We start from the raw sequence: 57461 nt of genomic DNA, 5'->3' as shown, positions 1-57461 counted from the left end.
TCGATGTCGGAAAGGTCCTTGTCGAGATTCCCCACCTCATCCTGGGCCTCGGCGAGGGTGTCGGCGTCGTCCTCCTCGCGGCCGAGTTCGACGAGCGTCTCCACGTCGTCGATGCGGCTGCCGGCCGATTCGATGCGCTTGAGCTGCGATTCCGCGGCCGAAAGACGGCTCGTCACCTTCTGCGCGTTCTCGGGGTCGTCCCACAGCCCGGGGGCGCTGGCCTCCTGTTCAAGCTCCTTGATCTGCGTCCTGAGGGCGTCGAGATCGACGGCGCCGGCGATGGTGTCGTACTTCGATCGCAGTGCGCCGATCGCCTGCGAGAAATCAAATTCTGCCATTGTTGCTTACCTTACAAATCGTATGTCGTATCGTGTGCCGTGTCCGGCCGGGCTTGTGCCGCCCGACGGCCGTCTGCATCGGTCACCGTACTCGTCGGCCGTCATGTCGTTCGAATGCGATGCGACGACGAATCGAATACGGATGGTGGAAAAGACATCGTCCGCACGCCGGCCCCGGCGTGCGTCATGGGACGACGGCCGGGTCAAAGACCCGCGTACAACGCCGGAACGACCAGGCTGACGAGCATGCCGACGGCGACGACGATGCACACCGCCCGCGCCACGAGGCGACGGCGGCGTTCACGCTGCTCACGTTCCTTCCGGTATTCATTCACAAGGCGTCATTGTAACGGCTGCCCCTCACAAAATCCCATGGACGTTTCGCCCTCGGCTATCTCGGGTGGGATTTATTGTGGACAACGGCGGATCGATGACCGCCGGATGCGGCCCGTTCGGCATATCCCCGAACGAAACGGCACATACGAGACGGCACATACGAACCGACATATATACCAATATATATGCGCAGCAAGGAGCAGACATATGACTGAATCACGTACGGCATGGGGTTGGGGCCTGGCAAGCGTGGACGCGGCCGGCAACACCCTGGACGTGTGGTATCCGACCCTGACGCTCGGCGTCGCACCGGCCGAGGGACACCGTCCGCAGCATGACTTCGGCGCACTCGAACACGTGGAGGCCGACGCCCGTGGCGTGCGCCGCCTGCCCGTGTTCACCGTCTCGCACATCGACGACCCGATCGTGGACGCGGCCGACGCCTACCTGCGCCTGCACCTCATGAGCATGCGCCTCGCCAAGCCGAACACGCTGAACCTCGACGGCATCTTCGGCAAGCTCAACAACGTCGTGTGGACGAACTACGGGCCGTTCGCCGTGGAGGACTTCGCACTGCGCAAGCTCGACGTGCTCAAGGCCGCGTCCGCCGCCCCGTATCCGGCCGTGGACGTCAACGTGCTGTCCGTCGACAAGTTCCCGCGCATGATCGACTACGTGGTGCCGTCCGGCGTGCGCATCGGCAACGCCGACCGCATCCGCCTCGGCGCCCACCTGGCCGAAGGCACCACCGTCATGCACGAGGGCTTCGTGAACTTCAACGCCGGCACGCTCGGCACCTCCATGGTCGAAGGCCGCATCTCCCAGGGCGTGGTCGTCGGCGACGGCTCCGACATCGGCGGCGCGGCCTCCATCATGGGCACGCTCTCCGGCGGCGGCAAGCTGCGCAACTCCATCGGCAAGCACTCACTGCTCGGCGCCAACGCCGGCATCGGCATCTCCCTCGGCGACAACTGCGTGGTCGAAGCCGGCCTGTACGTGACCGCAGGCACCAAGGTGACGATCTACGACAAGGCCAAGGTCGCGGCCGGCGAACCGCTTGAGGTCGTCAAGGGCAAGGATCTCAGCGGCAAGGACAACATCATGTTCATCCGCAATTCCGTTACCGGTGCCGTTGAAGCCCGTACCCGCAAGGTGGGCATCGAACTCAACGCCGCATTGCACAAGAACTAAGGCCTCAACAACACCGGTAACCGTGCGCGGCCTTAGCGGCCGCTCCCCTCGCAGGAACGAATCCCGGCGGGACCTCCACCCAACAGGCTCCCCTCCCCGAGGGGAGCTGTCAGACGAAGTCTGACTGAGGGGAGAACCCCACAAAACGGAAAAGCCCCGGATGGAGTGTCATCGGCGTTGCGGAAAACTTGACGTATTGGAATACGCCTTCGTTTTCCACGCCTTGACGACACACGCATCCGCACGACCCTTCCCACACCAAGACCCCCACCCAACAGGCTGAATCCCGGCGGGACCTCCACCCAACAGGCTCCCCTCCCCGAGGGGAGCTGTCAGACGAAGTCTGACTGAGGGGAGAACCCCGCCACACCCGGTATTCCAGAAAAGATCCAGATGACCGATTCCGGCCCATGTGGTGCCATCCGGTGATTTCCTACAGCAGTTTGGCCAGCTCATACACCTCATCCGACTGCGCGGCCACTTCGGGGCTGTGCGTGACGATGATCACGCACCTGCCCTCGTCGTGGGCCAGCGAACGGAAGATCGCCATGATGTCGTTCTGTGTGCCAAGGTCGAGGTTGCCGGTCGGTTCGTCGGCGAGGATGATCGACGGGTCGTAGCTCAATGCGCGCGCGATGGCCACACGCTGCTGTTCGCCGCCCGAAAGATGCAGTATGCGTTCGTCGGCGTATTCGGGGCGCAGCCGCACTTTTGCGATGAGCTCCTTGGCGATCTGCGTTTTCGGACGGTCGAACGTCTTGCCGGATGCGTCCATCGACAGGATGATGTTTTCGGCGACGGTGAGCGCCGGCAGCAGGTTGAAGCTTTGGAAGATCACGCCGATGTCGTGGCTGCGGTACCGGTACCGGTCCGTTTTGGCGAGGTCGTTGCCATGGTAGAGCACGCGGCCTTCGGTGGGGACGGCCAGTCCGGACAGCCGCGACAGCAGCGTGGTCTTGCCGGCGCCGGACGGGCCGGTGAGGGCGGGGACCATGCCGGGCTGGAAGTCGTGGCTTCTGCCGTCCAGCACCTTCTTGCCGCCTTTGGTGTAGGAGTATGACACGCGGTCGAGTCGCAGCGCGGGGATGGTCGCGGCGGGGTTCTCGGCTGCGGATGCGGCCGCCGATGGTTCGTTCGCGATGGTTGCATTGGTCATGATGGCTCTTTTCTATGGGGTTTCGGGGGAAGGTCAGGAACGGTCGGCGAGGATCTGCAGCGGCTCGTAGCGCATGACGAATATGATGCCGACGAGCGCGGAGACGAGCGTGAGCCCCAGGCCGATGAGTATCAGCTGGCCTATGACCTTGAAGTTCACGGTGGCGTTGATGGAGCTGACGTAGTCCACGGCCCGGCTCATGCCGCCGCGCATGCCGCCCGGCTCGTTCGGGGCGGCGTTGGCGCCGGTCGATCCGGAACCGTTCGACGACCCGCTCGAATCATTGGAACCCGAGGATTCGCCCTGCTGCGAGGTCTGACCCGGCGCTCCCCCGCCCATGTCGGCGCCGCGTCCGAACTGCGCCTGCTGGCTGGCGGCCTCGGTCTGCTGTGCGGAGACCTGGGAGGCGAGCAGCTGGTTGGAGACCGGCACCGATGCCGCGGCGCCGCCGGCCACGCCGAGCGCGATGCCGCACATGGTCACGATCAGCAGTTCGATGGCGAACTGCGCGGCCACCTTCACCTTGTTCACGCCGATGGCGGTGAGCACGCCGACCTCGTATTTGCGTTCGCGGATGTTGAACAGGTTGAGCACGATGAGCACGACGGCGCCGACCACGAGCACCACGACGAGCAGCGTGAGCGCGAATTTGGCGAGGTTGTCGAGGGGCACGAGGCTGGCCTCGTAGTTCTCCACGTCGGAGGACTGCACGGTGTGGGTGTCGTCGAGTCCGGCCTTCTTGACGTCGGAGGCGAAGGTCTCGTAGTCGTCGGCGTTGTCGAGCACGTAGGTGTAGCTCAGCTGCGTGGAGGTGTCGTCGTCATCGTCGGCCGCGGTGGTCGTGGAGTCGAGGCCGAGTGATTTCAGTGTGGAGACGGAGGTGTAGATGGCGTTGTCGGCGTCCTGCGAGGTGCCGCCCATCGGTCCTGCGGAGTCGGTGTTGCTCGACGTCGTGTTTTCGTAGATGCCGCCGATGGTGAGCTTGTAGGTCTTCGACGTGTCGTTCGGGTTGGTCACGGTGATGGTGTCGCCGACCTTGAGGTCGTTGAAGTCGGCGAGCGCCTTGGAGATGATGACCTTGCCGTTGTCGTCCGTTCCGTAGCCGAACACCTTGCCGGAGGTCATGGTGAAGGTGCCGTTCTTCGCTGCGGCGACGGCCTTGTCGGAGGAGAATCCGGTGAGGGTGAAGTCGCCGGACGTCATGCCTTGCATGCCGCCTTGGTCGCCTCCGGGGCCTCCGCGGCCGGGGTCCTGCTGCGTTGACCCTTCGGAGCCGGACGACGAGGAGCCAGACGACGAGGACGACGACGAGGACGACGACGAACCGGAGTTCGCGGAGTTCGACGTCGTGCTTTCCACCGGCTGGAACGAGTCGGTGCCGGAGACGCCGGTGCTTTCGGAATAGTATGTGCCGACGTTCACGCTGGACGCCTTGGCGTATTTCTCGTAGTCGGCGAGCGTGAGGCTGCTGTTCTCCATGGCTTCGCGCATGGCGTCGAAGTCGGGTTTGGAATCCGATGAGGAGGAGGACGAGGACGACGAGGACGACGAGGACGACGATTTCGCCTGTTCCATGAGTTTGCTGCGGTCGACGCCGATGGTCGCGGTCACGCTGGTGGAGGCGAGGCCGGTCTCGCGCGCGTTGTCCGCGGCGTTGCGTATGGCGAGACCGACGGTCGCCGCCGCGGCGATGATGGCGACGATGAGGATGATGAGGATGTTGCGCCCTTTGTTCCGTATGACGGTCTTCCAGGCGTTCTTCAGCACGAACATGATGGTCCTTTTGTTCGATGTGGGCAAGGGCAAGCCCCTGGCACGTGCCGCGATTGGGCCATGCTCGGGGCTCTGCCCCCACTATGCGGCGGCGACTTGGCCGCCGCCTTGCGCAGCGCTGGAAAAGCCCGGCGACCTTCCGGACACCGGGCTGTTCGTTTCCTGAACGTCTGCTGAGAGGGATGCGACGGGATGCCGAGGCAGCTATTGCCGCGCCGGGTCGGGTTCCACGTGGTCGAGGACGTCGATGCCGCCGCCCGGCCAGTAGGTGAGCAGGATGGGTCTGCCCGGCTCGCCGATGATGCGTTCGGCGGCGTCCTTGTCGGACCAGTCGCAGGTGACGGTCAGGGTGTGGCCGTCCTGGGTGGTGAACGAGAAGTCGGCGTAGTCGTTGCTGCCGTGGTCGTCGTATTCCGTACGCATTTCCACGCTTTCGTATTGTGCGGGCACGGTCCGCGGGCCGACGGCGAGGCCGGTGAGGCCGCTGAACGCCATGATGACGCCGGCCAATAGCGGTATGCCGAATCCGTAGAGGTGGAAGCCGCGGTTGTGGGAGAGGATCTTTCTCATACTGGGTTCGTCGATGTCCTCGCTGGCCCCGACCTGTCGCAGCAGCCGGCCCTTGACCGCCATGTGTACCAGTATCCATGCCGCGATGCCCAGCGGTGCCAGCCCCATCATCGAATCCTTGATGACGCCTTGGATGCCGAACGGCGACAACGAGCCGTACAACGCCAGGGAGCCGATGATGATGACGGCCACCGCCACGACGGTCGCGTAGGTGAGCGGCCTGAATCTGCTTTTCTGCCGGGCGACCAGCGTCTCCGCGTCGGCGGTGCGGCGCTGCATGGCGCCCGATCGTTGCGGCATGGTGTCCTGCGACGCCGTCAGGGGGTCGAGTTCCAGCGATTGCCAGGTCTGCGGACGTTCATACCATGTCATGATCACGTGCGTGCCGTGGCGTCGTGCCGCCTGGCGCAGCACGGGGTCGTTCATGGCTTCGGTGGGAAGCGTGTCGAAGACGACCGTGCTGCCGTTGTCGAGGCGGAAGCGGTATTGCGTGCTCACGCTCACGACCGTGCCGTCGTCGTCATCGTCGTCATCGTCGCTCGACGCATGATGCTCGGTCTCGCGGTATTCGTCGACCGTGGCGTATGCGGTCCTCGGGCCGTTCTTCAGCGCGGTCGCGCACAGAAGCGCAGTGCGGCCGTTGCGGTATATCGCATACAGGCACCCTGCGACGACCGCCGTGTTGAAGATGGCGTCCCAGGGCACGCGAACATCCGTCACCAGCGCCTTTCCCGCGAAATACAATATGGCCGCCGCGATGGCCAGACCGATGACGGCGATGATCGTTTTTCTGATAAGCGTCTTCATACGTCGGCCCCTCGTCCTCGCGTCTTCCGTCGTCTCCATTATCGATGACGGACGATGCCGCGGACGGGGGCGACGTCATACGAAGGCCGCGAATTCGGCCGTCGTTCATTATCAATTCATCTTTGGTTCATATGACGCCGGCGGATGACGATGCTGCCGGGAATCCGAATCATCCACGATGCGTCGGATCGCGTCGCGCACCGCGGCGCCGTCGCTTGGCGTGCCGAACGCGCGGTGCAGGGTGAACCCCTCGATCATGGCGTCGAGCAGGCGGGCGGTCACGGGGTCGAAGAACCGTTCCAGCCGGGCGCGGCTCGCCGCCATCCACCGTTCGCTGATGTCCCGGTAGGCGGGGTCTCGGGCGGCGAGCGTATACAGTTCCAGATTGATGATGACGTCGCGCCGGGTGTTCATCAGGTCGCCTTCGATATGCGCGGCGATGGCCTCGCACGCCCCGTCGCGGTCGGTCACCGACGCCATGCGTCCGGCGAACATGTCGATGGCCTCCTGCGCGAACCGGTCGAACGCCTGATGCAGCAGATCGTCCATGCCGTCGAAATGGTAGGTCATCGATCCGAGCGGCACCCCCGCCCGGGCGGCGACCGCCCGGTGGGAGGTGCCTGCGACTCCGCGTTCGGCGATGACGTCAAGACATGCCGAGATGATGCGCTGCCGGCGTTCCGGATCGTTCCGCCGGGACCTGCGTGGGACGCCGCCCGTCGCCGACTGCCGTGATGCTGCCATGCCCGCAATTGTACCTGCATCCGCGGGCATGGCGGCCATCGTCATCGGATCATTCGGGGCTCTTCAGGGCGCCGACCATGTCGATGCGGTCGAGGGACCGGTTGGTGGCGAGCTCCACGAGCAGCGCGAACACGAAGGCCAGCGCGGCGGCGGCCGCATAGCAGTACCAGGCCACGTTCGGCACGATGTTCATGCCGGGAAGGTCGAGCTGGCCCAGCAGGAAGCCGAGCAGTCCGCGCCCGCATGGCAGGCCGATCGCGATGCCTATCGCACACAGCAGCAGCATCTCCTTGTTCACGTAGCCGTGCACCTCGCGGCGGCGGAAGCCCAGCACCTTGATGGTGGCGAGTTCGCGTTCGCGTTCGGAGATGTTCGTGCTGGCGAGCGTGTAGAGCACCACCACCGCCAGAATCGCGGCCATGACCACGATGAACCCGATCATCACAAAGAAGACGGCGAAGCTCTTGGCGAAGTCGCGCTGCTGTTTGGCGGTGCTGGTCACGGACAGGTATTCGTCCTGTTCGGCCAGCTTGTCGGCAAACGCGATCCGCGCCTCGTCGTCGCCGTCGACCTTGAGGAGATCGGCGTTGAGCGAGAGCTCATCGGCGTCATCGCCGAACGTGTGGTCGTAGGCGTCTTCGGTCATCACCACGATATTGCCCGTATAGTATTGGGCCACGCCGGTGACGGCGACGTCCGCGGAGTCCATCATGGCGTCGGCGAGGTTCACCGTGCCGCCGGCTTCGAGGCCGAGCTCCTCCGCCGCGTTGGCGGTCACCACGGCGGCCGCCTTCGACGAGTCATCCAGGCTGATGGGGGTGCCGTCCTCGGTGTGCAGGTCGAGGTAGCCGTCGAGTGATTCGCCATCCGGGACGACCATGAGCTGCACGGTGAGCTTCGTATCCGTGTCGGCGGCGGTCAGCGTCGCGCTTTCGATATGCAACGGCAGCGCGGATTTGACGTCGGGATCGTCGTCGAGACGTTTCTGCACGGTGTCGTGGTCGGCGGGCTTGGTCAGGGCCATGACGTCGTAGGTCGCCACTTCGTTGAACTGCCTGGGCATGAGCGTCAACGCGGAGTTGCCCATGCCGAATCCGGCGGTCATCAGCGCGGTGCAGCCGAGCACGCCGACGATCACCATGAGCGCACGGCTCTTGTAGCGGAACAGGTTGCGTGCGGTCACCTTGCCAAGGAACGAAAGATGGTTCCATACGAATCCGACGCGCTGCAGCAGGATGGTCCGTCCGGCCTTGGGCGCCTTGGGACGCATGAGTTCGGCGGGGTTGAGCCGCAGAGAGCCGGTGCAGACGACCATCGCGCATCCCACGATGAGCACGAGGAACAGCAGGATGCCGCCGATGCCGATGGTCCAGTCGATGATGAGCGGATACGTCGGTATGACGTACAGCAGGTGAAGCATGCGTTTGGTGAACACGAACGGCAGGCCGAGCAGGCCGATGAGGTCACCGATCACTCCGCCGACGAGCACGGCGGCCGACGAGTAGACGAGGTATTTGAGCATGGTCTCATGCCGCGTGTAGCCGAGGGCCTTGTAGGTGCCGATGAGCTGGCGGTCCTCCTCCACCATGCGGGTGACGGCGGTGAGGCTCACCAGGATCGCGATGACGAGGAACAGGATGGGGAACAGTTTGCCCAGTCGGCCGATCATCTCGCCTTCGGTCTTCACGTCGGCGTAGCTGGTGAGGGCGTTGCGGTCGCGGATGACCCATTTCGCGGTCGGCATGTCGGCCAGTTTCTCGTCGAGCCGGGACTGCGCCTCGGCGAGCTTCTCCTCGGCCTGCGTCTTCATCGGAAGTCCGTCCGGCATGGCCTCGACGAGCTTGCGCTGTTCGGCGAGCTTCTCCTCGACGGGTTTGCGTGCGGCGTCCTTCACCGTGTCGGTGCGGGCCTGTTCGCGTTCGGACCGGATGGCTTCGATGTTCTTCTGCGCATCGGCGACGAGGTCCAGATATTCGTCGCCATAGGTGTTCAGCGATGCCGCGCCCTTCACAGTGACGACGGCCGATGTGTAGGGAGCGTCGGCGTCGGAGACGGCGTCGCCGTCGACGAACATCGGATACACGGTCTTCGCGCCGGAGACCAGCGCCAGTGGGCCGGAGGGGTTCACGATGTCGTTCGGGTCGATGACCGTGCCGACGATGGTGTAGTCGCCGTCGGCGAACGTACCGGACTCCGATTCATCGGAATCCGATTCGGAGGAGGATGACGTCGCCGATCCGTCCGGCGAGAACGTCATGGCGTCGCCGATGCGTTTGCCGCTGTCGGCAAGGTATTGTCCGGTGACGGCGATCTCATGTGCGGCGGAGGGCAATCGGCCGTCGGTCAGATATGGTTCGTCGATGGTCCGGTCGGCCAATGCGGTGACGGTCGCGGACGCGCGGCGGCCGTCAATCTTGGTGGTCACGCTCTGCGAGCGCAGTCCGGCCGCGTCGGCCACGCCCTCCACGCCTCGCAGTGCCGTGATGTCGTCATCGTCGAAGCCGAGGGTGGATGCGATGCTGATGTCGTGCATCGATGCGTCGTCGAAGAATTCGTCGAGTCCGGCGCGAAGGTCGGTGCTGATCGACGACAATGCGCCCATCATCATCACGCCGACCGCGCAGATCACGGCGATGGCCGCGAATCGGCGGCCGTTGCCGGAGATCGCCCTCCAGGCGTCCTTCCACAGCGCGGTGCGCGTGCCGCCGCGTTTTGTGCGATGCTGTGCCATGGTCACTCCCCTACCATTCGATGTCGGCGATGGGCGTCGGATTCGGGTTGGCGTCGATCTCGGTGACCTTGCCGGAGCGGAACCGGATCAGGCGGTCGCCCATGGGCGCGAGCGCGGAGTTGTGGGTCACGAGCGCCACGGTGATGCCGCGCTGACGGCAGGCGTCCTGCAGGAGCTGGAGGATCTGCTTGCCGGTGGCGTAGTCGAGCGCACCGGTCGGCTCGTCGCACAGCAACAGCTTCGGGTTCTTGGCGATCGCGCGGGCGATGGCCACACGCTGCTGTTCGCCGCCGGACAGCTGTGCCGGGAAGTTGCCGAGACGTTCGCCGAGGCCGACCTTGTCGAGGGTCTCCCTGGCGTCGAGCGCGTCGGGGCAGATCTGGCTGGCGAGCTCCACGTTCTCTAGGGCGGTGAGGTTGGGCACGAGGTTGTAGAACTGGAACACGAAGCCCACGTCGAAGCGCCGGTAGTCGGTGAGCTGCGCCTCGGTGGCCTTGGTGAGGTCTGTGCCGTCGAGCGTGACGCTGCCGGATGTGGCGCGGTCCATGCCGCCGAGGATGTTCAGCGCCGTGGATTTTCCGGCGCCGGATGCGCCGAGGATGACGGCGAGTTCGCCCTGTTCGATGTCGAAGGTCGCGTGGTCCAGGGCCAGTACCGCGGATTCCCCGCTGCCGTACTGCCGGACCACATCATGGAATTCAAGGAATGTCATGGTATCGCCTCGTTGTTCTTCGTTTCTTCATTGTCGATGTCGATTTTATTCAACAAACTGTCGAATAAAATCGACAACATCGGCTGATCCGTAGGTTTTTCCGGAGACGTCTCACCGATGCACGCCATCCGACCACACGGGCGGGCACCCCTGAGGAACCCGCCCGACACCGCGTTCTCGCCGAATGCTATTCCGCGGCCTCCCTGGCCTTGTGCCGACCAAGGGGCATGAGCCCGGCGAGGACGAAGACCGCCAATCCCACGCACAGGATGACGAGCATCGGCTCGCTGCCGGCGTTCCACCAGCCCTCACCGCCATAGAGCACCGCACGCACGCCTTCGCCGATGAACCGCTGCGGCACCCACCCATAGATCCAGTCGTGCCAGAACGCCGGCAGCAGCTCGGACGGGAACAGGCCACTGGTCATGCCGAGCCCCATGCCGAGCACGCCGCACAGGATGCCGAGCGGACGGCCGATGTTCATCAGTCCGAGCAGCACGCTCATCAGCGCGAAGCTGGCGAACCACAGGAACACGACCATCGAGCCGGAAAGCCAGCCCGAGCCGAGCATGGCGAAGATGCAGTCGGCACCGAGCGCCACGCCCAGCGACCACACCAACGCCGCGCCGAGCTGCATGCCGAACGTCGCCCAACGTTGCGTACGGCTGTCGTACGAAGTGCGGGCGAACTGCATCGCACACAGCAGCGATACGATCAGAGACATCAGGTAGGTGGGCATGATGAGCACGTTCTGCCCCATCATGGCGGCGGTGGGCAGGGAGCTGTTCGTCGCGACGTCGCCTTCATGGAGCGTGGTGGTCTTCACGGTGGCGCCGGTCTTCCCCAGCATCGCCGGCAGACTCTGCTTGAGCAGGTTCGCCAGCATTGGACTCTTGGCGTTGTCGACGGTCAGTTCGATGGTCGGCGCAACGGAGGCGGAGGACGCGGAGTCCGACGTCGCCCCGGACTGCTGCGCCGCCGCCTGCTGCATGGCCTTCTGCACGGCGGCCTGCACCGCCTTCTGCGCGGCCTCGCCGGTCAGCCCCTTCTGCCGGGCCTGCATCTGCGCCTGGGTCTGCGCCGTCATCATGGCCTGCGCCAACGCGGTCGCCGATTCCATGCTCTTCTTGGCCTCGGTCTGCTTGACGGCGACCTGCTTGGCGGTGAAGTCCTTCGGGATCACGATGGCGGCATAGTATTCATGGTTGTCGAACCCGCGGTCGATGTCGTCGCGCGAGTGCACCTCATGCCATGCGATCGCCGGATCATCATCGGAATCCGATGCGGCGGAGGTCATCTTGTCGACGAGCGTGTCGCCGATGTTGGTCGTCTTGCCCTGGACCTCGGACCCTTTGTCGAGCGAGAGGATGGCGACGGGCACGTTCTTCATATTGGCGTTCATCATCGGATAGAACATCAGCGCCATGAGGCATGATACGGCGGCGATGGCCACCAGCGGCAGCAGGTATCGCGCGTATCGACGGATATTCGATTGCATGGTTCCCTTCTTTCCTTGCATTGGTCGAGTTCATGCGTACAATGAGCTTATTCATCATCGTGTTGAATAAAAATCCTCAATATTAGACATCTTGTAGGATTTATGGACCGGACGGGAGGAAGACAATGCCACGACCGAAGGCGGCGGAGCAGCCGGCGCCGCAGAAAATGCAGGAGGCGTTCTGGAAGCTGTTGGAACGCAAGCCGTACACCAAGATCACGGTGAGCGACATCACCCGGGAAAGCGGCCTCAACCGCACGGCGTTCTACTACCACTACACCAACATCGCAGAACTGGCCGAGGACGCCATCGCCGCCATCTATCAGGACCAGGGGATCATCACCTTCATCACCCGGCTGTTCCAGCAGCACGACGACATCGACCTGCGCGACGAATACACGCGGTTCGTCGACGGCCCGCAGCATCTCGTCAGCGTGCGGCGGATAACGCTCATCACCGGGCCGCACGGCTCCACCAGCCTGACGAAGCAGCTCAGGGACTTCATCATCGACATCTGGCTCGACCTGATCGGACTCGACCGCAACAGGCTCAACCCGGCGCAATGGCTCATCATGGAATTCGCCTCCAACGGCATCCTCGGCGTGATATCCAACGCAGCCACGCTGTTCAACCCGGAAGGCGCCCGATGGATCGCGAAGACCCATCTGCCGGAGACCGTCTCGCACCTCATCAATTCGATGACGACGATAACCGACAACGACAACGACAACGACAACGACAACGACAACGACAACGGCAACGGCAACGGCAACGATAGGATAGTCGCACCGACGCGGCCGATGCGGAACCCCTCCGCCGCGGGACGTGCGACACAACGGACGGCCATGACGGAGTAGATTGGTCTGTACGTCAACGTCATGTCGAACGGAGGAGGGGCCATGTCATCGGTCATCGTCATGTTCTCGCGCGCCGACGAGAACTACGAGGTCGGCTACGTCTACGAGGGCAACACCGCGAAGGTGGCGGACGCCATCGCCGAAGCCACCGGCGCGCCCGTCATCGAGATCCGGCCGGAGATTCCCTATCCGCCGACCTACAGCGACACCGTGGACCGGGTCAAGGAGGAGATGGCCGAAGGCGTGAAGGCGAAGATCGTCGTCGAATTCGCCAACGAGAACACCGACGAGAACACCGACGGCGGGCGTCACGGCGGCCCGACGCGCGGCACCACCGCGGAATCGGGCGTCGACGCAGTGTTCGACGCCGCGGACACGGTGTATCTCGGCTACCCCATCTGGTGCGGGGAGATGCCGTTGGAGGTCGAGACGTTCATCGCCGACCACGACTGGCATGGCAAGACCATCCTGCCGTTCATCACGCACGGCGGCAGCGGCTTCAAGGAGACGCCCGCCCGCATAGCCGCCCTGACCGGCGCGACCGTGCTGCCGGGTCTGGCGATCCCCGGCACCGACGCGCAATGCCGTCCCGACGCCGTCGAACGCGCCGTGGCCGACTGGCTGGACCCGACGCGCTAGAACCCGATCGGCGGCCTCTCGGCCAACGCATGGTGCGTCACCATGGTTGCGACTTGTAGTTCGTCGCCTGCGCCATCACCTTGTCGAACACTTCCTCGTTCCATTCCGGCGGATAGCCGTTCTGGTACAGCAGAACAGTCAGATCCATGTCGAGTGCGCTTGCGGCTGATATGCATGAACCGGTTTTCGCGGTCCTTCAGCGACTCTTGTCATGATCGTGGGCACATTTTGGGCATGTTCTATGAGTGCCCCTTCCCGATGGCGACTTCCATCGGCGACGCTCCGGATTCCGCCTGCGTTTCTCTTCAAGCCATCTCCGTATCGTCATAGCATGTGAATATACATGCTTTTCGACATGGAGGTTTTACATGGCGCAATTGATGGTACGCCATGTACCAGCTTATGGACAGGCTTCTTACCGTCGGAACACCACGCACAAGGCTATTCCATTTCTCATTCGATGACGAACGAATCATGCCATTCACTGACCACACCCTCGCCGACCTGCTTGATGCCTATTACCGCATGGTGCCCGAAGCATTGAACGGCTGTTACCTCCTTTTCGACGAAATTCAGGAAGCGCCATACTGGACGAATTTCATCCGTCGCGTGGCCGAACAGCATAATGTCACCATCGTGCTCACCGGCTCCTCATCGAAACTGCTGTCTTCGGACATTCCCACGAACCTGCGCGGCCGCTCCCTGTCAAGGGAGATGTGGCCTCTGAGTTTCAAGGAGTATTGCCTGTTCCACGATATTCCGACGACCCGGATCGCTGGGGAGTATTCCGCGAACACACGGCGCCCGCTGCAATCCGCGTTCGTTGAATATCTCAACGTGGGAGGATTCCCCGCCGTGCAGCGCATGGGTACGCTTGACCGCATGCGCATGCTTCAGGGCTATGCGGATGAGATCGTCATCAAGGATGTCCTGGAACGATTCGGCACCACCTCGATGCGGGTCGCCACACGTTTTTCCCGCAACGCCATGCGATCCACAGGACTCAAATTCCCCGTCAACGCCCAGATCAAAGCCCTGCGCGGCATGCAGGTTCCGGTCTCCGGCCCCAAGCTGTATGACCTGATGGACGATTTCGAAGATGCACACCTGCTATTCAAAGTGGGCGACTTCACCCTCTCCATCCGAGACAACCCCAAATCCTCGTACAAGGTCTATTCCGTCGACCCCGGCCTCTCATTGGCCGTGGCGCCCGCCAATCATCTCGACCTCGGGCAACGGCTGGAAACGGCGGTGTTCATAGAACTCAAACGACGATACGGCGACAATCGAAGCAACGCGATCGCCTCATATTCAGCCAAAAACTGCCCGGAAGTGGACTTCGTCGTCGGAGACGAGGCGACCGGCGAGCCATATCAACTGATCCAGGTCGCAGTACGGACCGGCATTGACAGCACAAGCGTCGCCGACTTCGCGGACCCGTCGTTGAGCGACAAATTCCGCAGCGAGATAGGCAACCTCACGGCAGCCATGTCCAATACGGGCCTACGGCACGGAACGCTTATCTCATTGGATGAGGAGGGAAGCGTTACCACTCCCGCGGGAACCATCGACGTGGTTCCCGCATGGCGTTGGTTCCTGCAATAGACGATGCCCCACAAGGCTACGCGAGCCTGCGGTACTCCTCCTCGTCGACAGGTTCGAGCCATTCGTTGGAGGCGCCGTCACGCTTCGGCATGACGGCGATGTGCGCGAACGCCTCGGTGGGAGCGGCGCCGTGCCAGTGCTTGGTCTCCGGCGGGATGTAGGCCACGTCTCCGGGCTTGAGCTCGACCGGGTCATGACCTTCGATCTGGTAGTAGCCGCGCCCGCCCACGGCGAGCAGGACCTGGCACACGCCATGGTGGATATGCCAGTGGTTCGTACAACCGGGCTCGAACGTCACGTTCGCCACGCTCACCTGACCGTCGCCGGCGAGCGGCGCGAGATAGCTTTGGCCCTCGAAATACTCGGCGTACGCATCGTTCGGATCGCCCATGGGGAATGCGCTCGGATTGTCCATGATCGTTGTCCTTCCATGTGTTTGTCTTTTGCGCCGTTTCGCCGGAAACCGGGGCCGAGCTGTGATAGCCGCAACGGTTCCGATGACGGTGCCTTTCTTCGCACGCTACGGACCTCAAGCGCTCGAAGTCAAAACCGGAAGACGCCGGCGCCTCACGGGAACAGGCGGATGAGCGAACGGCGTGACACGTTGCCGCGATACGCCCAAATGGCGCTCACCAACAGGTGACGTGACGGTCGCGCCACCTCACGGCACGCCGAACGCCGCCATGTTCACGCGGAGTCACACCTCGACCATCTCGGGTGGGCGACGCGTGGAGAAGCGGAACATGAGCGCGGCGAGGACGATGCCGGCCACGGCCAACCCGGCGATGACCCACATGCTCGACGCGAACCCTTCAAGATACGAGTCGGCGGAGGTCGCGCCGGAGCGCGCGGCGGAGGCGGCGAACTCGGTGATCAGGGCGCTGGCCACGGCGGTGCCGATCGCGCCGGCCAGCTGCTGGACGGTGTTCATCACGGCCGAGCCGTCGGCGTTGAGCCGTGCGGGCAATTGGTTCAGGGCGTGGGTCTGGTCGGGCACGAGCACGAAGCCGGACGCGGCCATGAACAGCGCGTACGAGATTGCCACCACCCACACGTTCGCGTGCCCCACGATGAGCGCGATGTCCATCACGGTGACACCGATGAAACCGCACAGGATGAACTTCGGCGGGAAATGGCTCTTCAACGCGCCGCCGATCATCGGGGCCGCGATGGCGCCGACGACCGCGCCCGGCAGCAGGATCAACGCCGCGACGAGCGAACCGTGGCCGAAGCCGCGCTGCAGCAGGATCGGCAGCAGGAAGTTCAATCCCAGCACGCCGCCCGAGACCATGAGCAGGATGAGCATGCCGAGCGAGAACCCCGCGTAGCCGAACACGCGCACCTCGATGAGCGGATGCTCCATGCGAAGCTGCACGGCCACGAATACGACGAGCACCGCCACGGCCGCGACAAGCGTGGCCCAGAACCGCCAGTCGCCGTTCCATTCTGCGTAGAAGCCCACCGCCACGATGAGGCCTGCGAGGCCCAACGCCACCAGCATGAGCGACGGCACGCTGATGGAGGCGTGCTCCCTGTCGCCGGGGTAGCGGATCTCCGGCACGGACGCCATGCCGAGCGCGAACGAGAGCACAAGGAACGGCAGCATCGTGTAGAAGATCCAATGCCAGTCGAGGTATTCCATGACGACGCCGCCGAATACCGGGCCGATGGCGGGAGCGGCGCAGGTGACGAGGCTGACGATGCCGAGCATCGCGCCGCGCTGTTCGAGCGGCGCCTTCTCCAGGATGATGTTGGTGATGAGCGGCAGCGAGATGCCGGTGCCGAGAGCCATGACCAGACGCGCGCCCAGCAGCATCGGGAAGCTCGAGGCGAGCGCTCCGATCAGCGTGCCGAGCGTGAAGATAGCGACGGCCGCGACGAACAGGGTGCGGGTGGCGAAGCGGCGCACCATGAACGGCGAGCTCGGGATCGCGATGGACAACAGCAGCAGGTAGCCGGTGGTGAGCCATTGCACGACGGACGCGCCGATTGAGAACTCCTCCATGAGTGTGGAGTAGGCGATGTTGAGCGATGTTTCGGACAGGATGCCGAGGAAGGTGAGGATGGCGAGCGCGATGACGGCGACGGTGAGCTTCGCGCCGACGGGGCGTTTGGCGTCGGCCGTCGTGCGGGACGTTCGTGGTGTCTGATTCGTCCGGGTCGGATGCGTCGTCTGCGTGAGCCGTTCGGTCCGTTCGTTCATGATTCGTCGTCGTCCTTTCCGTCCGTCATTCGTCGGTTGTTTGTCTCCCGATCGTTGTCGGTCGCCTTCCAGCCGTCGTCCCGCATGAGTGGCAGCGTCCGATTCATCACGCGCGCCACGGTCGCGCATTCCTCCGGGGTGATGCCGGCGAGCAGTTCGCCCAGATGCGCGTGATAGTCGGCCACATATGCCTTGCGGATGGCGAGTCCCCGTTCGGTGAGCGTGAGCGTGACCGCGCGTCGGTCGGTGTCGTTCGCATGTTTGACGAGCAGTCCCCGGTCGACCATTTCGCCGACGAGCTTGGTCACGCTGGGCGTGGTGACGCCGAGGAACGCGCTTACGTCACTGACGCGTGCGGTGGCCATGCCCTGTCCATGCGGCGCGTTGATGTGCCAGACCGCGTCGATGACATGCACGTATCGCGGCTTCATTCCGCGCGGAAGTTCAGGCATGAGTTCGGCGATGCTTTTCGCCTTCCAACAGGCGTCCAGCAGCAGCCGCACGTATGAGGCCGGCAACTCTTCGGATGCCGGCCGCATATTCGAATCGTCCATCAGCAACCCCCATATAGTTACCAAAGATAATGACTATTGGTAACTATATGCGTGCACCGGACAAGTGGCGGGCACGCCTGTCGAAGGCGTTCTTCGCGGCCGCAAAGGCGTCCAGCCGTTCCTGTCTGCTATACTGTATAGCAGACAGAAGTCGCGCTCCAGAGCGGACAGTGGAGGCCATAATGACGATGACACAGATGAACGTGCGCCTTGACACGCGCCTGAAGAATGACGTCGACGCCATATTGCGCGAACAATCCGTTTCGGCGAGCGATGTCATCCGCACCGTATGGACATACATCGCCGACAGACATGAGATTCCACAACTGGAAACACATTCGCAGGAGGAGGCGCGCATTGAGGAGCGACGTCGCAGACTGGCGATCGTCGACGATTCGGCCGGATACGTGCAACGGGAACTTGCACGGGCGGGCGTAATCGACGCCGCAGAGGATCCGTTCGCCGTCCCGATTCGCGATTCCACCTACAGGCGGCTCCGCGACGACATGTACGAGCAGCGTCTTGACGACTATCTCAACATGGAGAGGAGCGACCGGTGACCCGAACGGCCGACCGTACATCCTCCCCCGAACGGCTTGCAGACAATGCTGCGTCGCAATACCGCATATCGCATCCCGATCCGCCGCGCAGCGTGCTTTTGGACACCAACGTACTGCTGGACCACCTCTTGCTGCGCGAGGACCGAACCAGACCCGTATCGGCGATGCTCAAGGAATGCGTCCGCCATGACGTCACGCTGCGTTGCGCAGCCACATCGCTGAAGGACATCGCCTACATCTCGGAGATGATGCTTCGCCGGCAGTTCAACGGTCGACGGCACCACGAATCCCAATCGGCCTCCAAGACAGTGGGCGAATCCACATTGCAGGACGCAACCAAACGCCTGCTCACCCGCCGTATTCCATGGCATTGCATCGAACGAACCCGCGCATTATGCGATATCGTGGCCATCGACCAAACGATCTGTGACGACACCATCGCATTACGAGACCGTCATGATGATTTCGAGGACGACCTCATCATCGCCGCCGCACGCCGCTCAGACAGTGAAGCCGTGGTCACTTCCGATGAGAAGCTCATCGAGCACTTCCCCGGATACTGCATCAGTCCACGCGGCATGACAGCACTGTTGGATGCATGCGGCCGCCCTCAATCCAAGTGATGTCGGCGATTCCGGTGATGCGTCGCTGACACACTCCGGTTCAACCCATCAATGCCTTGCGGTCTTGCGCAACCGGTCCGCATGACTCCGCTTCGCCTACCTGACCGCGGTGAAGAAGAAGCGCGGGAACGGGAAGATGATGCTGCCGTCGGACTGCGTGGGATACTCATCACAAACGCGCTCGAACACCCGCCATTCGAACTCCGCCCGTTCGGCGTCGTCGGCGAGCGCCTGCAGATACGGTCGCAGTCCGGTGCCGCGGTACCAGTCCATGATGGCCTCGTGCGAGGGCAGGGTGTGCATGTAGGTGGTCTTCCACATGCGGAAGTGCGACACGAGTCCGGAACCGTGCAGTAGCTCCCAGTAGTCGGGCGGGGTGAGGTTGAAGAACTCGCGCCGCTGCGGCAGCCGGTCGGCGTACCGCGGCGAGTGGACGATCTCGGCGATGATCCGATGAATCGGCTCCTCGTAGTTCATCGGCGTCTGCACGGCGAGTATGCCGCCTTCGCGCAGCAGTCCGAGCAGGTTCGGGATGAGATGCGGATGGTCCGGCACCCATTGGATGCATGCGTTGGAGAAGACGACGTCGAAACCGTGCGGCAGGGCGTCCAATTGTTCCGGCTCCGAGACGTCGCACAACGCGAAGTCGATGTCCGGGTGTGCTTCGCGCGCCGCGTCGATCATGTCGGGCGAGCTGTCGACGCCGAGGATTTCGGCGTGGGGATACCGTTCGCGCAGTACGGCGGTGCTGTTGCCCGGACCGCAGCCGATGTCGAGCACGCGTGCGACCGTGCCGTCGTCGGCGGGCAATTGGGCTGCGAGGTCGCGCGACGGCTGCGTGCGCTCCGTCTTGAATCGAAGATACTGTTCCGAATCCCATGTGACCATGCAGCCCACGATAACCATGAGATACGGCAGGCCATCGGCGCGCGCCCATATGACGATACGCCGCGGCGGCGCAGCGTCCGTCACGTCCGGGATCCGACCGAACATATCCCGACCGTTAATGTCGGTCCATGGAACCGACGACCAGACAGGGGAGACCAGGCAAGGGCGGATTCACGCAGGCACATGAATATGGCGGCCGGTGCCAAACGGAGGGCAGCATAATCGCCAATCCATGATTACCAACACTACAGTAAGCTGATTTTTAGTACATATCAGGCTCTTCGGGTGTTTGCGTGGGTGTGGATTGTTGGTTGTTCCTGCTGGTTATTGACATCCGGGGAGTTGGAGAACCGTGCCATCTAGACTGCTGCTCGACACGAACGTACTCATCGACTACGCGGTCGAAGGACGCCCGGAACACGCATCGGCCGATGGCCTGATGAGGAGAATCGCCGTTTCCGACGTGCTCGGGCACACCACGTCCGGCTCGTTGAAGGATTTCTACTACCTATGCCGAAAGCCATTGGGGGAACCGGGGTGCAGGGAGCTCATCAGGCAGTTTCTCATTCTCCTGACGGTGCTTCCGGTGGGACAGGAGGAATGCCGGAATTCGGCCTATTCGGACGAACCGGACTTTGAAGACGGCCTGATCCGCGCAGCCGCGGAACAGAACGACATGGATTTCATCATCACCCGCGATTCCGGAGCGTTCACGCACTCCCCCGTAAAATCCCTGACCGCGGCACGATACCTGCAACTGTTCCGCTAGGCTCTGCTCTCGTCCATCGCATCATCCGGCGCAAACCCGCGCATCACGCCGATCTCATTCCCGTTCGCCCGAGGAACGAATCGGCCTTCGCGGCGTCGTCGCGGTAGGTCTTGCCGTATTCGTCGATGAGGCCGTGGAACTCCTTGAGGTCGGCGACGCCGAGGCCCGTGGCGAGCGCGATCGGATTGTATGCCTTGCGAAATGCGGCATAGCCGTCGGGCACCCCGTAGCCGAGGAACGTGAACAGGCGTCGCGCGTACGTGTCGGCGATGAACGCGCGTCGGTCGAACACGTAGAGCAGCAGGTCGTCGGCGGTCTCGCCGCCGATGCCGAACAGGGCCAGCAGCTCCTTGCGCAACGCGTCGTCGTCGACGTCGGCCGCGCCTTCGGGGCGCGCCCCGCACCGTTCGACGTACCATCGGCTCATCTCACGCAGGGCGCGCGACTTGTTGCGGTAGAAGCCGGACGGGCGTATCAGCTCCTGGAGCCGCCCGTCGTCCAGCTGGGCGATGGCGTGCGGGTCGAGCAGGCGCTCGGCCTTCAGCGCGTCCAGCGAACGGTCGGCGTTGCGCCATGACACGTTCTGGATGAGCACCGCGCCGACCATGATCTCGTATGGGCCGTCGGCCGGCCACCAACCGGTCGGCCCCATCTCGCGCAGCATGGTGCGGTACAGCGTTTCGAGGGCCTCCGACGTCGGCAGCCCGTCGCGCATTGCGACCCGCGACGCCGAATCACGCAACGCCGAATCACGCAACGCCGAGCTCCCGTTCCAGCCACCGGCGTTCCGCCGCGATCTCCGCGTCATGGATCTCGGTGATGGCGATGCGGTACCGGTCGGTCAAGTCCGCGTTGTCGATCGGGCCTTCGCCGTCGCTGTACATGCGGCGCACGTCCGAGTTCAGCAGGTCGAGGCGACGGCGCAGCACCGCGTTGCGGTCGGCCTCGTCCGGCACGACGGACAGGAACGACATGACGACCGACCATTTGGTGATGTCGGTGAGCATGTAGCCGTCCGTGGCCTTCAATTCCTCGATGAGCACCTCACGCCCGGCGGGTTCGAGGTGGAATTCGCGCAATCGCCGTCCGTTGACGACGTTGAACGACTCCCCCAGATAGCCCTGCTTGACGAATTTGCCGGTGACGGAATGCAGGGTGCCGTCGCTGAACGGGCGCGCGTAGCCGAGCAACTGCTCCATCTTCTTCTTCAGCCGGTAGCCGCACAGCGGCTCTTCGGACAGGAAGCCCAACGTCATCAATTCCACGATATTCATACCCACCACTATAGCTCAGGTTGAAATATTTCACTACGACACGCCGTGTGGGCGGCAGGCCGTAGGGCACGTAAAGCCAATCGCGCCAACGGTTTTTGAAACAGCAATATCTTTCCTTGATATATTTCAGCTTGAGATATATCAGGAAGGGATGTATGTTGATGACCAACGCGGAAACGACGGCACGACGGGCACCGGCCCACGGACCGTGGCGACGCGAGGAACAACACACCACATGCGGCCGTACAACGGTCACCGGCATTCACCGGGGACCGCGCGGAACGGCGGAGGAAAGGAAACCATCATGAGCAGCATCACCATCTTCGGCGCAGGCAACATCGGCTCCGCGGTAGCGGGACTGGCCGTCAAGGCCGGCGCGAACGTGCAGGTCATCGACCGCAACCCGGACAAGGCCGCCGCCGCGGCCGAAGGCGTCACCGGCGCCAAGTTCGGCGAGCCCGTCACCGGCGACATCGTCGTCCTCGCCCTGCCGTTCCCCGCCTACGAGGACGTGCTCGCCGCCTACGCCGGCCAGCTCGCCGGCAAGACCGTGGTCGACCCGTCCAACCCGATCGACTTCACCACCTTCGACCTCGCCCTGCCGGAAGGCTTCGGCTCCGCGGCCGAATACCTCGCCGCCAAGCTGCCCGAGAGCACGGTCGTCAAGGCGTTCAACACCACGTTCGCCGCAACGCTCGCCACCGGCGTCAACGACGGCGCGCCCACCGTGGTGCAGCTCGCCGCCGACAGCGAGGACGCCAAGAACGCCGTCAAGACGTTCGTCGAGGCCGCGGGACTCAGGACCGTGGACGCCGGCGCGCTCAAGCGCGCCCAGTACCTCGAAGGCTACGGCGCGCTGCAGATCATCCTCGGCGTGACCGAGCAGACCCCGTGGACCGGCGGCTTCAAGGTCGTCAAGTAACGGTCGGCGCATCGCAGGACGGCCCATGAGGCACGGCGGGCGCAACGGCGATAACGCCCGGACGATTCGCAGTGTCCGGGCGTTATCGCCGCGTTCCCGGGCGACGGCCACGGTCGCGTACGAAGAACGCGGCGATGAGGCAGATCGCGCATACGACGGCGACGTCGCGGAACGAGGCGCGTACGCCCAGCGCCGACGCGGTCGCCGTGTCGATGCCGGCCTGCCCCGCCGCCGCGGCATGAGTGTTCATGATGGTGATGAGCAACGCGATGGCGATGGCGCCCATGGTCTGCCGCATCGTGTTGTTCATGGCCGTGCCGTGGGGAATCTCGGGCCCGGTCAGCTGGTTCAGCGCGGCGGTGACCAACGGCATCGAGCAGAACGCCGAGCCGGCCAGCAATAGGGCGAAATACGCGGACGGCATCCATACGGGTGTATGCGCGTCCATCGTGGCGAGCAGCACGGCGGCCGTGGTCAGAATCGTGAATCCGACGATTGCGATCGGACGCCCGCCGAACCGGTCGTAGAGCCTGCCGGTCACGGGGTTGAGCGCGCCCATGACGATGCCGCCGGGCATCATCAGCAGGCCGGATTCCAAAGCGTTCACGCCCAGATCGTTCTGCAGATACAGCGGAATGACGTTCTCCACGCCGATGAACGAGGCGAAGCCGATCACCGAGATCGTCAGACACAGCGTGAACATCGGAATACGGAAGATGCGGAAATTCAGCATCGGCTGTTCGAGACGCATCTGACGGATGATGAACAGCGTAAGGGCGACCACGCCGACGAACAGGGCGACCAGCACGTCCATGCTCCCCCAGCCGTTCCTACCGGCGGTCGAGAAGCCGAACAGGATGCCACCGAACCCGAACGTGGAAAGCACCACGGACAGCACGTCGATATGCGGGCGGGTGGGCGTGCCGACATTGCGGACCGTGAACCATGCCGCCACGATGACGCCGCCGGCAATCGCGACGAGCAGGGCGAACATCCACCGCCAGCTGAGCCATTCGACCAGCAGACCGGAGATGGTCGGGCCGATGGCCGGCGCGAACGCGATGACCATGCCGAACATGCCCATCGCCTGACCTCGGCGTTCCGGAGGGTAGACGCGGAACAGCACGGTCTGCAGCAACGTCATCAGCACACCCGCGCCGCACGCCTGAATAATACGGCCCGTAAGCAGCAGGGCGAAGCTCGGGGCGAGCGCGCATACGAGAGACCCGGCGAAGAACATGCCCATCGCATACAGGAACAGCTGGCGTGTGGTGAACGTCTCCACCAGGAACGCGGTGACGGGGATCATGATGCCGTTGGCGAGCATGAACCCGGTGGTCAGCCATTGCACGGTGCTGCTGGGGACCGCGAATTCACGCATCAGCGTGGGCAGGGCGGAGATCATCAGCGTCTGGTTGAGGATCGCCACGAACGAACCGACCATAAGGGTCGCGATCATTACGGTCGGGTTGCGTCGGACGGGGGTGTTGCCGTCGGCGGCTGTGGAAACGTTCATGGAAGCGGCTGTATTCGAGGATACGTTCGCGGTCGTGGATGCGTTACGTGAGGTCAATTCGTCTGCTCTTTCGTGCTTGCGTGCCTGATATCGGCGGCGAACCGAACCTGTTGCAGACCGGCATCAGCGCACGAGACGCGTCCGACGCGGGCATGATTATACGGTCGATGGGCCCTGAATGGTTGTCTGATGGGAAGACATCCGCCATGACGGCGCCGGTCTTTCCGACAAGCCATGATAACCCATGTGCCGGTCAACCATACGAATGGATGGCACACCCGCTTCCGCACGGCCCAGCCGAACGTCACGACCCAGCCGGGTGGCGCATTCCGCCGATGCCGCCGCCATACCGCAGCGGGGAGGAATCGCGCCGCCGCATATGCCATATAATGTACAAACGTACAACGATGATGTACAAACGTACATAAACGCATGACCAATCAAGGAAGATGACGGCATGACAACGAATCGATACGACGTGACGGCGGACCTCACTCCGGAGGGACGCATCGAATGGGACCGGATGGTGGCCGGCGAAACCTATCAGGACACGCATCCGGAAATCGAACGCAAACGGGCGGAGGCGAAACGCCTGCTCGCCGCCTACAACCGCACCGACTACGAGGAGGTCAAACATCGCCGTGAAATTCTGGAACGGCTGTTCGCAGCCGTCGGCGAGGATGTGTTCATCGAGCCGAACTTCCGTTGCGAAATCGGCCGCAACATCACCATCGGCTCACACGCATACATCAACTTCGATTGCGTGATGCTCGACAACGCGCCCATCACCATCGGCGACTACGTGTGGATCGCGCCGATGGTCGGTCTGTTCGCCACGAACCATGCACTCGATTTCGAGGAACGCAAAGCCGGGGCCTGTCAGGCGAAACCGATCGTCATCGAGAACGGCGTATGGCTGGGCGGACATGTGACCGTGCTCGGCGGTGTGACCATCGGTCGCGGCTCGGTGATCGGAGCCGGCTCGGTCGTCACCAAGGACATTCCGGCCGGCGTGGTCGCCGTAGGCAACCCGGCCCGTGTGGTCCGTCCGATCACCGAAGCCGACCGGACCGGGTTCTGCGAGCGTATCGCCGCCCGCGATGCCGGAAGGTGAACGTGCACAGCAGGCACGTTGCCGCTGCGAAGGAATTGCGATCTCACCGTCCGCGCCAGCACAGCAGCTCGAAGGCGAGGATGAGGGCGAGCAGCGCGGCCGAGGCGAGGAACACGGCCCTCAGGGCGAGGGTCAGCGTGGGCAGGAACGTGGCGACGACGCCGAACACGGCCACGCCGGCCGCGCCGCCGACCTGACGGAACGTGTTGAACATGGCGGAGGCGATGCCGGCCTGCGCCGCATCCACACTGGCGAGGACGACGCCCGCGGCGGCCGGCGTGGTGATGGCTGCGCCGAACCCGACGACGCTCAGGCCGGTGGCGATCACCCATACGGGGATCGGCGCGGGGTACAGGAACTCGAACAGGAATCCGGCGATCATGATTGCCAGTCCGAGCGTGATCGAGAACCTCGAACCGAGTGCGGTGATGATGCGCCCGCCGACGATGTTGCCGAAGACCGTGACGAACGCGCTCGGCACGAACACGAGCCCCGCGGCGAGGGTGCCCATGCCACGGTCGTTCTGCAGGAACATCGTCGAGATGAACACCATGCCGTACCAGTTGAAGATCATGACGAACCCGATCATCAGCGCCACCTGCATGCCGCGTACGCGGAACAGGCCCAGCGGCATCATCGGGGCGCGCGCCCGCGTCTGCGAGCGCACGAACGCCGCGAGCGTGAACGCGCCGCCGGCCGTCAACCCCCATGCGAGGGGCGAGTTGACGCCGAGCGAGCCGATCTCGATGACGCCCGCGATGAACAGGACGAATCCCGTCAGCGCCAGCGTCTGCCCCGTCCAGTCGAACGGCTTGGGCCGTCGCGGCGATGGCGCGACGCGCAACGTAAGCAGGAGCACCAGCAGACAGAACGGCACGTTGATCGCGAACACGAGGCTCCAGTGGACCGGCGTGAGCAGTCCGCCGAGCAGCGGCCCCACGGCCGAGGCGCTCGCACCGCCCGCTCCCCACAGGGCCAATGCCCATGCGCGGCGGCGCGGATTCGGGTTCGCCTCGTTGATCAGCGACATCGATGCGGGCAGGATGAGCGCGGAGGCGACGCCGAGCAGGCAGCGTCCGGCGACGAGCACCGCCATTGACCATGCGAACGAGCTGAACAGCGACGCCGCCGCGAACAGCGTCGCGCCGGCGATGAACACGCGTTTGGCGCCCCAACAGTCTGCGAGATTGCCGCACAGAAGCAGCAATGCGGCGAACAGGAGGCTGTAGCCGTCGACCACCCATTGTTGGACGGCCATGTCGCCACCGAGGTCACGGGCGATGGTCGGCAGCGCCACGTTGACGATGAGCACGTCCATGCCGACGAGGAACGAGGCGATCGACGCGGCCGCCGTGGCGAACGCCGCCGGATGGCGTGCGTCGCGGCGACCATGACGGTCGGCGGCGGACCGGCCATAGGCCATGGGGTCCATGTCCGTCACCCTGCCGTCCTCGGTGTCCTTGATGTCGCGCGTTGCGGTCGATGAGCGCATGCCGTTCCTCCCCTGTCTTCCGTCTTCTGCGTCTTTCGTCTTCTGCGTGATTGCCTGTCTCCATGAACATCCGATATCGTTTCGTCATAATCCGTGTGGACAATCACATGGGACAGTGTAGGCTTGACAAAGACTGGAAATACGCGATTATCGAACGATTGTGGTTCATGCCATATAAACCACTGGTTCATACATGCTACGGTCGGCGCACACGCGCGTACTATCGGGAGCGCCGAGGGCGACATGCGGAGCGCGAGGAAAGGTGGGAGCGGATCATGTACGACCGGAGACTGGACGCATTGATCGCCGCTGCCGAGACCGGCAGCTTCGCGGCGGCCTCCCGGCGGCTGCACATCTCGACGCCGGCATTGGCGAAGCAGGTCAACACATTCGAAAGGGAATATGGAATCACGGTGTTCGACCGCTCCCGCAGCGGCGTGACGCCGACCGCGGCGGGAGCGGAGTTCATCGAGGACGCCCGTTCGATCGTCCGTCAGTCGAACGAGATCATCGCGAGGATGCGACGTCGCGCGCATACGGGCACGCCGCCGGTCAGACTCGGCATCTCCGCGCTGCGCCCCGCCCGGCGCGTCCTCGACCTGTGGCAGGGCGGCGCCGACCCCGCCATACGGTTGGAGCTCGTATCGATGCCGGATGATGAGATGCCGATCGACGACATCATCGCCCATCTGTGCGAGGACATCGACGCGGTGGCCACCGCGTTCGCGCCAGAGCATTGGACGGAGGTCTGCGGCACGCTGCCGATCTCCTACGAGCCGCTATGCATGGCCGTGCCTCGCGACCATCCGCTGTCACGCCTGCCGCGGCTCAGGCTCGACGATCTCGACGCCCGTGACGGCACGCGCACCCGCATCCGCATCCTGCGCCGATGCGGCGGCACCGACGACATCGCCCGTGACCTGCTCGAACACCGGGCCGGCGTGGAACTGGTCGACATCGACCATTACGACCTGAACCTGTTCAATGAATGCGCCGAAACGGGCGACCTTCTCATTTCCAAACCCATGTGGGACGGGGTCCATCCGCAGCTCGTCAACGTGCCCGTCGACTGGCCGAGGCCTGTCGGCATGCACTACGGTCTCCTCTACCCCGCCGACCCGGAACCGCAGATCAGAGCGTTCATCGAACGCATCGGCGCGCTCGCAGGGGTCGCAAGCGAGCCGTGACCCGCCCCGTCTGGCACCGGGTCTTATGCCTCCCTCGCCGCCATGTGCGCGCGGACCTTGACGACGACGTACCAGACGGCCAGCGCGACGACGACCACCGCGACCGCGTACTGGAAGCGGTCGAGGAACCCGAGGATGGAGCACCACCCGGCGCCGAGCAGGTAGCCGGCCATGACGAGGATCGTGTTCCAGACGGCCGAGCCGACCGCGGTCAGCAGGGTGAATCGCACGACGTCCGTACGCGCTATACCCGCCGGGATGGAGATGAGGCTGCGCACGATCGGGATGACGCGGCCCACGAACACCGACAGCAAGCCATAGCGGGCGAACCAGTCGTTCGCCTTGTCGATGTCGGAGGCATCGGTCAGGGGCATACGCTCGAACAGCCGGCGCATGCGTTCGGCACCGATCGCGTAGGCGATGCCGTAGAGCATGAGCGCTCCGGCGACGGAGCCAATGGTCGCGCCGGCGATCGCCTCGGCCAGGGTCATATGGCCCTGCGCGGCGGTGAACCCGGCGAGCGGGAGGATGACCTCGCTGGGGATCGGCGGGAACAGGTTCTCCAGCAGCACGGCCACGCCCGTGCCCAGTCCGCCCATGACGGACATGAGGCCGACGAGCCAGTCGGTGATGGCTCCGATGAATCCGCCCGTGGAGACCGGGCATGCGGTGAGGTTGTCGATCATGGCGCCGACATTACGGCAGCCGGTCTTAGGCGCGGCTAATCCACGACACGACAGAACCTACGACGCCAATGGCAGGGTGATGCGCATGGTGGTGCCCGACGCCGACGTGGATTCCACATCGAGCGTGCCATCGTAACGCGTCGCCACGTCACGGGCGAGCGCGAGTCCCAGACCATAGCCCTGATGCACGGTACCGTCGTCGTCGCGGGCGAAGCGCCGGAACAGCCGTTCGGGATTGTCGCCGATTCCGGGACCGTGGTCGGTCACCCGGATGACGACGTCACGATGATGCCGATACCCGAGGGCGACCGTGACCTCCGTTCCCTGCGGCGCGTGGGCGATGGCGTTGTCGAGCACGGCGACGACGCAACGCGACAGTCCGACCGCACTGCCCTGCACGACGAAATGCGCGGGATCGCCGTCCAGACGGACCCTGACGCCGACGCCGTGCCGGTCGGCGAGCGGACGGACCGCGGCGACCGACTGATCCACAACGTCCCGCAATGCCACCGGCTCCATATGGACGGCGCCGCGAGCGGCGACCAGCAGATCGGTCACGATGGCGTTCATGCGGTCGACATCGCCGCGCAGGTCGTCGAGCACGGCGTCGATGGGCTGCCCGTGTTCGCGGCGGAAGTCGATGAGGTCGATGCGAGTGGAGATTACGGCGAGCGGCGTCTTCAGCTCGTGGCTGGCGTCGGCCACGAAGTTCCTCTGCAGCTCGAACGCACGCTGCAACGGTGCGACCTCCCTACGCGAATAATGCCAGCCGACGACCGCCACGGCCGCGACCACGCCGAGCACGAACAGCACCGTGAGCAGGATGGCCTTGCGCGTGTCGATGACCATCATGCCCGATCCGTATTGCCCGGCCAGAGACACGGCGTTGGGGTTGAGCCCGCGTTCGGCCATCTCATGCCGGGATCCGAGCAACACGCCGAGCACGAACACGAGCCCTCCGAGCACGGTGATGACGGCCATGGCGACGGTCATCCGCCGGCGCACCGAACCGGCCACGTCGCCGGATCGCCCGGCCTCCCCGGCGACGGTCTTCACGTCCTTGCCGATGCCCGTACCCACACCTGCACCTGTATCCATCCCCGCCTCCCGGCTCATGCTCCTACGCCCTCGGCGCGCCGATGCGATAGCCGCGTCCGCGCACCGTCTCGATGATCGTCTTCGTGGTCTTGCCGCGCACATACGAGACGTAGACATCCACGGTGCCGGTGTCGCTGCCGTCGGAGAACACGCCATGCATCAGCTCGCCCCGGTCGAAGACATGGTCGGGCGACGAGGCGAGCGCGGCCAGCAACTTGGTCTCGGTGTTGGTCAGCGAGACGGCGCGGCCGTCCGGATCCTCGATGACGTCGGTGGCGGTCTTGAGCAGCCAGTCGCCGATCATGATGCTGGAGGATTGGGCGTGGAATCCGCGCAGCAATGCACGCAGACGCGCCTCCAGCTCCACGAAATGGAACGGTTTGGTCAGATAGTCGCTCGCGCCGGAGTCCAGGCCCTCGACGATGTCGGAGACGTCGGAAAGCGCGGTCAGCACCAATGCCGGCGTGGATATGCCGCTGCCGCGCAGGAGGCGTATCAGGTCGAGGCCGTCGCCGTCGGGAAGGCGACGGTCGACGATCAGCGCGTCGTACCGTGCCCCGCCCAGACGTTCGCGCGCCTCGGACGCCGTCTGCGCCCAGTCGACCCGATACCGCTCGTTCAGCATCTCGCCGGTCATGGCACCGAGGTTGGAATCGTCCTCCACAAGTAGCACGACGGGCAGCAGCAGTCGCTCGGCGGCATCGATCGAGATGGCGTCCGTGGAAGCGGTCGTGACGTCGTCCGGCATATCGTTCATCGCATGTCCTTGCCTTGGTATCGCACGTGCCAGTGCCTTTTCCTTATTATCAGACTTCACGACGGCTAAGAAAAGACTAAGAAACGCTGGGGATTGATAGGAACGGCATGTCGACGGTAACGTACCCGATTATGGGAGACGAATCGTTTACGTTCCGCGCGACGGGCATGTCATGCGTCGTGCCGGACGCCGCGTCATCCACGGACGACGGCCGTAAGGGCCACGAGATCTTCCATGGTGTCGATTTCTCCATCGGCGGAGGCGAGATAGTCGACCTCGTGGGACCGTCCGGCTCCGGGAAAAGCAGCCTGCTGACAGCATTCGCGAGGCTGAACCCCCATGCTTCGGGAACGTTGATGTTGGAAGGGCGGGATTCCGGCGAATTCACGCCGCAGCAGTGGCGTCGTGCGGTGGCGTATCTGCCGCAGAAGCCGATCCTGCCGGGAGACACCGTGGCCGACGCCATTCGGGTGCCGTGGACGCTCGCCGTACGGGGCGATGCGGAACGGACGAGGGGGCCGGCCCGCTTCTTCCGAACCAACGAGCGCAGGGCACGCGAGCTGCTTCCCGATTCCCGCATCCGCGAGACGCTGGATGCGATGGGTTGCGCCGACATCAATCTTTCCAGGCCCCCGCACGATCTTTCCGGGGGTCAGGCGGCGCGTGTGTCGCTGGCGCGTACGCTGCTGACGGAGCCGACGGTGCTGCTCGCCGACGAGGTGGATGCGGGGCTGGACGACGAGAACGCTGAGAAGGTGGCGGACATCATGGCCCAAGCGGCGTCGGGCGGCATGGCGATCGTGCGCATACGGCACCGGCCGCCGGATGGTCGGGCGCATCGCATCGCGACGCTTGCCGACGGCCGGCTGACCATGCGTATCGTCGGGGATGATTCCGTCAAGGAGACCGTATGACCGGGAACTCATACAATATCGACGTCTGGGGCCTGCTCGTGGCCCTGGCCATGGTGGCGGTGGCCGCCGGCATCAGCGAGCTGATGCGCATCAGCATCGGCAAGACGCTGCTGTGGTCGGCGTGCCGGGCGCTCCTCCAGCTCTGCGCGATGGGGTTCGTCGTCGGCTATGTGATTCGGGCGAATAACGTGTGGCTGGTGTTAGCGGTGATCGCCGTGATGCTGGTGGCCGCCGTGCAGATCACCCTCTCCCGGGCGAAGGGCGTGCCGAAGGGACTGGCCGGTCCGGTGCTGCTGAGCCTGACGATCACGATGCTGCTGATGATCTCGCTGGTCACGGAGCTGGTGGTGCGGCCGCACCCGTGGTATGCGCCGCAGCTGGTGGTGCCGCTCACCGGCATGTTGCTCGGCAACACGGTGTCGGCATTGGCGGTGGGGCTGAGCCGGTTCTACGAGAGCATGGACGAGCGGCGCGACGAGATCGACACGATGCTGGCCCTGGGGGCGAGCGCGTGGGAGGCGGCACGCCCGTCGATCGTCTCGTCGATCCGGCTGGGCCTGCTGCCGACCACGGCCACGCTGGCGTCGTGCGGCATCGTCACGATTCCGGGCATGATGGCCGGTCAGGTCATCGCCGGCGGCGATCCGATCAACGCGGCAAAATACCAGTTCGTCGTGTTCGCCGCCATCGCGGCGCTCACGCTGGTGGCCGACACGCTCATCATGACGATGGTGTACCGCACCTGCTTCACCGCCGACGACCAGTTCAGGCCCGCCTCCGAACGGTAGCGCCGCACGCCGCCGGAACGGCCGCCGGCGGCTTCAGCCGTGCCGGACGGAGGCCAGCCCGGCCTTGTATTGCTCGCCCCACCGCCACATGGCGTCCACCACGATGCGAAGACTGCGCCCTGTTTCGGTGAGCGAATACTCCACGCGCGGCGGCACCTCGGCATAGACCTTTCGGCTCACCAGTCCGTCTGCCTCCATCTGGCGGAGGTTCGACGTCAGCACCTTCTGCGACACATTGCCGACGGAACGGCGCAGCTCGCCGAACCGCTTGGTGCCGTCCAACAGGTCGCGCACGATGAGCATCTTCCACTTGTCGGATATCAGGGTCAGCGTGGTCTCGACGGGACACGCCGGAAGCTGTTCCAAAGCAGGCATCATCAACCTCCCGAAAACGTTGCAAACACACAATGGTTTCCAAAAGGTAACTATGGCACTTTCTGGTGCCTTCTTCCTTTTTGGAACGTACTGCAATACGGTACTGAATCAGCGGCGGAAGCGCAATACCCGTTTCGCCTCCGCCGATGCAACGACACCGTCCATACAACGACACCGTCCATACAATGCAAAGGAGTTCACCATGACCGGCACCATCAGCATCGCGGTCGTCGCGGCCAACGGCAAGGCCGGCCGTCTCATCGTCAAGGAGGCCGTGGAACGCGGCTTCGACGTCACCGCCGTCGTGCGCGGAGAGAACCGCACCGTCGCCCCGCACGCCATCGTCAAGGACCTGTTCGACCTGACCGCCGCCGACCTCGACGGCTTCGACGTGGTCGTCGACGCGTTCGGCGCATGGACGCCGGAGACACTGGACCAGCATTCCGAATCCGTCAACCACCTGTCCGATATCCTCTCCGGCACCGATACCCGCCTGATCGTCGTCGGCGGCGCGGGCAGCCTGTACGTGGACCCGGAGCATACGACGCATCTGTTCGACACCCCGGAGTTCCCCGACGAATACGTGCCGCTGTCGAAGGCGCAGGGCGCCGCGCTCGACGAGATCCGCAGGCGTGACGACGTGCGCTGGACGTTCGTCTCCCCCGCCGCCGAGTTCATCGCCGACGGCGAGCGCACGGGCCGCTACGTGCTGGCGGGCGAGGAGCTGACGACCGACGACGCCGGCCGAAGCGAGATCAGCTACGCCGACTACGCCGTCGCCATCGTCGACCTGGCCACGGCCGACGACGCCAACACCCACGTCGGCGAACGCGTCTCCGTGCGTTGGTGATTCCCGCGGCGCCGTCAGCGCCCGGTTTTGCCGCCGGTCTGGAGTCTCTTGACCTTGGTGACGACGTCGGCGTTCTCCTCAAGCAGCCTCCTCGCGTCGTCCTCACGGCCTTCGGACACGGCACGCCAGTAAAGCGCCTTGAACGAGACGTAGGCCTGCTGCATGCGGATGGCCTCGGCCTTGGCGGCGAGCCGTAGCGCCTGGGCGTCGAGCAGCTCCATCTGACGTGCGGCGCCTTCCATGCCGTTGGCCGCGTTGGCGAGGTATTCGCGCATCGCGTCCAGCGGCATGCCCGTGGCGGAGAGACACGAGACGGTGGTGAGCCGTTCGAGGTCGGCGTCCGAATAGGCGCGGTGGCCCGAACTGGGGTCGCGCGCTATCGGCGGGATGATGCCGATCTGCTCGTAGTAGCGCAGTGTGGATTCCGGCAGTCCGGAGGCCAATGAGGCCTCGTGGATGGTATGCCATGTGGTCGTGGCGGTCATGATGTCTCCTATCCGGCGATGACGACGCGACTACCGGTCGGTCAAGGCCTTCTGAGTGGGTGCCTTCTGAGTGAGGTGCCTTCTGAGTGGGTGCCTCCCGAGTGGCGCAAAGCGGGCGTCCTCGATGCAAAGGCGACGCAAACGTTTCCCGACCATTAAAGAACAATCGCCGGGGAATCGCCAATGACCATGGTCAATGCCCGGATATTCATGACACGAATCGCTCGGAACGAGTCACCGGTCTCACTCGTACATCAATGCGACGAGATCCTCCCAGCCGAGGCCGGTATCCTTGGCACGGCCGTAGAAGAACCGCAGCAGACCGGGGAAATCGGGCTGGTATCCGCACGGGCCGAACGATTCGACAAGCATGTCGCGCGTCTGCCGCGTGTCCGGGCGTCTCGACTCGTAGATGGCTATCGCGCACGGCCTCCATACGCCCCGGACCTTGGCGATGCGGTTGACGATCGTGCCGCCGTGCGCGCCGTCGTACTTGGCCGAGTCCGACGGGCAATGCAGCTCGTAGCGGCCGCCGTTCATCACGTCCTCGACCCTCATCAGCGATTTCACCGCATTCGCGTCGTCGATCCAGAAGATCGAGGCGAAATTCGTGGCGTCCACATCACGCATGTCGGACAGCTGGGCGGCGTCGATGCCGTCGCAGTCGTACAGCCGTTCCGCCGTCACCAGATACGGCGACTTGCCGGTTTTCCCCTCGGGGCATACGCGGAACCGTGGGCCGCCGTCGTCGCCATCGTCGCCGATGGACGAGCCCTCGACGGCGCATTCGAAGGCGAACCAGTCGCAGAACGACCATTCGATCAGCCGAAGCATCGCCTCCGGGTGCTTCTTGAACGGATTGATGCTCACCTCACGGTAGAACCGTCTTCTCGCCGTGGCGTAGCCTTCCGGATCGCACCGTTGGAACAGGTCGGCCACGTCGCAGGTGTCCAGCAGTGCCACGCCCGGGTCCTCCACGTTCTCCATCGTCGTCACCATGATTCGCTCCCAACTCCCATATGACCGCGCGGCACCGCATACCATGTGCCGCAGCGTCCCGCGGGTCACGACGACCGCGGGTGAGCCATACTCTAAATCGTCGGAACCATGCGCGGCAACGACGCGAGGCGAAAATGTGGATATGGGGATGAACGGCGGCATCCGCATTGACAATGTGGATAACCCGAGCCCGCAATCCGGCGGTGTGGATGAATTTCGACGCCGTCCACACCGCGTCCGGAGCGGCACGTCGCCTTCCCCTCATCCGACCGGCAATATTCGGGATGGACGCCGTAACGGCCGCGCGACCGGACGACTGCGCGACTACAGTGCCGATGGATAAGCGATGAACGCGAACCGGCGTCCGTCCGGCGCCCATGTGTTGGTGTTGATTGTGCCCTGACCGCCGAACAGCGTGGTCACGGTTTCCGGTTCCCCTCCCTCGGCGTCCATCATGCGTAGTTCCACCATGGTGTCGGCGGGATGGCTGAGCAGACCAGGCTCATAACTGATGTAGACGAATTTCGAACCATCCGGCGCGAAATGCGGGAACCAGTTGATGCGGTCGTCGAAGGTGAGCTGCTGCCTTTCCGAACCGTCGGGCCTGCGACGGAAGATCTGCGCATGACCGTCGCAGGTGGCGGCCTCCTCGGAGTTGTAGTAAATCCACTGCCCGTCCCGTGAGTATTCGGGACCGTCGAAATCGTTGACGCCGTCGGTCATCTGGAAATCGGGGCCGCCGTGGGCGGGAATGGTGCCGAGGTTGCGACGACCGTGCGGGTCGCTGCCCTCCGGTTCGGTGGAGACGTAGGCGAGCGTCTTCTCGTCGGGCGAAATGCCATGCAGCCAGTAGCTGTATTCCTGGATCTCGGGATGGTCGTTGGACACCTTGCGCGCGTCGCCCCCGGTGACCGGAGCGACGTACAGGTGGCCTTCCGCGCTGAAGTAGATACGCTTCCCGTCGGGGGAAAGCACATGGTCGTTGTTCACCCACGGAACGTTGTCGATGGGAATGCGTTCGAGCATGCCGGAGCCGTCGGCGGGAAGACGGTAGAGCCTCCCCTTGGCGTTGACGATGATCCATTCGCCGTCCGGGGTCCAGTTCGGCGATTCGATGAGCATGTCGGATTCGAGCAGCACCGTCTCTTCACGCGTTTCGACGTCGATGACCCGCAGCTGTGCGATCTGGCCGGGCTGCAGGCACTGCCTTCCCGGCCAGCGGGGGGACTTGAGTCCGTCGTGATGGGTGGAGGGGATGGTCATGATGATGTTCCTTTCATGTTGGTTGACATAATTGGGGAAAAGGAGAGGGCCGCCGCGCGCGGATGATGCCGGCGAGCGGCGGGCGGCATACTTACTCGCGGGACTTTTTCCGGCGTTCGAAGCAGGCGATCATCAGCACGGAGCCGACCGCGGTGATCGCCGCGACGAGATACCACAGCGGATGCCAGGCCGAGACCTCCATGGAGTCTCCTACGAAGGTGTTGAAGAACCATCCTGCCGTAAGCGAGCCGATGGCATTGCCGATGCCGAAGGAGATGAAGAAGCCGAGGGCCTGCGCCTGGGCGCGGATCCGTTCGCCGGCGATATCGTCGATGTACATGAACGACGCCATGACGAAGAAGTCGTTGCACAGGCCGTGCAGGGCGACCACGATGATGGCCATGGGCACGTTGCCGTTGGTCATGGTGAGGAAGATGCCGGCACGGACGACCCAAGCGACCAGTCCGCTGACGAGCACCGTCTTCATGGTGGTGAACCGCAGCACGATCGGCAGGATCACCAGGAAGAGGATTTCGGTGAACTGGCCGATGGTCATGAACGAGGCAACGTTCGGCACACCAACGATGCTGAGGTATGTGGAACCGTAGGAGTTGTAGATGGAGATCGGTATGGCGGTGACAAGCAGACATATCGACAGGGTGACGAAGCTGCGGTTGCGGAACAGGCTGAACGCGCCGAGGCCGATGATGTCGCCCCACTGGAAACGCGTGCCCTTGGCCGGCGGCGGCGTGTCCGGGAGGGTGATGGAGTATACGGACAGGATGAACGACATGACCGCACCCACGATGAAGATTGCGGGGCTGGCGGAGAGGCCTGTCTGTCCGACGAACAGGCCGATGATGATCCAGCCGAGGGTGCCGAATGCGCGGATGACGGAGAACGCGTTGGACGACGCCGGTAGGTGGGAGAACGTGATGTTGTTGGTCAGGGTGGCGGTCGGCTGATACAGCATCATGCAGACGAAGACGCAGACCAGGAACATGGGCACGTTGCCTTGGGACAGGAACCAGAACGTGGCGAGCTGGACGACGCCCATGCAGCCGTGGAACACGACCATGACCTTCTGGGATGCGAAGAACCGGTCGGCCAGCGCCCCGACGAGCAGCGGGGACGTCATGGCCGCGACCGCCGCGAGCGCGTAGACGAATCCGACTATGGATCCCAGGCCGCGACTGGACAGCACGAGTCCGAGCGTGGCCCACCACGCGCCGTAGGTCATGTACTGGATGACCATCATCACCGAGAGACGGGCGAATATCGAGGGGCTGAGTTTTTTCGGAAGCGTGCCGACCGTGGTGGTCGCGGTGGTCGCGGAAGTATCGGTCACGGATGTATCTGATGCAGTCATTGTTTTCTCCATTGAAAAGCAATACGGAATGATGCGCGGCGCGTCGTCGTGCCGTGCGGGCCGGGATGCCGGGCCCGTCGCGATGGCGGGCGCGGCATCCCGCGGATGATACGTCTTCGGCTACTGGTTGCTGAAGGCGGAGTCGAAGGCCGCCTCCGGACGGGGCCAGAGCAGGCCGCGCACGTAGGCGAGCGCCTCGGGGGCGCCGTGGAGGCGGTCCATGCCGGCGTCCTCCCATTCCACGGAAAGCGGCCCCTGATAGTCGATGTGGTCCATGGCGCGGAACGCCTCCTCAAGGGGCACGTCGCCGTGGCCCGGCGAGACGAACATCCAGCCCCGTCTCGGGTCGTTCCAGGGCAGGTGCGATCCGAGACGGCCCGAACGGCCGTCGTGCCGCACCTTGGTGTCCTTGCAGTGCACGTGATAGATGCGGTCGCCGTAGTCCATGAGGAACGCGACGGGATCCACACCCTGCCACATGAGATGGCTGGGGTCCCAGTTGAATCCGAATGCCTTGCGATGGCCGATGGCGTCAAGGGCCTTTGATGCCGTCCAGTAGTCGTAGGCGATTTCGTTGGGATGCACTTCCAGCGCGAATCGTACGCCTTCGTCGTCGAAGACGTCGAGGATGGGGTTCCATCGGCGTGCGAAGTCCTCGTAGCCTGCCTCGATCACGGATTCGGGCACCGGAGGGAACATGGCCACGTATGGCCAGATCTTCGAGCCGGTGAAGCCCGTGACGATGTCGGCGCCCATCTTGCGCGCCACCCGAGCCGCGCGTTTGACGTCCTCGGCGGCGCGTCGGCGGACGCCTTCGGCATCGCCGTCGCCCCATGTGTAGTCGCGGACGATGGCCTTGTGACGGAAATCGATGGGGTCGTCGCAGACTGCCTGCCCCGTCAGATGGTCGGAGATGGCGAAGACCTTGAGACCGTACTTGTCGAGGATGTCGAGTCTGGACTGCAGGTAGTCCGCATCCTCGTCGGCGCGTTTGATGTCGAGGTGGTCGCCGGATGCGGCGATCTCAAGACCGTCGAAGCCCCATTCGGCGGCGTGGCGGCACACTTCCTCGAATGGCATGTCGGCCCATTGGCCGGTGAACAGCGTGACTGGCCTGTTCATATCCGATCATTCCTCCGTTCCGGGTACGTCGACCCATTGGTTGGCTGCGGCTGATTCGAGCACGGCTTCGGTGATGCGCACGGCGCGCAACCCGTCGGCGAAACAGGGCGTCCCCTCTGCGGGATGGCCGCCGATGGCGGCATAGACGTCACGCACGAATCCGGCGACGGCGTCGAGGTACCCCATGGCGTGGCCGGAGGGAATGGTGCACAGCCGTGCGGCGTCCGGGGAGAGGCGCGCGGGGTCGCGCTGGATCGTCGTCTCAGCGTCCACCCTCCCCAGCCAGAGACTGTTCGGGGTCTGCTGGTCGAAGCCGATGGTCTCGTCGTCGGTGCCGATGCGGAAGGAGAGCTGGTTCTTGTACCCCGCTGCGACCTGGGAGACCATGAGCGTGCCGATGGCGCCGTTGTCGAGCTCCACGACGACGACGGCGATGTCCTCGGTGCTCACCGGTCTGCCGCCTCGCATCGGCCTGGCTATCTTCGTGCGTGCCGTGAGCCGGACGATGCGGGCGCCGGTCACGAATTCAAGCATGTCGACCAGATGCGACCCGATGTCCGCGAAGGCGCGCGAACGGCCGCCCGATCTGGAGTCCACCCGCCAGTCATCGGTTTCTCCGGCGAGCCAATCCTGCAGATAACTGGCCTCGAACGAGTGGATGCCCTTGCCGGCAAGACGTGCGCGGGCCTCGCGGACCATGGGATGGAACCGGTATCCGAACGGCACCGCCGCCACCACGCCGGCGTCGTTCGCCGCCGCGACCAAGCTCTCCGCCTCCTGCGACGTGACGGCCAGCGGCTTCTCGCAGATCACGTGCTTGCCCGCCTTGATGACCTGCATGGCCTGTTCGGCATGCAGGAAGTTCGGCGTGAGGATGTGCACCACGTCGATGGAGTCGTCGGCCAGCACCTGTTCCAGGGACCCGTAGGGTCGTTCCGCACCGAGACGTTCCGCCGCTTCGGCGCTTTCCTCCAGATTGGCGCCGACGATGGCGGCGAGACGGCCGCCGGCCCGTCGGACGGCGTCGGCGTGTACGCGTCCCATGAATCCCGCGCCGACGAATGCGGCGTTGATCGACTCAGTCATCGGTCTCCTCCGTGTTCAGCTCCTTGATGAAAATGTTGCGCCATCGACACAGGGAATCCGGCGCCCATCGCTCCGAACCGAGCAGCGGCTCGCAATCGTGGACCTCAAGGGCGATGTGGCCTTTCCGTCCCAGCATCTCGTAGACCTTCTGCGGATCGTAGTTCTCGGCGAACCGCCGGCTTCCGTCGAGCACCCCGGTCAATGTGCCGTTGACCCATACGCTGATGCGCGGGTATTTGCCCTCGCATACGATGCGGAAGTGGTTCCAATCATTGAACTTCCATATGTCGATGAAGTCCTCCGCGCTTATCTTCTCTTCAAGCATGTCGGATTTCTCGCGGCTGAGCGGCTCGATCGAGGTCTCCGGATCGTCCGCCTTGAGGCCGATGGGGGTGCCGTTCTCGTCCCGTATCGCATCAAGGTTGTAGGAGACGGCGTGGAACGGCGCAAGACCGTTGCCATAGAACTGTCCGATGGTGCCGCTTTTGCGCAGGTCGGCAAGCACCTGCCACCCCTCCCATCGGTCGTCGAGCTTACGCAACATGATGCCGGAATCAGCGGGCCAGTCGAGGTTCAGTTCGAGCTGGAGTTCGAAATCGCCGTATTTCTTATCGGTCACGAGATAGCCGCCGAATCCGGGGTGTTCGGGATCCTGACGTCCGACGATCGTCCCGTCTTCCACGTACCACTTCGCCGGATATTTGAGGGAGTTCTCCTGGAATTCCCCGCCGAATCCCTCCCATGATTCATAGAGCGTGGGGCCACCCGGATACATGGCGCCGTACACGCGGGCGGTACTGTGCCACCCGGTAAGCGTCTCCCCATCGAACAGGCTCACAAAGCCTTCGGGCGGATTGATCGGATGCGTCATCGCATAATCCTTTCCTGATTTCGTTATTGCAAAACACACTTCATTGTGTTTAGAAAGACTTTAGTTTTGTTTGACATGATTTAGATTATGTTTATTTTAAACAAAAGTCAAGACGGAGTGTTGTAGGATGAAAACGAAAAACACGAAACCGATATGCCGGCGAAAAGGAACGCGATGAAGTCGACCCCGCAACACGCGAACATAGCCAATGTGCCGCTCGCCCGTATCGTGCAGCTCGTGCAACGTAACGAGGCCAACAACAGACCCGCATTGGAACAGGCCACCGGATTGGGGCGAACGGCGGCCCGTCAACGCATCGACACAGCACTGCGGCTGGGACTCATCGAGGAATCGGGAAGCGGGAAGTCCACCGGCGGACGAACGCCCCGGCTGCTGCGATTCCGCTCCGGGGCCGCCCTTCTCGCCCTATGCGCGATCAGTCAGACATACGCCGTCGTGGGCATCAGCGACCTTGACGGCACCATCATCGACCGGAGACGACTCGACAACAGCATCTTCACCGACCCGGACATCGCGCTGAACCGCATGGTCGACGCCATATCCGACATGACACATGACCGGGACCTTCCACTGTGGGCCGTAGGGGTGGGAGTCACCGGCATCATAGACTTCGCGACCGGCACCGTCATCTCGCCGCCCGTCATGCCGGAATGGCACGATGTGAACGTCCGGTCGCCGCTCGAATCACGGCTCCACGCCCCCGTATGGGTCGACAACGACGTGAATCTCCTGGCCGTCGAGGCGCAGCGAACGCTGACGAACGAGAACACCGACAATCTCGTCTATCTCAAGATCGGACAGGGCATCGGCGCCGGCCTCATCGTCAACGGCGCCATCCACCGCGGGGCGGACGGCGCGGCGGGCGACATCGGGCATGTGGCGGTACCCGGATCGAACGTACCCTGCCGCTGCGGCAAAACCGGCTGTCTTGAAGCCGTGGCGGCAGGATGGGGAATGACCGCCCAGGCCGTCGAATCATCGGACGACAGCCCCTATCTGCAACAATGCATCGCGGACCATGGCGAGCCGACCCTCGCCGACCTGTTCTCCCCCGCCGGAGCCGCCGATCACGTCGTCGGCCGCATTCTGCGAACAAGCGCGGACGCGATCGGGGAAACGCTATCGTCCATCATCAATCTGCTCAACCCCTCACTTGTGGTGATCGGCGGAGAAGGCATCACCATAGGCGAGGCGTATCTGGCGCGTCTCAGGGAATGCGTCTACCGCCGCTCCCTGCCGCCCACCACGCGAAACCTGCGCATCGTGGCGACGACCGAAACCGTCACCGACAATCTGGAGGGAGCCGCCAATCTGATTCGGCGGCAACTGTTCGGGGACGAGCTGCCGAACTGGATCGATGACGGCACCCCGGTGGATTACATGCTGGCCTCGCACGCCCGATGACGCCGCGGCCCAGCTCCCCCATCAGCCATTCGCGTTCGGATGCGATCTCGGCGTCATGGATTCGCATGATGGCACGACGGTACCGGTCGGTCAGACGATCGTTCCCGAGGGGCCCCTCGCCGTTGCCGTACAGGTTGCGCATATCCGAGTTCACCAGATCCAGCCGACGCTGCAGCACGGTACGCCGGTCATCCTCATCGGGCACTACCGACAGGAACGACATGACTATCGACCATTTGGTGATGTCGGCGAGCATGTAGCCATGCGTGTTCCGCAACTCGTCGACAAGCCGCTCACGGCCGGCAGGCTCCAGATGGAAGATGCGCAGACAACGACCGTTGACGACGTCGAAGCTCTCCCTCAGATATCCCGCCTTGACGAACCGGCCGGTGACTGAATGCAGGGTGCCGTCGCTGAACGCACGGGCATACCCATACAGCTGCGTCATCTTCTTACGCAGACGATATCCGCACAACGGTCCTTCTGACAGGAATCCCAACGTCATGATCTCGACGACGTTCATGGGCTACCGCGCCTTCTTCAGCCAGTCCACGGCGACCCGCTGCGCGCTCTCCTTGTCATTGGCGCTTCGGGCGTTCATCTCCATCAGATCGTCGGTGGTCAATGCGGACTGCACCCTGTCGATCACGGCACGGGCCTTGTCGTTCACCCTGTCCGAGGCGATCACGGGTACGACGTTCTGCGCCAGAATCAGCTGTTCGGGATCGTCCAGACGGACCAGATCGTTCGCGGCGATCAGCGGCGACGTGGAATCGAGTCTGACGAACTGCACGGAACCATCCGTCAGCGCCTTCACGGTGGCGGCGCCGCCACCGTCGTTGACGGGGACGAGCGTGACGTCGACGCCGTAGTGCTTCTTCAGACCGTCCGGACCGTATGCGCGTCCGGCGAATTCCGGCGGCGCGGCGATCTTCACATGCGAGCCGAGCCTGCCCAGATCGGCAAGCGATCTCACACCCTTGTCCTCGCTGGTCTTTTTGGTCACATAGAACGAGTCGGCGTCCTGGGCGGCCGCCTTGTCGAGCACGCCGACGCCGTCCGGCAGGGCCTTGCCCAACGCCTTGTAGACGTCGTTCTCGGAAACCGCGGTGGAATCGGCATCGTAATACTGCAGCAGATTGCCGGAATAGTCGGGGACCATGTCGATGGAACCGTCCTCCAGCGCTTTCATATAGACCTCGCGAGATCCGATGTTGGCTTTGACCGACGCTCTGATGCCCTCGTCGTTCAACGCCCGGGCGTAGATACGTGCGATGATCTCGCTTTCGGAGAAGTTGGCCGAACCGACGACGATGGACGAGCCGCCACCGTCCGACGACGCCGAGGATCCGAACGGATCGGACGACCCGCAGCCGGACAGCGTCAGGGCTGCGACCGTGGCCGCGGCCACTACGGAGATGATGCGTGATGACAATGCCATGATGATTCCTTTGCCTTGATGTGTTCTGATTCATTGGTTTTTCGCAGTCGGCAACCGTCCTGCGACGACGCGGCCGAGGACCGCGAACAGGCCGTTGGCCGCCAGTTCCAGCACGATGACGACCACGGAGCCGGCCAACATCCGTACATAGTCGTGGACGGCGAGGCCGTCGATGAGATACCGTCCCAGTCCCTCGACCGGAAGGTAGGCGGCGACGGTCCACGTGGCGAGGACCTGCACCGTCGCGGAGCGGAACCCCGCCACGATTAGGGGCGCGGCGAGCGGCAACTCCACCTGGACGAGGATCTCCCATTCGGTGAAGCCGATGGCCCGCGACGCATCGACGAGCTCCCCCTCCACGGATTCGATGCCGGCGTAGACCCCGGCGAGTATCGGAGGGACCGCCAACACGGTGAGGGCCGCCATCGGCGCGGCCAGACCAAGCCCCAGCAACAGCGACAATGCGGACAGCAACCCCAACGTCGGCAGGGAACGCAGGGCGCCTGTGACGGGAACCATGACGGACCTGCCATATCCCGTGTGTCCGATGAACAGTCCCAGCGGAACCGCCACGAGCGCGGCGAGCGCCAGCGTGGCGAAGCACTGCCACAGGTAGACGCCGGTCCGCTCGACCAGCCCCGCGGGACCATACCAGTTCGCAGGGTCGGCGAACCAGCCGGCCACCTGACCATACGCGTCGTTCATCGACGTCCCCTTTCCCCGATGCCGTGCCCCACCGCCCGATTCCACGGCATGAGCATCCCGCCGATGACGACCAGTGCCGCGTCGAACGCGGCGGCGATGCCCATGGTGCCGACGATGCCGACGAGGATCTCAAACGGGAATGATCGCTGATAGCCTTCGACGAACAGCATGCCCAGCGATTCGACCCCGATGAGCGAACCGACCGTGATGAGGCTGATGGTGCTCACCGAGACCACGCGCATCCCAGCGAGGATCACCGGAGCGGCCTGAGGCAACTCGACATCCCAAAAACGCCGGAATCCGCCGAATCCCATGGCGTCGGCCGATTGCAGCACCGTGCTGTCGACCGAATCGAAGGCGTCGACGCAGTATTGGACCATCAACGCCACCGCATACATGCCCAACGCGACCTCCAGATTGATGGGGTCGAGGATGCGTGTGCCGAGAATCGACGGCAGCACCATAAGCAGCGGAAGCGAGGGGATCGCATACAATGCGCCCACGATGGCGAGGACCATCCCCCGGCCATGCGCGGCGCGGCTGACCAGCCAACCGACAGGGACGGAGAACACGACGCCGACGACCAACGGCACCAGGCTGTACCAGGCGTGGGCGGCGGCGTATCCCCCGATGACCGGGGCATTGTCATACAGCCAGGCCACATCGCACCCCTTTATCCATACGGGGTCGCCCGGCCTCCACAAAGGCGCGGACACGCTCATTGGCCGGCGTTCCAAGAATCCGCGACGGGACGTCGACCTGTTCCAGCACGCCACCATCGCCCAATAGCGCGATACGGTCGGCGAGGAAGAACGCCTCGTTGATGTCGTGGGTAACGAACACCACGGTGACGCCGAAATCATGCTGCACCCGCCTGACCTCGTTCTGCAGTTCGCGGCGAACCACCGGATCGACCGCGGAGAACGGCTCGTCCATCAGCAGTATCCGCGCGTCGGCGGCAAGGGCGCGGGCCACGCCGACCCGCTGACGCTGGCCGCCGGACAACTGCGCCGGATAGCGTCCGGCCAGCGACGCGTCCAGCCCCACCTTGCCGAGCAGCCCCATGGCATGGTCGCGCGCCCGCTTCCTCCCCACGCCGTTGAGCATGGGTATCGTGGCGATGTTGTCGACCACGGTACGGTGAGGCAGCAGCCCGCCGCCTTGGATCACATAGCCGATGGAACGGCGCAGCGCGATGGGGTCGCGGCCCCGCACATCACGGCCATCGATCAGCACACGGCCCGAGGTCGGCTCCACCATGCGGTTCACCATACGCATGAGCGTGGTCTTGCCCGAGCCCGATGGGCCGACAAGCACCATGACCTCCCCGTCCCGCACAGTCAGCGACACATCCCCCACGCCAATGGTTCCGTCGTCGTATGTCTTGGAGACATGGTCGAACACAATCGTCATCAGACCACTCCCGATTCCTTCGAGTTCCATTCGTCACGACGTCATTGCCGACGTCGATCATCCAACACCATACATTTCATTTCGACACATTTCAAATTGATATATTTAAAAACGAGATATATCATTAGGGCGTTAATCAGGAAAGGAACCCTGCAATGGCGGAAAAACAGACTATGGCGGCCGTGGTGATGGAACGGCCCTGCACGGCTCGGGAGCTCGCCATCCGGCGTGTCGCCATCCCGGAGCCGAAACCGGGATGGACACGCATCAAGGTCATGGCATTCGGCATCAACCGGTCGGAACTCTACACACGTCAGGGACTCTCGGGCGATGCGGTCACGCTGCCGCGCATACTCGGCATCGAGGCCACCGGCATCGTAGACCTCGACCCATCCGGAGCATTCCCCCAAGGCCAACAGGTCATGACGATGATGGGCGGCATGGGACGAACCTTCGACGGAGGCTACGCACAATACACATGCGTACCCAACGACCAGATCATCCCATTCCGCTCCACCCTGCCTTGGGAACGACTGGGCGCCGTACCGGAGATGCTGCAGACCGCATACGGCAGCCTCACCGTCGGCGCCGGGGTACGGCCGGGAGAGACCCTGCTGATCCGCGGCGGCACGTCATCGGTGGGCATGGCGGCGGCGGTGCTCGCCAAACGCATGGGACTGACCGTCATCGCGACAACGCGGGACCCCGGGAAAACCGAGACGCTGAAACGGATCGGAGTCGATGTCGTGGCCATCGACGATGGCCGTCTTGCCGGGCATCTGCACGACATCGACCGTGCGATAGAACTCGTGGGCGCGCCCACGCTGCATGACACGGTTCGCTGCATGCGCCGCGGAGGCGTCGTCTGCTTCTCAGGCATGCTGTCCGGCCAATGGACGATCCACGACTTCTACCCCATCGACTTCCTACCCACCGGAGTGCGACTCACCGCCTATTCGGGGGAAGCAAGCGACCTGCCCGCCGACGTGCTGCAACGCTTCCTCGACGGCGTGGAATCCGGGGACATGCCGTTGCCGGTATCGACGGTCTTCGACATCGACCATATCGCCGACGCTCACACACTCCTGGAATCAGGCCAGGCCAACGGGAAGATCGTCGTCATGACCACAGGCGGCCGAACGGACGCCGCGGACGCCCCGGCCGATGGACCGCAGACGCGCCGGCCAACGACCGCAGACGCACCGAATCACGGCAGGTAACGGCCGGTGACGCTGTCGTCGCAGGCGGCGATGTCGGCGGGCGAGCCGGCGGCGACGATGCGACCGCCGGATTCGCCGCCGCCCGGCCCCATGTCGATGATGTGGTCGGCATTGGCGATGACGTCCAGATCGTGTTCGATGACGACGACCGTGGCACCGGCCCCGACCAGACGATCGAACACGCCGAGCAGCACACGCACGTCGAGTGGATGCAATCCGATGGTCGGCTCGTCGAACACGAACACCGCGTCGGACTGCGCCTTGCCCATTTCGCTGGCGAGCTTGAGCCGCTGAGCCTCGCCGCCCGACAGGGCCGGCGTCGGCTCGCCGAGCGTCAGATATCCGAGCCCCAGATCATGCAGCGTCCCCAGCCGCGCATGGACCTTACGCAGGTCGGCGGTGGCGTCCAACGCCTCATCCACGCTCATCGCCATGAACTGAGGCAGCGTCAACGCCTGGCCGTCGCCGTGCCGCGGACGACGGTGGATTCGCCCGGCCTCCTGCGCATACCGGCTCCCATGGCAATCGGGGCATTCGATGGTCACATCGGGCAGGAACTGTACGTCAAGCGAGATCGACCCCGTGCCGTCGCAGGTGGGGCACCGCAGCCGACCGGTGTTGTAGGAGAAATCCCCGGCCTTGAATCCGGCCGCCTTGGCCTCCTCGCCGCGGGCGAACGCACGACGCAGCTCGTCGTGCACACCGGCGTAGGTGGCGACGGTCGAGCGCACGTTCGCGCCGATCGGCGTGGCGTCGATGAGGTTCGCCCGCATGATGCCATCGGCCTCGACGCGGCGCACATGCCCCGGCAGCGCCTCCCCGGCGGCCGAAGCGCGCAACGCCGGAACCAGCGACTCCAACACCATCGTCGTCTTGCCCGAACCGGAGACGCCCGTCACCACGGTGAGCCGGCCGCGGGGAATCGACACATCCAACGGCTTGACGGTATGCAGCGCGTCGGTCGCCATGTGGATTCGGCCATGCTCGAACATGTCGGCGCCCCCGACGACCGGACGGACGCGCGACGGCGCGGTCTCCCGAAGAAACGGCGCGATGCGGCTGCCTGCCGTCCGCTCGACGTCAACGACCGAGCCCTGCGCGATCACGTGGCCGCCGTCTGCACCGGCCACCGGGCCCATCTCCACCAGATGGTCGGCGGCCTTGAGCACGCGCACGTCATGGTCGACGACGACCACGGAATTCCCATCGGCCACCAGATCACGCATCACGCCGAGCAGACCGTCCACATTCGCCGGATGCAGGCCGATCGACGGCTCGTCCAGCACGTACAGCACGCCGGTCGTACGGTTGCGCACGGCACGGGCAAGCTGCACGCGCTGGCGCTCGCCGGTCGACAATGTGGCGCCGGCACGGTCGAGCGACAGGTAGCCGAGTCCGAGTTCCAGCAGCCGTCTGGCCACATCGAGGAACGACTCGCCGATGTTCGTGGCCATCGGTCGCATGTCCGGGGGCAGGGTCTGCGGCACGGAACGCACCCATGACACGGCGTCGTCGAGGGTCATCGCCGTGGCCTGCGCAAGGTTCATCCCGTCGACCATCGGTTCCCTCGCCGCCGCCGACAGCCTGGTTCCGCCGCAGTCCGAGCACGGCTTCTCCACGAGGAACCGCGCCACACGCTTCAGCCCCTTCTCGTCCTTGGCCTTGGCAAGCGCGTTCTCCACCGTGTAGACGGCGTTGTAGTACGTGAAGTCGAGTTCGGCGAAGTCGTCGCCCTTCTTCGGCTTGTACAGGATGTGCTTCTTGACGGCCGGCCCGTTGAACACGATGTCGCGTTCCCGATCGGTCAGCTCGCGGAACGGCACATTGGTGCGCACGCCCATCGCGCCGCACACCTGCTTCATGAGGTCCCACATGAGCGACCCCCATGGCAGCACGGCGCCGTCGTCTATGGATTTCGATTCGTCGGGCACCAGCGCCTCGCGGTTGACCTCGCGCATGATGCCCGTGCCGGCGCAGGTGGGGCAGGCCCCCGCCGAGTTGAACGCGAGGCTTTCGGCGCCGGGGCCGTGGAATTCCCGTCCGCAGCCGGTGCAGACGATGGGCAGTTCCGCGGCGACGTTGAGGCTGGGCGCGTTCCTGGCACCGCAATGAGGGCAGACGTGGGAGCCGACGCGGGAGAAGAGCAGACGGAGGCTGTTGAGCAGTTCGCTCATCGTGCCGAACGTGGAGCGCACGCCGGGCACGCCTGGACGCTGATGCAGCGCGAGCGCGGCGGGCACGTGCAGCACCTCATCCACCTGCGCGCGGTTCGCCTGGGTGAGCCGGCGTCTCGTGTACGTGGAGAGCGCCTCCAGATACCGGCGCGAGCCTTCGGCGTACAGCACGCCCAATGCCAGCGAGGATTTCCCCGAGCCGGAGACGCCGGCGACGCCGACCATCCTGCCCAATGGGATGTCGATGCTGATGTTCTTGAGATTGTGCACGCGCGCGCCGCGCACCTCGATGGCGTGGGGCCGCGGCGGCCGTTGTTGCGCCACCTGCCGCACGCCCCCGTTCCTGCCTTCAGTCATGCGCCCATTGTAGGCATCCGCGGGCATCGCGACGGTTTCCTCGCGCAAATCGTCGCCACACACCCCGAAAACCGACGATTTGGTGGAGTAAACCCCGGATTTCGGTAATAACGGCAATTCCCCCTATGATTAACAACGATATGTTCAACGATGACAATAGTGGGAAAAGGGGAAGCCATGCATGGCCCGGAAGACACTTATGTGAAGTTTCCAGCGCTGGCCCACGCCACGCGTCTCGGCTGGCGATATCGTTCCATAAAACACGACAAGCCGGACACGGACTACGACCCCGATACGAACATCTTCTACGGCCTGTTCACCGATGCCGTCCGCCGCATCAATCCCGATTGTGACATCGACGACGACCACGCCCGGTTCCTCATCCGCAAAATCGCGGCGACGTTGAGCGGCGATGACCTGGGCCGTGCGTTCTTCGAGAATCTTCAGTATGGTTTGGACGGCTATCGTCTTGTTGATTTCGACAATCCCGAACGCAACGATCTCACGGTCGTCACCGAGCTGACGTATGCGCATGACGATGACAACTTCCGTCCCGACATCGTGTTCCTCGTTAACGGCATGCCGTTGTGTTTCATGGAGGTCAAGCGGCCGAACAATCGTGACGGCATTCTCGCCGAACGCGATCGCATGTTCAGCAGATTCAGGCAGCCGTTCTTCCGACGATTCGCGAACATCACGCAGATCATGGCGTTCAGCAACAACCAACCGTATGACGATGCCGATCGTGATCCGATTCAGGGCTCGTTCTACGCCACGAGCTCCTATGAGACGTTGTGGATGAACCGGTTCCGAGAGGAGCCGCAGTCCGTGAAGGACCTTGTCGCCGGGCTCGCCCCGCGTGACCTCGATGAAGAGAAACGTATCCTTCAGGACAACAACGTCATCACCTTGTTCGGAACTTCGGCGTGGAGCGATTCGCTTGATCCGACGACCCCGGCGAACAGCATCATCACGTCGTTGTTCTCCCGCGAGCGTCTGCTGTTCCTGTTGCATTACGGCCTGTGCTACAAGGAGTACGTCAAAGACGCGGACACCGAAGACGAGGGAGATGCCACCGGCTCCACGAGTGGCGAGGGCGTGCATGTTATCGAGAAGCACATCATGCGCTACCCGCAGTTCTTCGCCTCGCAGGCGGTGCGTCGAACGCTTGACGACGGTGTGAGGCAAGGCGTGATATGGCATACGCAGGGCAGCGGCAAGACCGAGTTGGCATTTCTGCTCACCCGGTATCTTCGCGACTACTACCAGCGTCGCAACCGTATTCTGCGTACGTTCTTCATCGTGGACCGCCTCGATCTGGCCGATCAGGCGAGCGACGAGTTCTCGGCCCGCGGCGCGCAGGTGCTTCGTGCCGATTCGCGGGACAGGTTCGTGGACCTGTTGCGCAATCCGTCGGAATGGATGCCGAGGAAGGGAGCCGGCTCCGGTTCGTCCCCGGCCCAGATCGCCGTGGTGAACATCCAGAAGTTCCGTGACGATGCCTCCGCCATCCGGGCCGGATACGGGTTGAACGAGCAGCGGCTGTTCTTCATCGACGAGGCGCATCGCGAATACAAGCCGGGCAAGAGCTTCCTTGCCGCGTTGGTCAACGCCGATCGCAACGCCGTACGTATCGCATTGACCGGCACGCCACTGATCCGCCAGAAGGACGGCGCGGACACGAAGCAGGTGTTCGGCGACTACATCCACACATACTTCTATGACCGGTCCATCATCGACGGCTATACGCTGCGTCTGCTGCGCGAGGACATCAAACCGCAGTTCCGCGTGAGGATGAAGGAGGTCATGGACACGCTGCAGGAGGTCGACAAGCTCACCGACCTCAACGCGGTGTTCGAGCATCCGCATTTCGTGGAGCCGCTGACCGAATACATCGTGAACGACCTCGTAACCTCGCGCATCGCCCTGGGTCGGGAGAACGAGAACATCGGCGCGATGATCGTGGCCCGCACCTCGCAGCAGGCGCGCAACATCTATATGGAACTACAACGTTACGATCAGGACGTCTCTTCCGCACTGGTGCTGTATGACGAGGGCAGCAAGGAGGACCGCCGGAAGATCCAGCGAAGGTTCAAACGCGGCGGCATCGACATCCTCGTGGTATATAACATGCTGATCACCGGATTTGACGCACCCCGTCTGAAGAAGATGTATCTGTGCCGCAAGCTCGACGCACATAACCTGTTGCAGGCGCTCACCCGGGTAAACCGGCCATACAGGAACATGGACCATGGCTTCGTGGTTGATTTCGTGGATATCTCCAAGGAGTTCGACAAGACGAATCAGGATTATCTGGCCGAACTCAACAACGAGCTGGGCGACGATATGTCGGCGTACAGCAGCCTGTTCGACGACCCGAAGGCCATCGAATCCGATTTGGACGGCATCAAGGACACGCTGTGGGAATACAGCACGGATGACGTGCGGGAATTCACCAAGCAGATGGACGACATCGAGGATGTGGACGTTCTCTATACGATCCGCAAGGCGCTGAACCGGTACAAGGAGCTGCGCAACCTCGCCACGCTCTACGGCCATGACGAATTGGAAGGCCATTTCGACATCGCCCTGTTCGGCAGGCTGCTCAATGAGGTGAACCTGCGCATCGGCCGCATAAACCAGCAGAAAGCGTTGGCGCTCGGCCGGCTCTCCACCGGAGGCCTCAACGTTCTGCTGGAGAACATGGCGTTCAGCTTCGAGAAGGAGGGCACCGAGGAACTGATTATGGCGGACCGACTCAAACAGGCCATCCGAGCAACCGGCGGCTCGTTCCAAGGCAACGAAGACCCGGATGACCCGCAGTATGTGAACCTGCTCGAAGAACTGCGCAAGAGGCTCGTCAGGGCCAACGTGACGGAAATCACCGCCGAGGAAACGGCCGACCTCGTCGATGAGATCAACGAGCTCAAACGGCAGGCCGACGAACTGAACCGGCGCAACGACCTGCTGGAACGCAAGTACGACGGCGATGCGAAGTTCATGCGCATCCACAAGGCGATGATGCGCGACGAGCCCCCTGTGACCGACAGCAGGACCACGCTGTTCAAGGTGCTGTCCGCGGCCAAGAAGGCCGTGGATTCCATGGTGGAGCATAACGCGGCATCCCTCGACCAGCCGGCATCGTTCACACGCAGTCTCGGCCCGAAGGTGCTGAGCGCGTTCAGGGACGCCGGCGTGCCATGCTCCATCAGCCAGGTCAGGTCCACGGCTGGCAGGATCTACAATGAGTACTCCAACGAAAGGAAGAGGAACCTCGCATGAACACCGTGATTCTCAACGACACCCTCGCCATGATCGACAAGCTGAAGACCGTGTGCGCGAATTACGGCCTGGCCAACGACAGCAGCGAATACAAGATCATCACCGAGTCGTTCCTGTACAAGTATCTGAACGACCGGATGCTCTACGAGTTCACGAAGCTGCCCGAGTTCGACGGCTGCGAGGGCACAATGGCCATCGAGGAACGCTATCGCGGCCTCGACGACACAGCCAGGGACATGCTGCAGCTTGAGCTTGGCACCACGGCCATCGTCCGTCCCGAATGGATGGTCTCCTCGCTGCACAACCGGCAGAACGTCGACGACTTCGCCAGGCAATTCGACGAGGCGCTGCTCGGCATCGCACAGGACAACATCGAGGTGTATTCGGTGAAGGCCGGTACCGAGGCCATCACCCTGTTCCAGGGCGTCTCTCGGTTCATCGTGGAGGAGAACAAACGCAACGGCTTCTGCGCGGCGCTCGTCAACGCGCTTTCGGATTTCAGTTTCGCCGACGCATTCTCGCAGGGCTACGACTTCTTCTCACAGGTGTTCGAGTATCTCATCAAGGACTACAACAAGGATTCCGGCAGTTACGGCGAGTACTTCACACCCCACGCCATCGCGAACATCATGGCTCGGATCCTTGCACCCGCTGGCGACAGGAACGTGACGGTGTACGATCCGGCGGCCGGTTCGGGCACGCTGGTATTGGCGTTGGCGCATCAGATCGGTGAGCGCGACTGCACCACGTACACGCAGGACCGTTCGCAGAAGGCCAATGAGTTCATGCGGTTGAATCTGATTCTGAACGGTCTGGTCGGGTCGTTGGCGAACGTGGTTCATGATGATACGCTCGTCTCCCCCAGACATCTTGGGGCCGACGGCAAGAGTCTGAAACGGTTCGACTACATAGTGAGCAATCCGCCGTTCAAATGCGATTTTTCCGACACCCGCGACACATTGGCTTCAGAAAAGTATGCGCAGCGGTTCTGGGCGGGCGTGCCGAACGTGCCTGCCAAGAAGCCGGAGAAGATGGCCATCTATCTGATGTTCATCCAGCATATCCTCTACTCGTTGAAGCCGGGAGGCAAGGCTGCCATCGTAGTGCCGACCGGGTTTCTGACGGCAAAAAGCAAGATCGAGCTGGCGATTCGCACGCGTATGATCGAAAAAGGCATGTTGCGCGGCGTGATCTCCATGCCGAGCAACATCTTCGCCAACACCGGCACGAACGTTTCGATACTGTTTTTGGACTCCTCGAAGCGGTATGACCATGCGTTGCTGGTGGACGCGTCGAAGCTCGGCACGAAGGAGAAGGTCGGCAAGAACCAGCGCACGGTGCTTTCAGGCGAGGAGATCGAACGCATCGTCACCGTGTTCAACAACGCCGAAGAGCAGGATGATTTCTCCGTGCTCGCCGACTATAAGGCCATCGCGGAGAAACGGTATTCGTTCAGCGCCGGCCAGTACTTCGAAGTGAAGATCGAATACGTGGACCTGACGCCGGCCGAATTCCAGACGGAAGTCGCTGAACGCATGGCCAAGCTGCGCGACCTGTGGTCCGAAGGAGACTGCTTGCAGCAGGAGATCGAGGAACGCATGAAGGCGGTGCGTCTTGCGTAAGGTGAAGCTGGGAGATGTGCTTCAATTGCATAGAGGCTATGACCTCCCTCATGCCAAACGAACTGCCGGCGAGATTCCGGTCATCAGTTCATCTGGAATTTCCGGCTCACATAATGTGTCGAAATGCGAAGGCCCTAATGTCATCACCGGCCGATATGGCACCATTGGTGAGGTATATTATCATGATGGACCATGCTGGCCATTGAATACCACGTTATACGTGAGTGATTTTAAAGGCAACAATCCTCAGTATGTGTATTATCTGCTCAAATACGCATTGAAAGAACTTATGTTTGGTGACGGCAGTGACAAAAGCACGGTGCCGGGTATCGACCGCAACGTTCTGCATATGCTGCATGTTCCTTATGAATCCAGCATTGAGCAGCAAACGACCATTGTTGCGTTACTTTCCTCCATCGATTCGAAAATCGAGACAGACAGCAAGATCATTGCGGAACTGGAATCGTTGGCGCGTACCATTTACGACTACTGGTTCACCCAGTTCGATTTCCCCGATGAGAACGGCAACCCCTACCGTTCCTCCGGCGGCACAATGGTCCACAACGATACTCTTAACCGTGACATCCCCGAAGGCTGGGAAGTCAAACCACTAGGCGATTTGCTGACTTGGGAACGCGGAATTTCATACACATCCAAGGACTTAGGTGAAGGTGTGCCAATGATTAACTTGGCCTCATTTTCACCTACTGGTTATTCTCAAAGTGGCATTAAACAATACAAAGGCAATTATCAAGAATCTAAAGTCCTACATCCATACGATTTAGTGATGTGCAATACGCAGCAAACTGCAATTGACTTTTCAAAAGATATCATTGGGCATACGTTTTTAGTACCCGATATTTTTGAAGGAGACATTGTCTTTTCACATCACGTAACCCATATTATTGTCAATGAAGCACTGAAATACTGGATAGCCGCTTTGTTTGACTCTGATTACTTCCATAGATACATTGTGGGCTATGCTAGCGGAACCAGTATCATGGGGCTTGACTTCAATGGAATCGAGAAATTTAATAGTCCCTTGCCGCCAATTTCCATATTAAAACAATATGAAGTTTTTATGAGGCCTATTTATCAACGAAAGAGTGCATTAATGAAGGAATCCGCTAGACTCACCTCCCTACGCGACTGGCTGCTTCCCCTTCTGATGAACGGCCAGGCTATCATCGAGCAGTGATCCGGTCTGCTTGCGCCGGCGGGGGCAGGCAGACGAAAACCGACTGAGAGTGGTCGATACGATGGAACCGTCCAATCTTCCCTGTATGCTATAACCAGTTTTTTTGGTTATAGCATACAGGGAAGGGGCAGGCCATGCATATATTGAAGTTCGCGATCGATGGACTCGACCTGTATCATGACCAGTCCGTCTCCATGGACCTGTATGCCGCAGACCGTGTCGCCGCACAAGCCGTCACCGTCCACCGACTGAACGGCATCGGCGCGGGCATCTGCTCCCAGACCGTTCTGGGAATCGCCGGACTCAATGCGTCCGGCAAGACCACCACACTACGCGCATTGAATTTCGTACTGGACATTGCGCGAGGCAATCCCATGGATGCCGATCATCTTGTCTACGGCCCGCTCACCGCACTGATGAACGGCCCAATGAACACACGCATCATCTTCGCCGTCAACGACAACTGGTATTTGCTGGAATCCGTCATCCGTACGGCACGAGCCAAACCCGGTCAGGGAGATGGTGCGCCATACGAATCCGGCATAACCCTTCATTTCACCGAAGAACGTCTGTGGCGACACAATGGCAAACCCGTGCAGAAGAAGGAACTGGCCGACTTCCATATATTCAAAAAGCATTGCGAGGAGATACTGACCCGCGGCATCGGCGGCGACCATGAACTTCCGGCGGAAGCCAAACGGTACATTCCCGCCTACGCCTCCATCACGTCCGGACTATATGCCGAGCAGGAGGATACGACACCGGTGATGAACTACATCGATTCCTTCCGCACGCCATTCTCCACTCCCTCCGTCCCCCCAGACATCGTACATACCTTCGACCGGAGCATAGAGAAGCTGTCAGTGGATGACGACGGTAAGGTGCATCTCAAGTTCGTCGATGACGACCATGAACGCATCATGGGACAATTCGATGCAGTGCAGATGCTGTCCGCCGGCACCATACGAGGAAGCCGAATCGTCAACGCCACCGTCGGAGTACTTCGCGAGGGAGGATATTTCCTTGTCGACGAAATCGAGAACAGTCTGAACAAGAAGCTGGTGGAGACCATCATGGACCTGTTCGCCTCTCCGGTGACCAACCCCAGAGGCGCGATACTGGTGTTCACCACACACTATCCGGAACTGCTCGACCACCTCGACCGCAAGGACAGCGTGTATTTCGCAGTCCGGGACGAGAACCGACGCATACAGCTTGTCAAGTACTCCGAAGGCCTTGCAAAGGCGGCGCCCAAGAAGGCTCGCGTGGAATCCAAGAAGAGCGAGATCTTCTTCTCCAACCTCGTCAAAGGTACCGCTCCCAAGGCCAAGGACGTGGCAGCCATGCGCCAATACATCAAGTCGGTGACGGGAGCGTCCAATGCTCGATGACCAATCCCGGATGACATTGCAAAACGCTCGCGTGCTCTTCGTCTGCGAAGGGTCATGCGAGCGCATCATCATCGAGACACTGCTGGCGGCAGACAGACTCGTCATAGACGAATCCGCCACCATTCGAGACACCATCACCGACAGGCCGACAACGAACTGCCGGGCGGCAAAAACCATCCAAGACGTATTTCTCGGCCTTGATTATGAGCAGCCTGTGGCCATCGTCCGCATCCTCGATTCACGTAAGGAGCAATTCCGCCTTTCATATCCATACAGCGAAACGGTTCCAGTGTTCAACTGCTATACGAGACCGGAAATCGAAATGTTGGCCATCATCAAGGAAGATGAACTCAGCAAATACAACAGACGTGCCAAGAACAAGACAAAACCCAGCGAATTCTGCAAGAAGACGCTGGGCATGGGACGCATTAAAAACGAGCCTTCGCCAGTTTGTGTGGTGGGGTGTTGAGCCTCGGCGTCGTGGCCGGGGCTTTTGTGTGTGCGGGTATGG

At 63.0% G+C, this 57461-nt stretch carries 54 protein-coding genes and 1 pseudogene (1 of these 55 running past the window's edge); 20 read left to right on the top strand and 35 right to left on the bottom strand.

The genetic code is table 11. From position 1 onward, the window contains the following. Together prfB and DF200_RS11225 are read right to left on the bottom strand one after the other, a co-directional pair. A protein-coding gene (gene prfB, locus DF200_RS05240) for a peptide chain release factor 2 (RefSeq protein ID WP_109137227.1) crosses the window boundary here: on the bottom strand, positions 1-338 show its start. Its footprint begins 790 nt before the window's first position; 338 of the gene's 1128 nt are visible here — the first part of the coding sequence; its start codon is at positions 336-338; its stop codon lies beyond the left edge, outside the window. A gap of 203 nt (positions 339-541) precedes the next feature. Next, a complete protein-coding gene (locus DF200_RS11225; protein WP_277725022.1) occupies positions 542-673 on the bottom strand; it encodes a hypothetical protein in 132 nt (43 codons plus the stop codon). Between the two features lie 208 nt (positions 674-881). On the opposite strand from DF200_RS11225, the gene dapD reads away from it, so the two are divergent. Further along, positions 882-1865 (top strand): 2,3,4,5-tetrahydropyridine-2,6-dicarboxylate N-succinyltransferase, encoded by a 984-nt coding sequence (dapD, locus tag DF200_RS05235; protein ID WP_109137226.1) that lies wholly within the window; start codon positions 882-884, stop codon positions 1863-1865. Positions 1866-2298: 433 nt separating this feature from the next. On the opposite strand, the gene DF200_RS05230 is transcribed toward dapD, so the two are convergent. The 7 genes from DF200_RS05230 to DF200_RS05200 all read right to left on the bottom strand — a co-directional run bounded on the left by DF200_RS05230 (position 2299) and on the right by DF200_RS05200 (position 11856). After that, positions 2299-3021: an ABC transporter ATP-binding protein gene (locus tag DF200_RS05230; RefSeq protein ID WP_109137225.1), complete on the bottom strand. Its 723-nt coding sequence runs from the start codon at positions 3019-3021 to the stop codon at positions 2299-2301. Between the two features lie 33 nt (positions 3022-3054). Then, positions 3055-4794: an FtsX-like permease family protein gene (locus tag DF200_RS05225; RefSeq protein ID WP_109137224.1), complete on the bottom strand. Its 1740-nt coding sequence runs from the start codon at positions 4792-4794 to the stop codon at positions 3055-3057. Positions 4795-4998: 204 nt separating this feature from the next. Further along, entirely contained in the window at positions 4999-6171 is a 1173-nt protein-coding gene (locus tag DF200_RS05220) for a hypothetical protein (protein ID WP_109137223.1), read from the bottom strand. A 111-nt stretch (positions 6172-6282) separates the two neighbouring features. Beyond that, the gene (locus DF200_RS05215) at positions 6283-6915 is read right to left on the bottom strand and encodes a TetR/AcrR family transcriptional regulator (protein WP_109137241.1); all 633 of its coding nucleotides are present in this window, start codon (positions 6913-6915) and stop codon (positions 6283-6285) included. A 49-nt stretch (positions 6916-6964) separates the two neighbouring features. After that, a complete protein-coding gene (locus DF200_RS05210; protein WP_146192018.1) occupies positions 6965-9646 on the bottom strand; it encodes an ABC transporter permease in 2682 nt (893 codons plus the stop codon). 10 nt (positions 9647-9656) lie between these two features. Next, entirely contained in the window at positions 9657-10358 is a 702-nt protein-coding gene (locus DF200_RS05205; protein WP_109137221.1) for an ABC transporter ATP-binding protein, read from the bottom strand. 187 nt (positions 10359-10545) lie between these two features. Then, on the bottom strand, positions 10546-11856 hold the full coding sequence (locus DF200_RS05200; protein WP_158275784.1) for an ABC transporter permease: 1311 nt from the start codon (positions 11854-11856) through the stop codon (positions 10546-10548). A 125-nt stretch (positions 11857-11981) separates the two neighbouring features. Between DF200_RS05200 and DF200_RS05195 the strand changes: the two genes are divergently transcribed. Continuing rightward, complete coding sequence (locus DF200_RS05195) at positions 11982-12713, top strand: TetR/AcrR family transcriptional regulator (RefSeq protein ID WP_109137219.1); 732 nt, start codon at positions 11982-11984, stop codon at positions 12711-12713. A 42-nt stretch (positions 12714-12755) separates the two neighbouring features. Next, a complete protein-coding gene (locus DF200_RS05190; RefSeq protein ID WP_241520133.1) occupies positions 12756-13352 on the top strand; it encodes a flavodoxin in 597 nt (198 codons plus the stop codon). Positions 13353-13389: 37 nt separating this feature from the next. On the opposite strand, the gene DF200_RS05185 is transcribed toward DF200_RS05190, so the two are convergent. Beyond that, positions 13390-13500: a DUF3387 domain-containing protein gene (locus tag DF200_RS05185; RefSeq protein WP_109137217.1), complete on the bottom strand. Its 111-nt coding sequence runs from the start codon at positions 13498-13500 to the stop codon at positions 13390-13392. A 242-nt stretch (positions 13501-13742) separates the two neighbouring features. Between DF200_RS05185 and DF200_RS05180 the strand changes: the two genes are divergently transcribed. Further along, a complete protein-coding gene (locus DF200_RS05180) occupies positions 13743-14957 on the top strand; it encodes an ATP-binding protein (RefSeq protein WP_109137216.1) in 1215 nt (404 codons plus the stop codon). 16 nt (positions 14958-14973) lie between these two features. Here DF200_RS05180 and DF200_RS05175 read toward each other — a convergent pair whose 3' ends face one another. The 3 genes from DF200_RS05175 to DF200_RS05165 all read right to left on the bottom strand — a co-directional run bounded on the left by DF200_RS05175 (position 14974) and on the right by DF200_RS05165 (position 17714). Then, positions 14974-15372 (bottom strand): cupin domain-containing protein, encoded by a 399-nt coding sequence (locus tag DF200_RS05175; protein ID WP_109137215.1) that lies wholly within the window; start codon positions 15370-15372, stop codon positions 14974-14976. 282 nt (positions 15373-15654) lie between these two features. Beyond that, a complete protein-coding gene (locus DF200_RS05170) occupies positions 15655-17160 on the bottom strand; it encodes a DHA2 family efflux MFS transporter permease subunit (RefSeq protein WP_109137214.1) in 1506 nt (501 codons plus the stop codon). After that, positions 17157-17714, bottom strand: a complete 558-nt coding sequence (locus tag DF200_RS05165; protein WP_241520132.1) for a MarR family winged helix-turn-helix transcriptional regulator — start codon at positions 17712-17714, stop codon at positions 17157-17159. The genes DF200_RS05170 and DF200_RS05165 overlap by 4 nt, the downstream gene beginning before the upstream one ends. A 182-nt stretch (positions 17715-17896) precedes the next feature. Between DF200_RS05165 and DF200_RS05160 the strand changes: the two genes are divergently transcribed. Next, positions 17897-18274, top strand: coding sequence for a type II toxin-antitoxin system RelB/DinJ family antitoxin (locus DF200_RS05160; RefSeq protein WP_109137213.1), 378 nt, complete (start codon positions 17897-17899; stop codon positions 18272-18274). Beyond that, positions 18271-18897, top strand: a complete 627-nt coding sequence (locus DF200_RS05155; RefSeq protein WP_109137212.1) for a type II toxin-antitoxin system VapC family toxin — start codon at positions 18271-18273, stop codon at positions 18895-18897. The genes DF200_RS05160 and DF200_RS05155 overlap by 4 nt, the downstream gene beginning before the upstream one ends. Positions 18898-18993: 96 nt before the next feature. Here DF200_RS05155 and DF200_RS05150 read toward each other — a convergent pair whose 3' ends face one another. Continuing rightward, a complete protein-coding gene (locus DF200_RS05150) occupies positions 18994-19869 on the bottom strand; it encodes a methyltransferase domain-containing protein (RefSeq protein WP_241520131.1) in 876 nt (291 codons plus the stop codon). Between the two features lie 268 nt (positions 19870-20137). Between DF200_RS05150 and DF200_RS05145 the strand changes: the two genes are divergently transcribed. Continuing rightward, positions 20138-20554 (top strand): type II toxin-antitoxin system VapC family toxin, encoded by a 417-nt coding sequence (locus tag DF200_RS05145; RefSeq protein ID WP_109137211.1) that lies wholly within the window; start codon positions 20138-20140, stop codon positions 20552-20554. A 43-nt stretch (positions 20555-20597) separates the two neighbouring features. Here DF200_RS05145 and DF200_RS05140 read toward each other — a convergent pair whose 3' ends face one another. Together DF200_RS05140 and DF200_RS05135 are read right to left on the bottom strand one after the other, a co-directional pair. After that, positions 20598-21269, bottom strand: coding sequence for an endonuclease III domain-containing protein (locus tag DF200_RS05140; RefSeq protein WP_109137238.1), 672 nt, complete (start codon positions 21267-21269; stop codon positions 20598-20600). A 34-nt stretch (positions 21270-21303) separates the two neighbouring features. Beyond that, positions 21304-21828, bottom strand: coding sequence for a PadR family transcriptional regulator (locus DF200_RS05135; protein WP_109137210.1), 525 nt, complete (start codon positions 21826-21828; stop codon positions 21304-21306). A 151-nt stretch (positions 21829-21979) separates the two neighbouring features. Here DF200_RS05135 and DF200_RS11130 point away from each other — a divergent pair, with 151 nt between their 5' ends. Further along, entirely contained in the window at positions 21980-22750 is a 771-nt protein-coding gene (locus DF200_RS11130; protein WP_338323269.1) for an NADPH-dependent F420 reductase, read from the top strand. An 82-nt stretch (positions 22751-22832) separates the two neighbouring features. Here DF200_RS11130 and DF200_RS05125 read toward each other — a convergent pair whose 3' ends face one another. Further along, positions 22833-24266 (bottom strand): MDR family MFS transporter, encoded by a 1434-nt coding sequence (locus tag DF200_RS05125; RefSeq protein WP_109137208.1) that lies wholly within the window; start codon positions 24264-24266, stop codon positions 22833-22835. A 457-nt stretch (positions 24267-24723) separates the two neighbouring features. Between DF200_RS05125 and DF200_RS05120 the strand changes: the two genes are divergently transcribed. Then, positions 24724-25380 (top strand): sugar O-acetyltransferase, encoded by a 657-nt coding sequence (locus DF200_RS05120; RefSeq protein ID WP_109137207.1) that lies wholly within the window; start codon positions 24724-24726, stop codon positions 25378-25380. Between the two features lie 43 nt (positions 25381-25423). Here DF200_RS05120 and DF200_RS05115 read toward each other — a convergent pair whose 3' ends face one another. Further along, positions 25424-26872: an MFS transporter gene (locus tag DF200_RS05115; RefSeq protein WP_241520129.1), complete on the bottom strand. Its 1449-nt coding sequence runs from the start codon at positions 26870-26872 to the stop codon at positions 25424-25426. Positions 26873-27147: 275 nt separating this feature from the next. On the opposite strand from DF200_RS05115, the gene DF200_RS05110 reads away from it, so the two are divergent. Then, positions 27148-28059, top strand: coding sequence for a LysR family transcriptional regulator (locus DF200_RS05110; RefSeq protein WP_109137206.1), 912 nt, complete (start codon positions 27148-27150; stop codon positions 28057-28059). Between the two features lie 23 nt (positions 28060-28082). Here DF200_RS05110 and DF200_RS05105 read toward each other — a convergent pair whose 3' ends face one another. From DF200_RS05105 to DF200_RS05095, 3 genes are read right to left on the bottom strand one after another with little or no spacing between them, the layout of a single operon-like run. Further along, positions 28083-28745, bottom strand: coding sequence for a DedA family protein (locus DF200_RS05105; protein WP_109137205.1), 663 nt, complete (start codon positions 28743-28745; stop codon positions 28083-28085). 57 nt (positions 28746-28802) lie between these two features. Continuing rightward, positions 28803-29843 carry a sensor histidine kinase gene (locus DF200_RS05100; RefSeq protein ID WP_158275783.1) on the bottom strand — a complete coding sequence of 347 codons (1041 nt, stop codon included), beginning with the start codon at positions 29841-29843 and terminating at the stop codon, positions 28803-28805. A 22-nt stretch (positions 29844-29865) separates the two neighbouring features. Continuing rightward, positions 29866-30600 (bottom strand): response regulator transcription factor, encoded by a 735-nt coding sequence (locus tag DF200_RS05095; RefSeq protein WP_206603415.1) that lies wholly within the window; start codon positions 30598-30600, stop codon positions 29866-29868. A gap of 131 nt (positions 30601-30731) precedes the next feature. On the opposite strand from DF200_RS05095, the gene DF200_RS05090 reads away from it, so the two are divergent. Both DF200_RS05090 and DF200_RS05085 read left to right on the top strand, forming a co-directional pair. Next, complete coding sequence (locus tag DF200_RS05090; RefSeq protein WP_109137203.1) at positions 30732-31514, top strand: ABC transporter ATP-binding protein; 783 nt, start codon at positions 30732-30734, stop codon at positions 31512-31514. Beyond that, positions 31511-32302, top strand: a complete 792-nt coding sequence (locus DF200_RS05085; RefSeq protein ID WP_109137202.1) for an ABC transporter permease — start codon at positions 31511-31513, stop codon at positions 32300-32302. The genes DF200_RS05090 and DF200_RS05085 overlap by 4 nt, the downstream gene beginning before the upstream one ends. A 33-nt stretch (positions 32303-32335) precedes the next feature. Here DF200_RS05085 and DF200_RS05080 read toward each other — a convergent pair whose 3' ends face one another. Continuing rightward, positions 32336-32680, bottom strand: coding sequence for a winged helix-turn-helix transcriptional regulator (locus DF200_RS05080; protein WP_439098316.1), 345 nt, complete (start codon positions 32678-32680; stop codon positions 32336-32338). A 199-nt stretch (positions 32681-32879) separates the two neighbouring features. On the opposite strand from DF200_RS05080, the gene DF200_RS05075 reads away from it, so the two are divergent. Then, entirely contained in the window at positions 32880-33527 is a 648-nt protein-coding gene (locus DF200_RS05075) for an NAD(P)-dependent oxidoreductase (RefSeq protein ID WP_109137201.1), read from the top strand. Positions 33528-33541: 14 nt separating this feature from the next. On the opposite strand, the gene DF200_RS05070 is transcribed toward DF200_RS05075, so the two are convergent. From DF200_RS05070 to DF200_RS05040, 7 genes are all read right to left on the bottom strand, one after another. After that, the gene (locus DF200_RS05070; RefSeq protein ID WP_109137200.1) at positions 33542-34012 is read right to left on the bottom strand and encodes a MerR family transcriptional regulator; all 471 of its coding nucleotides are present in this window, start codon (positions 34010-34012) and stop codon (positions 33542-33544) included. 243 nt (positions 34013-34255) lie between these two features. Beyond that, positions 34256-35011, bottom strand: coding sequence for a hypothetical protein (locus tag DF200_RS05065; RefSeq protein ID WP_109137199.1), 756 nt, complete (start codon positions 35009-35011; stop codon positions 34256-34258). Between the two features lie 324 nt (positions 35012-35335). Further along, the gene (locus DF200_RS05060; protein WP_109137198.1) at positions 35336-36274 is read right to left on the bottom strand and encodes a TolB family protein; all 939 of its coding nucleotides are present in this window, start codon (positions 36272-36274) and stop codon (positions 35336-35338) included. 91 nt (positions 36275-36365) lie between these two features. Further along, the gene (locus DF200_RS05055; RefSeq protein WP_158275782.1) at positions 36366-37643 is read right to left on the bottom strand and encodes an MFS transporter; all 1278 of its coding nucleotides are present in this window, start codon (positions 37641-37643) and stop codon (positions 36366-36368) included. 120 nt (positions 37644-37763) lie between these two features. Next, positions 37764-38765 (bottom strand): sugar phosphate isomerase/epimerase family protein, encoded by a 1002-nt coding sequence (locus DF200_RS05050; RefSeq protein ID WP_109137196.1) that lies wholly within the window; start codon positions 38763-38765, stop codon positions 37764-37766. 6 nt (positions 38766-38771) lie between these two features. Further along, positions 38772-39851 (bottom strand): Gfo/Idh/MocA family protein, encoded by a 1080-nt coding sequence (locus DF200_RS05045; protein ID WP_109137195.1) that lies wholly within the window; start codon positions 39849-39851, stop codon positions 38772-38774. Continuing rightward, the gene (locus DF200_RS05040) at positions 39844-40722 is read right to left on the bottom strand and encodes a 3-keto-disaccharide hydrolase (protein ID WP_109137194.1); all 879 of its coding nucleotides are present in this window, start codon (positions 40720-40722) and stop codon (positions 39844-39846) included. The genes DF200_RS05045 and DF200_RS05040 overlap by 8 nt, the downstream gene beginning before the upstream one ends. 153 nt (positions 40723-40875) lie before the next feature. Here DF200_RS05040 and DF200_RS11125 point away from each other — a divergent pair. Beyond that, positions 40876-42006, top strand: a pseudogene (locus DF200_RS11125) (ROK family protein); the annotation flags it as partial. A gap of 19 nt (positions 42007-42025) precedes the next feature. Here the strand turns inward: DF200_RS11125 and DF200_RS05030 are convergent. Genes DF200_RS05030 through DF200_RS05010 form a run of 5 tightly spaced genes read right to left on the bottom strand, consistent with a single transcriptional unit; the run spans position 42026 to position 45706 of the window. Next, complete coding sequence (locus DF200_RS05030) at positions 42026-42670, bottom strand: PadR family transcriptional regulator (RefSeq protein WP_109137192.1); 645 nt, start codon at positions 42668-42670, stop codon at positions 42026-42028. A gap of 3 nt (positions 42671-42673) precedes the next feature. Next, complete coding sequence (locus DF200_RS05025) at positions 42674-43588, bottom strand: ABC transporter substrate-binding protein (protein ID WP_109137191.1); 915 nt, start codon at positions 43586-43588, stop codon at positions 42674-42676. 30 nt (positions 43589-43618) lie between these two features. Then, complete coding sequence (locus DF200_RS05020) at positions 43619-44293, bottom strand: ABC transporter permease (RefSeq protein ID WP_109137190.1); 675 nt, start codon at positions 44291-44293, stop codon at positions 43619-43621. After that, complete coding sequence (locus tag DF200_RS05015) at positions 44290-44955, bottom strand: ABC transporter permease (protein WP_206603414.1); 666 nt, start codon at positions 44953-44955, stop codon at positions 44290-44292. The genes DF200_RS05020 and DF200_RS05015 overlap by 4 nt, the downstream gene beginning before the upstream one ends. Beyond that, entirely contained in the window at positions 44939-45706 is a 768-nt protein-coding gene (locus DF200_RS05010; RefSeq protein ID WP_109137188.1) for an ABC transporter ATP-binding protein, read from the bottom strand. The genes DF200_RS05015 and DF200_RS05010 overlap by 17 nt, the downstream gene beginning before the upstream one ends. Before the next feature lie 155 nt (positions 45707-45861). Between DF200_RS05010 and DF200_RS05005 the strand changes: the two genes are divergently transcribed. Beyond that, positions 45862-46926 (top strand): zinc-binding alcohol dehydrogenase family protein, encoded by a 1065-nt coding sequence (locus DF200_RS05005; RefSeq protein ID WP_206603413.1) that lies wholly within the window; start codon positions 45862-45864, stop codon positions 46924-46926. Here the strand turns inward: DF200_RS05005 and DF200_RS05000 are convergent. After that, positions 46914-49457, bottom strand: coding sequence for an excinuclease ABC subunit UvrA (locus DF200_RS05000; protein WP_109137234.1), 2544 nt, complete (start codon positions 49455-49457; stop codon positions 46914-46916). The genes DF200_RS05005 and DF200_RS05000 overlap by 13 nt on opposite strands. Before the next feature lie 201 nt (positions 49458-49658). Here DF200_RS05000 and DF200_RS04995 point away from each other — a divergent pair, with 201 nt between their 5' ends. From DF200_RS04995 to DF200_RS04975, 5 genes are all read left to right on the top strand, one after another. Next, the gene (locus tag DF200_RS04995) at positions 49659-52739 is read left to right on the top strand and encodes a type I restriction endonuclease (protein WP_158275780.1); all 3081 of its coding nucleotides are present in this window, start codon (positions 49659-49661) and stop codon (positions 52737-52739) included. Then, complete coding sequence (locus DF200_RS04990; protein WP_109137185.1) at positions 52736-54361, top strand: HsdM family class I SAM-dependent methyltransferase; 1626 nt, start codon at positions 52736-52738, stop codon at positions 54359-54361. Before DF200_RS04995 ends, DF200_RS04990 begins: the two co-directional genes overlap by 4 nt. Position 54362: 1 nt before the next feature. Further along, complete coding sequence (locus DF200_RS04985; RefSeq protein ID WP_241520135.1) at positions 54363-55559, top strand: restriction endonuclease subunit S; 1197 nt, start codon at positions 54363-54365, stop codon at positions 55557-55559. 134 nt (positions 55560-55693) lie between these two features. Continuing rightward, positions 55694-56950: an AAA family ATPase gene (locus DF200_RS04980; RefSeq protein ID WP_109137183.1), complete on the top strand. Its 1257-nt coding sequence runs from the start codon at positions 55694-55696 to the stop codon at positions 56948-56950. Beyond that, a complete protein-coding gene (locus tag DF200_RS04975) occupies positions 56940-57419 on the top strand; it encodes a hypothetical protein (RefSeq protein ID WP_109137182.1) in 480 nt (159 codons plus the stop codon). Before DF200_RS04980 ends, DF200_RS04975 begins: the two co-directional genes overlap by 11 nt. Positions 57420-57461 lie beyond the last annotated feature (42 nt).

The organism is Bifidobacterium catulorum (genome assembly GCF_003129925.1).
In the GTDB taxonomy this organism is placed as follows: Bacteria; Actinomycetota; Actinomycetes; order Actinomycetales; family Bifidobacteriaceae; genus Galliscardovia; species Galliscardovia catulorum.
Note: the sequence above shows the minus strand (reverse complement) of the source record. Positions and strands in the feature narration are given on the sequence as shown.

What these genes read in the sequence shown, in the direction of transcription:
- dapD (WP_109137226.1), top strand. Translation starts at nt 882, where the DNA reads ATGACTGAATCACGTACGGCATGGGGTTGGGGCCTGGCAAGCGTGGAC.
- DF200_RS05230 (WP_109137225.1), bottom strand. Translation starts at nt 3,021, where the DNA reads ATGACCAATGCAACCATCGCGAACGAACCATCGGCGGCCGCATCCGCA.
- DF200_RS05225 (WP_109137224.1), bottom strand. Translation starts at nt 4,794, where the DNA reads ATGTTCGTGCTGAAGAACGCCTGGAAGACCGTCATACGGAACAAAGGG.
- DF200_RS05220 (WP_109137223.1), bottom strand. Translation starts at nt 6,171, where the DNA reads ATGAAGACGCTTATCAGAAAAACGATCATCGCCGTCATCGGTCTGGCC.
- DF200_RS05215 (WP_109137241.1), bottom strand. Translation starts at nt 6,915, where the DNA reads ATGGCAGCATCACGGCAGTCGGCGACGGGCGGCGTCCCACGCAGGTCC.
- DF200_RS05210 (WP_146192018.1), bottom strand. Translation starts at nt 9,646, where the DNA reads ATGGCACAGCATCGCACAAAACGCGGCGGCACGCGCACCGCGCTGTGG.
- DF200_RS05205 (WP_109137221.1), bottom strand. Translation starts at nt 10,358, where the DNA reads ATGACATTCCTTGAATTCCATGATGTGGTCCGGCAGTACGGCAGCGGG.
- DF200_RS05200 (WP_158275784.1), bottom strand. Translation starts at nt 11,856, where the DNA reads ATGCAATCGAATATCCGTCGATACGCGCGATACCTGCTGCCGCTGGTG.
- DF200_RS05195 (WP_109137219.1), top strand. Translation starts at nt 11,982, where the DNA reads ATGCCACGACCGAAGGCGGCGGAGCAGCCGGCGCCGCAGAAAATGCAG.
- DF200_RS05190 (WP_241520133.1), top strand. Translation starts at nt 12,756, where the DNA reads ATGTCATCGGTCATCGTCATGTTCTCGCGCGCCGACGAGAACTACGAG.
- DF200_RS05185 (WP_109137217.1), bottom strand. Translation starts at nt 13,500, where the DNA reads ATGGATCTGACTGTTCTGCTGTACCAGAACGGCTATCCGCCGGAATGG.
- DF200_RS05180 (WP_109137216.1), top strand. Translation starts at nt 13,743, where the DNA reads ATGTACCAGCTTATGGACAGGCTTCTTACCGTCGGAACACCACGCACA.
- DF200_RS05175 (WP_109137215.1), bottom strand. Translation starts at nt 15,372, where the DNA reads ATGGACAATCCGAGCGCATTCCCCATGGGCGATCCGAACGATGCGTAC.
- DF200_RS05170 (WP_109137214.1), bottom strand. Translation starts at nt 17,160, where the DNA reads ATGAACGAACGGACCGAACGGCTCACGCAGACGACGCATCCGACCCGG.
- DF200_RS05165 (WP_241520132.1), bottom strand. Translation starts at nt 17,714, where the DNA reads ATGGACGATTCGAATATGCGGCCGGCATCCGAAGAGTTGCCGGCCTCA.
- DF200_RS05160 (WP_109137213.1), top strand. Translation starts at nt 17,897, where the DNA reads ATGACGATGACACAGATGAACGTGCGCCTTGACACGCGCCTGAAGAAT.
- DF200_RS05140 (WP_109137238.1), bottom strand. Translation starts at nt 21,269, where the DNA reads ATGCGCGACGGGCTGCCGACGTCGGAGGCCCTCGAAACGCTGTACCGC.
- DF200_RS05135 (WP_109137210.1), bottom strand. Translation starts at nt 21,828, where the DNA reads ATGAATATCGTGGAATTGATGACGTTGGGCTTCCTGTCCGAAGAGCCG.
- DF200_RS11130 (WP_338323269.1), top strand. Translation starts at nt 21,980, where the DNA reads ATGTATGTTGATGACCAACGCGGAAACGACGGCACGACGGGCACCGGC.
- DF200_RS05125 (WP_109137208.1), bottom strand. Translation starts at nt 24,266, where the DNA reads ATGAACGTTTCCACAGCCGCCGACGGCAACACCCCCGTCCGACGCAAC.
- DF200_RS05120 (WP_109137207.1), top strand. Translation starts at nt 24,724, where the DNA reads ATGACAACGAATCGATACGACGTGACGGCGGACCTCACTCCGGAGGGA.
- DF200_RS05115 (WP_241520129.1), bottom strand. Translation starts at nt 26,872, where the DNA reads ATGCGCTCATCGACCGCAACGCGCGACATCAAGGACACCGAGGACGGC.
- DF200_RS05110 (WP_109137206.1), top strand. Translation starts at nt 27,148, where the DNA reads ATGTACGACCGGAGACTGGACGCATTGATCGCCGCTGCCGAGACCGGC.
- DF200_RS05105 (WP_109137205.1), bottom strand. Translation starts at nt 28,745, where the DNA reads ATGATCGACAACCTCACCGCATGCCCGGTCTCCACGGGCGGATTCATC.
- DF200_RS05100 (WP_158275783.1), bottom strand. Translation starts at nt 29,843, where the DNA reads ATGGATACAGGTGCAGGTGTGGGTACGGGCATCGGCAAGGACGTGAAG.
- DF200_RS05095 (WP_206603415.1), bottom strand. Translation starts at nt 30,600, where the DNA reads ATGAACGATATGCCGGACGACGTCACGACCGCTTCCACGGACGCCATC.
- DF200_RS05090 (WP_109137203.1), top strand. Translation starts at nt 30,732, where the DNA reads ATGGGAGACGAATCGTTTACGTTCCGCGCGACGGGCATGTCATGCGTC.
- DF200_RS05085 (WP_109137202.1), top strand. Translation starts at nt 31,511, where the DNA reads ATGACCGGGAACTCATACAATATCGACGTCTGGGGCCTGCTCGTGGCC.
- DF200_RS05080 (WP_439098316.1), bottom strand. Translation starts at nt 32,680, where the DNA reads ATGATGCCTGCTTTGGAACAGCTTCCGGCGTGTCCCGTCGAGACCACG.
- DF200_RS05075 (WP_109137201.1), top strand. Translation starts at nt 32,880, where the DNA reads ATGACCGGCACCATCAGCATCGCGGTCGTCGCGGCCAACGGCAAGGCC.
- DF200_RS05070 (WP_109137200.1), bottom strand. Translation starts at nt 34,012, where the DNA reads ATGACCGCCACGACCACATGGCATACCATCCACGAGGCCTCATTGGCC.
- DF200_RS05065 (WP_109137199.1), bottom strand. Translation starts at nt 35,011, where the DNA reads ATGGTGACGACGATGGAGAACGTGGAGGACCCGGGCGTGGCACTGCTG.
- DF200_RS05060 (WP_109137198.1), bottom strand. Translation starts at nt 36,274, where the DNA reads ATGACCATCCCCTCCACCCATCACGACGGACTCAAGTCCCCCCGCTGG.
- DF200_RS05055 (WP_158275782.1), bottom strand. Translation starts at nt 37,643, where the DNA reads ATGACTGCATCAGATACATCCGTGACCGATACTTCCGCGACCACCGCG.
- DF200_RS05050 (WP_109137196.1), bottom strand. Translation starts at nt 38,765, where the DNA reads ATGAACAGGCCAGTCACGCTGTTCACCGGCCAATGGGCCGACATGCCA.
- DF200_RS05045 (WP_109137195.1), bottom strand. Translation starts at nt 39,851, where the DNA reads ATGACTGAGTCGATCAACGCCGCATTCGTCGGCGCGGGATTCATGGGA.
- DF200_RS05040 (WP_109137194.1), bottom strand. Translation starts at nt 40,722, where the DNA reads ATGACGCATCCGATCAATCCGCCCGAAGGCTTTGTGAGCCTGTTCGAT.
- DF200_RS05030 (WP_109137192.1), bottom strand. Translation starts at nt 42,670, where the DNA reads ATGAACGTCGTCGAGATCATGACGTTGGGATTCCTGTCAGAAGGACCG.
- DF200_RS05025 (WP_109137191.1), bottom strand. Translation starts at nt 43,588, where the DNA reads ATGGCATTGTCATCACGCATCATCTCCGTAGTGGCCGCGGCCACGGTC.
- DF200_RS05020 (WP_109137190.1), bottom strand. Translation starts at nt 44,293, where the DNA reads ATGAACGACGCGTATGGTCAGGTGGCCGGCTGGTTCGCCGACCCTGCG.
- DF200_RS05010 (WP_109137188.1), bottom strand. Translation starts at nt 45,706, where the DNA reads ATGACGATTGTGTTCGACCATGTCTCCAAGACATACGACGACGGAACC.
- DF200_RS05005 (WP_206603413.1), top strand. Translation starts at nt 45,862, where the DNA reads ATGGCGGAAAAACAGACTATGGCGGCCGTGGTGATGGAACGGCCCTGC.
- DF200_RS05000 (WP_109137234.1), bottom strand. Translation starts at nt 49,457, where the DNA reads ATGACTGAAGGCAGGAACGGGGGCGTGCGGCAGGTGGCGCAACAACGG.
- DF200_RS04990 (WP_109137185.1), top strand. Translation starts at nt 52,736, where the DNA reads ATGAACACCGTGATTCTCAACGACACCCTCGCCATGATCGACAAGCTG.
- DF200_RS04980 (WP_109137183.1), top strand. Translation starts at nt 55,694, where the DNA reads ATGCATATATTGAAGTTCGCGATCGATGGACTCGACCTGTATCATGAC.
- DF200_RS04975 (WP_109137182.1), top strand. Translation starts at nt 56,940, where the DNA reads ATGCTCGATGACCAATCCCGGATGACATTGCAAAACGCTCGCGTGCTC.